This is a genomic window from Streptomyces sp. NPDC048461, from assembly GCF_055587105.1.
On record NZ_JBVJGW010000011.1, the window covers coordinates 1 to 55,261 of the forward strand.

55 protein-coding genes (1 of these 55 cut by a window edge) are annotated in these 55,261 nt (G+C 73.9%); 42 read left to right on the forward strand and 13 right to left on the reverse strand.

Translation table 11 applies throughout. The annotated features are described in order from the left end of the window. The first annotated feature begins 338 nt into the window (after positions 1–338). From ACZ6S8_RS19955 to ACZ6S8_RS20080, 26 genes are all read left to right on the forward strand, one after another. Complete coding sequence (locus ACZ6S8_RS19955) at positions 339–1,814, forward strand: FAD-dependent monooxygenase (RefSeq protein WP_469457462.1); 1,476 nt, start codon at positions 339–341, stop codon at positions 1,812–1,814. A gap of 63 nt (positions 1,815–1,877) precedes the next feature. Then, a complete protein-coding gene (locus tag ACZ6S8_RS19960; protein WP_469457464.1) occupies positions 1,878–2,537 on the forward strand; it encodes a TetR/AcrR family transcriptional regulator in 660 nt (219 codons plus the stop codon). Positions 2,538–2,557: 20 nt separating this feature from the next. Further along, positions 2,558–2,887 (forward strand): TcmI family type II polyketide cyclase, encoded by a 330-nt coding sequence (locus ACZ6S8_RS19965; protein ID WP_469457466.1) that lies wholly within the window; start codon positions 2,558–2,560, stop codon positions 2,885–2,887. A 37-nt stretch (positions 2,888–2,924) separates the two neighbouring features. Further along, positions 2,925–4,193 (forward strand): beta-ketoacyl-[acyl-carrier-protein] synthase family protein, encoded by a 1,269-nt coding sequence (locus tag ACZ6S8_RS19970; RefSeq protein ID WP_469457467.1) that lies wholly within the window; start codon positions 2,925–2,927, stop codon positions 4,191–4,193. Beyond that, the gene (locus tag ACZ6S8_RS19975) at positions 4,190–5,407 is read left to right on the forward strand and encodes a ketosynthase chain-length factor (RefSeq protein WP_469457469.1); all 1,218 of its coding nucleotides are present in this window, start codon (positions 4,190–4,192) and stop codon (positions 5,405–5,407) included. Before ACZ6S8_RS19970 ends, ACZ6S8_RS19975 begins: the two co-directional genes overlap by 4 nt. Positions 5,408–5,535: 128 nt before the next feature. Next, positions 5,536–5,805, forward strand: a complete 270-nt coding sequence (locus ACZ6S8_RS19980) for an acyl carrier protein (RefSeq protein ID WP_469457471.1) — start codon at positions 5,536–5,538, stop codon at positions 5,803–5,805. A gap of 35 nt (positions 5,806–5,840) precedes the next feature. Beyond that, positions 5,841–6,626, forward strand: coding sequence for a 3-oxoacyl-ACP reductase FabG (fabG, locus tag ACZ6S8_RS19985; protein WP_386536824.1), 786 nt, complete (start codon positions 5,841–5,843; stop codon positions 6,624–6,626). A 53-nt stretch (positions 6,627–6,679) separates the two neighbouring features. After that, entirely contained in the window at positions 6,680–7,627 is a 948-nt protein-coding gene (locus ACZ6S8_RS19990) for an aromatase/cyclase (RefSeq protein ID WP_469457474.1), read from the forward strand. Between the two features lie 62 nt (positions 7,628–7,689). After that, on the forward strand, positions 7,690–9,993 hold the full coding sequence (locus tag ACZ6S8_RS19995; RefSeq protein ID WP_469457877.1) for an SDR family oxidoreductase: 2,304 nt from the start codon (positions 7,690–7,692) through the stop codon (positions 9,991–9,993). A 63-nt stretch (positions 9,994–10,056) separates the two neighbouring features. Then, complete coding sequence (locus ACZ6S8_RS20000; protein WP_469457476.1) at positions 10,057–11,496, forward strand: MFS transporter; 1,440 nt, start codon at positions 10,057–10,059, stop codon at positions 11,494–11,496. A gap of 46 nt (positions 11,497–11,542) precedes the next feature. After that, positions 11,543–12,127 carry an NADPH-dependent FMN reductase gene (locus tag ACZ6S8_RS20005; protein ID WP_469457478.1) on the forward strand — a complete coding sequence of 195 codons (585 nt, stop codon included), beginning with the start codon at positions 11,543–11,545 and terminating at the stop codon, positions 12,125–12,127. Positions 12,128–12,217: 90 nt separating this feature from the next. Beyond that, entirely contained in the window at positions 12,218–13,012 is a 795-nt protein-coding gene (locus tag ACZ6S8_RS20010; protein ID WP_469457480.1) for a 4'-phosphopantetheinyl transferase family protein, read from the forward strand. Positions 13,013–13,040: 28 nt separating this feature from the next. Continuing rightward, a complete protein-coding gene (locus tag ACZ6S8_RS20015) occupies positions 13,041–14,009 on the forward strand; it encodes an ACP S-malonyltransferase (RefSeq protein WP_469457482.1) in 969 nt (322 codons plus the stop codon). A 34-nt stretch (positions 14,010–14,043) separates the two neighbouring features. After that, positions 14,044–15,609 (forward strand): acyl-CoA carboxylase subunit beta, encoded by a 1,566-nt coding sequence (locus tag ACZ6S8_RS20020; protein WP_469457484.1) that lies wholly within the window; start codon positions 14,044–14,046, stop codon positions 15,607–15,609. Between the two features lie 50 nt (positions 15,610–15,659). Continuing rightward, positions 15,660–16,532: an NAD(P)H-binding protein gene (locus ACZ6S8_RS20025; RefSeq protein WP_469457486.1), complete on the forward strand. Its 873-nt coding sequence runs from the start codon at positions 15,660–15,662 to the stop codon at positions 16,530–16,532. Positions 16,533–16,826: 294 nt separating this feature from the next. Next, positions 16,827–17,531: a putative quinol monooxygenase gene (locus ACZ6S8_RS20030; RefSeq protein ID WP_469457488.1), complete on the forward strand. Its 705-nt coding sequence runs from the start codon at positions 16,827–16,829 to the stop codon at positions 17,529–17,531. After that, positions 17,528–18,331, forward strand: coding sequence for a methyltransferase domain-containing protein (locus tag ACZ6S8_RS20035; protein ID WP_469457490.1), 804 nt, complete (start codon positions 17,528–17,530; stop codon positions 18,329–18,331). The genes ACZ6S8_RS20030 and ACZ6S8_RS20035 overlap by 4 nt, the downstream gene beginning before the upstream one ends. A 38-nt stretch (positions 18,332–18,369) precedes the next feature. Beyond that, positions 18,370–20,109 carry an MFS transporter gene (locus ACZ6S8_RS20040; protein ID WP_469457492.1) on the forward strand — a complete coding sequence of 580 codons (1,740 nt, stop codon included), beginning with the start codon at positions 18,370–18,372 and terminating at the stop codon, positions 20,107–20,109. A 14-nt stretch (positions 20,110–20,123) separates the two neighbouring features. Beyond that, positions 20,124–20,852, forward strand: a complete 729-nt coding sequence (locus ACZ6S8_RS20045; RefSeq protein ID WP_469457494.1) for a DsbA family oxidoreductase — start codon at positions 20,124–20,126, stop codon at positions 20,850–20,852. 224 nt (positions 20,853–21,076) lie between these two features. Next, on the forward strand, positions 21,077–22,009 hold the full coding sequence (locus ACZ6S8_RS20050) for a hypothetical protein (protein WP_469457496.1): 933 nt from the start codon (positions 21,077–21,079) through the stop codon (positions 22,007–22,009). After that, positions 22,006–22,251 carry an acyl-CoA carboxylase subunit epsilon gene (locus ACZ6S8_RS20055; protein WP_469457498.1) on the forward strand — a complete coding sequence of 82 codons (246 nt, stop codon included), beginning with the start codon at positions 22,006–22,008 and terminating at the stop codon, positions 22,249–22,251. The genes ACZ6S8_RS20050 and ACZ6S8_RS20055 overlap by 4 nt, the downstream gene beginning before the upstream one ends. Beyond that, entirely contained in the window at positions 22,248–22,832 is a 585-nt protein-coding gene (locus ACZ6S8_RS20060) for a nuclear transport factor 2 family protein (protein ID WP_469457500.1), read from the forward strand. The genes ACZ6S8_RS20055 and ACZ6S8_RS20060 overlap by 4 nt, the downstream gene beginning before the upstream one ends. Before the next feature lie 5 nt (positions 22,833–22,837). Then, positions 22,838–23,071 carry a hypothetical protein gene (locus ACZ6S8_RS20065; RefSeq protein WP_469457502.1) on the forward strand — a complete coding sequence of 78 codons (234 nt, stop codon included), beginning with the start codon at positions 22,838–22,840 and terminating at the stop codon, positions 23,069–23,071. A gap of 4 nt (positions 23,072–23,075) precedes the next feature. Next, positions 23,076–24,056 carry an alpha/beta fold hydrolase gene (locus tag ACZ6S8_RS20070; protein WP_469457504.1) on the forward strand — a complete coding sequence of 327 codons (981 nt, stop codon included), beginning with the start codon at positions 23,076–23,078 and terminating at the stop codon, positions 24,054–24,056. A gap of 97 nt (positions 24,057–24,153) precedes the next feature. Then, on the forward strand, positions 24,154–24,324 hold the full coding sequence (locus ACZ6S8_RS20075) for a hypothetical protein (RefSeq protein WP_469457506.1): 171 nt from the start codon (positions 24,154–24,156) through the stop codon (positions 24,322–24,324). Positions 24,325–24,334: 10 nt separating this feature from the next. After that, the gene (locus tag ACZ6S8_RS20080; protein ID WP_469457508.1) at positions 24,335–25,606 is read left to right on the forward strand and encodes an MFS transporter; all 1,272 of its coding nucleotides are present in this window, start codon (positions 24,335–24,337) and stop codon (positions 25,604–25,606) included. A 59-nt stretch (positions 25,607–25,665) separates the two neighbouring features. Here the strand turns inward: ACZ6S8_RS20080 and ACZ6S8_RS20085 are convergent, their stop codons facing one another. Both ACZ6S8_RS20085 and ACZ6S8_RS20090 read right to left on the reverse strand, forming a co-directional pair. Next, entirely contained in the window at positions 25,666–26,622 is a 957-nt protein-coding gene (locus tag ACZ6S8_RS20085) for an NAD-dependent epimerase/dehydratase family protein (protein WP_469457510.1), read from the reverse strand. Positions 26,623–26,649: 27 nt separating this feature from the next. Continuing rightward, positions 26,650–27,693 carry a ScbA/BarX family gamma-butyrolactone biosynthesis protein gene (locus ACZ6S8_RS20090; protein ID WP_469457512.1) on the reverse strand — a complete coding sequence of 348 codons (1,044 nt, stop codon included), beginning with the start codon at positions 27,691–27,693 and terminating at the stop codon, positions 26,650–26,652. Between the two features lie 148 nt (positions 27,694–27,841). Here ACZ6S8_RS20090 and ACZ6S8_RS20095 point away from each other — a divergent pair, with 148 nt between their 5' ends. Together ACZ6S8_RS20095 and ACZ6S8_RS20100 are read left to right on the forward strand one after the other, a co-directional pair. After that, on the forward strand, positions 27,842–28,474 hold the full coding sequence (locus ACZ6S8_RS20095) for a ScbR family autoregulator-binding transcription factor (protein ID WP_469457514.1): 633 nt from the start codon (positions 27,842–27,844) through the stop codon (positions 28,472–28,474). A gap of 462 nt (positions 28,475–28,936) precedes the next feature. Beyond that, a complete protein-coding gene (locus tag ACZ6S8_RS20100) occupies positions 28,937–29,728 on the forward strand; it encodes a response regulator transcription factor (protein ID WP_469457516.1) in 792 nt (263 codons plus the stop codon). Between the two features lie 73 nt (positions 29,729–29,801). Here ACZ6S8_RS20100 and ACZ6S8_RS20105 read toward each other — a convergent pair whose 3' ends face one another. The 4 genes from ACZ6S8_RS20105 to ACZ6S8_RS20120 all read right to left on the reverse strand — a co-directional run bounded on the left by ACZ6S8_RS20105 (position 29,802) and on the right by ACZ6S8_RS20120 (position 33,914). Next, positions 29,802–30,815 (reverse strand): CU044_5270 family protein, encoded by a 1,014-nt coding sequence (locus ACZ6S8_RS20105; RefSeq protein ID WP_469457518.1) that lies wholly within the window; start codon positions 30,813–30,815, stop codon positions 29,802–29,804. Further along, positions 30,812–31,438, reverse strand: a complete 627-nt coding sequence (locus ACZ6S8_RS20110; RefSeq protein ID WP_469457520.1) for an RNA polymerase sigma factor — start codon at positions 31,436–31,438, stop codon at positions 30,812–30,814. Before ACZ6S8_RS20110 ends, ACZ6S8_RS20105 begins: the two co-directional genes overlap by 4 nt. Positions 31,439–31,572: 134 nt before the next feature. After that, complete coding sequence (locus ACZ6S8_RS20115; RefSeq protein ID WP_469457522.1) at positions 31,573–32,481, reverse strand: zinc-binding dehydrogenase; 909 nt, start codon at positions 32,479–32,481, stop codon at positions 31,573–31,575. 155 nt (positions 32,482–32,636) lie between these two features. Continuing rightward, on the reverse strand, positions 32,637–33,914 hold the full coding sequence (locus tag ACZ6S8_RS20120; RefSeq protein WP_469457524.1) for a M6 family metalloprotease domain-containing protein: 1,278 nt from the start codon (positions 33,912–33,914) through the stop codon (positions 32,637–32,639). Positions 33,915–34,309: 395 nt separating this feature from the next. Here ACZ6S8_RS20120 and ACZ6S8_RS20125 point away from each other — a divergent pair, with 395 nt between their 5' ends. From ACZ6S8_RS20125 to ACZ6S8_RS20140, 4 genes are all read left to right on the forward strand, one after another. After that, entirely contained in the window at positions 34,310–35,062 is a 753-nt protein-coding gene (locus tag ACZ6S8_RS20125) for a TetR/AcrR family transcriptional regulator (RefSeq protein ID WP_469457879.1), read from the forward strand. A gap of 62 nt (positions 35,063–35,124) precedes the next feature. After that, positions 35,125–36,663, forward strand: a complete 1,539-nt coding sequence (locus ACZ6S8_RS20130; protein WP_469457526.1) for an MFS transporter — start codon at positions 35,125–35,127, stop codon at positions 36,661–36,663. Positions 36,664–36,788: 125 nt separating this feature from the next. Then, positions 36,789–37,556 carry a dioxygenase family protein gene (locus ACZ6S8_RS20135; protein ID WP_469457880.1) on the forward strand — a complete coding sequence of 256 codons (768 nt, stop codon included), beginning with the start codon at positions 36,789–36,791 and terminating at the stop codon, positions 37,554–37,556. Between the two features lie 591 nt (positions 37,557–38,147). Further along, on the forward strand, positions 38,148–39,125 hold the full coding sequence (locus ACZ6S8_RS20140) for a sigma-70 family RNA polymerase sigma factor (protein WP_469457528.1): 978 nt from the start codon (positions 38,148–38,150) through the stop codon (positions 39,123–39,125). Between the two features lie 71 nt (positions 39,126–39,196). On the opposite strand, the gene ACZ6S8_RS20145 is transcribed toward ACZ6S8_RS20140, so the two are convergent. Continuing rightward, positions 39,197–40,183 carry a helix-turn-helix transcriptional regulator gene (locus ACZ6S8_RS20145; protein ID WP_469457530.1) on the reverse strand — a complete coding sequence of 329 codons (987 nt, stop codon included), beginning with the start codon at positions 40,181–40,183 and terminating at the stop codon, positions 39,197–39,199. Positions 40,184–40,246: 63 nt separating this feature from the next. Between ACZ6S8_RS20145 and ACZ6S8_RS20150 the strand changes: the two genes are divergently transcribed. The 3 genes from ACZ6S8_RS20150 to pfkB all read left to right on the forward strand — a co-directional run bounded on the left by ACZ6S8_RS20150 (position 40,247) and on the right by pfkB (position 43,727). Next, the gene (locus ACZ6S8_RS20150) at positions 40,247–41,866 is read left to right on the forward strand and encodes an MFS transporter (protein ID WP_469457532.1); all 1,620 of its coding nucleotides are present in this window, start codon (positions 40,247–40,249) and stop codon (positions 41,864–41,866) included. A 134-nt stretch (positions 41,867–42,000) separates the two neighbouring features. Next, the gene (locus ACZ6S8_RS20155) at positions 42,001–42,768 is read left to right on the forward strand and encodes a DeoR/GlpR family DNA-binding transcription regulator (protein WP_469457534.1); all 768 of its coding nucleotides are present in this window, start codon (positions 42,001–42,003) and stop codon (positions 42,766–42,768) included. Then, complete coding sequence (gene pfkB / locus ACZ6S8_RS20160; RefSeq protein WP_469457536.1) at positions 42,765–43,727, forward strand: 1-phosphofructokinase; 963 nt, start codon at positions 42,765–42,767, stop codon at positions 43,725–43,727. Before ACZ6S8_RS20155 ends, pfkB begins: the two co-directional genes overlap by 4 nt. Positions 43,728–43,769: 42 nt before the next feature. Here the strand turns inward: pfkB and ACZ6S8_RS20165 are convergent, their stop codons facing one another. Continuing rightward, positions 43,770–44,540 (reverse strand): DUF6227 family protein, encoded by a 771-nt coding sequence (locus ACZ6S8_RS20165; RefSeq protein WP_469457538.1) that lies wholly within the window; start codon positions 44,538–44,540, stop codon positions 43,770–43,772. 192 nt (positions 44,541–44,732) lie between these two features. On the opposite strand from ACZ6S8_RS20165, the gene ACZ6S8_RS20170 reads away from it, so the two are divergent. After that, positions 44,733–45,374: a vitamin K epoxide reductase family protein gene (locus tag ACZ6S8_RS20170; RefSeq protein WP_469457541.1), complete on the forward strand. Its 642-nt coding sequence runs from the start codon at positions 44,733–44,735 to the stop codon at positions 45,372–45,374. A 78-nt stretch (positions 45,375–45,452) separates the two neighbouring features. On the opposite strand, the gene ACZ6S8_RS20175 is transcribed toward ACZ6S8_RS20170, so the two are convergent. Then, complete coding sequence (locus tag ACZ6S8_RS20175) at positions 45,453–45,863, reverse strand: rodlin (RefSeq protein WP_469457543.1); 411 nt, start codon at positions 45,861–45,863, stop codon at positions 45,453–45,455. Between the two features lie 270 nt (positions 45,864–46,133). Between ACZ6S8_RS20175 and ACZ6S8_RS20180 the strand changes: the two genes are divergently transcribed. Both ACZ6S8_RS20180 and ACZ6S8_RS20185 read left to right on the forward strand, forming a co-directional pair. Then, the gene (locus ACZ6S8_RS20180) at positions 46,134–46,589 is read left to right on the forward strand and encodes a hypothetical protein (protein WP_469457545.1); all 456 of its coding nucleotides are present in this window, start codon (positions 46,134–46,136) and stop codon (positions 46,587–46,589) included. A gap of 157 nt (positions 46,590–46,746) precedes the next feature. Continuing rightward, positions 46,747–46,986, forward strand: coding sequence for a chaplin (locus tag ACZ6S8_RS20185; RefSeq protein ID WP_469457548.1), 240 nt, complete (start codon positions 46,747–46,749; stop codon positions 46,984–46,986). A gap of 84 nt (positions 46,987–47,070) precedes the next feature. Here the strand turns inward: ACZ6S8_RS20185 and ACZ6S8_RS20190 are convergent, their stop codons facing one another. The 4 genes from ACZ6S8_RS20190 to ACZ6S8_RS20205 all read right to left on the reverse strand — a co-directional run bounded on the left by ACZ6S8_RS20190 (position 47,071) and on the right by ACZ6S8_RS20205 (position 49,791). After that, a complete protein-coding gene (locus tag ACZ6S8_RS20190; protein WP_469457550.1) occupies positions 47,071–47,418 on the reverse strand; it encodes a hypothetical protein in 348 nt (115 codons plus the stop codon). Between the two features lie 186 nt (positions 47,419–47,604). Continuing rightward, the gene (locus tag ACZ6S8_RS20195) at positions 47,605–48,789 is read right to left on the reverse strand and encodes a chaplin (RefSeq protein WP_469457552.1); all 1,185 of its coding nucleotides are present in this window, start codon (positions 48,787–48,789) and stop codon (positions 47,605–47,607) included. A 121-nt stretch (positions 48,790–48,910) separates the two neighbouring features. After that, positions 48,911–49,144, reverse strand: coding sequence for a chaplin (locus tag ACZ6S8_RS20200; protein ID WP_469457555.1), 234 nt, complete (start codon positions 49,142–49,144; stop codon positions 48,911–48,913). Positions 49,145–49,380: 236 nt separating this feature from the next. Then, positions 49,381–49,791 carry a rodlin gene (locus tag ACZ6S8_RS20205; RefSeq protein WP_469457557.1) on the reverse strand — a complete coding sequence of 137 codons (411 nt, stop codon included), beginning with the start codon at positions 49,789–49,791 and terminating at the stop codon, positions 49,381–49,383. Positions 49,792–50,345: 554 nt separating this feature from the next. Here ACZ6S8_RS20205 and ACZ6S8_RS20210 point away from each other — a divergent pair. The 4 genes in view from ACZ6S8_RS20210 to ACZ6S8_RS20225 are tightly spaced (at most 19 nt apart) and all read left to right on the forward strand, a layout consistent with a single transcriptional unit that may run on beyond the window. Continuing rightward, positions 50,346–51,449, forward strand: coding sequence for a DUF3344 domain-containing protein (locus tag ACZ6S8_RS20210; RefSeq protein WP_469457559.1), 1,104 nt, complete (start codon positions 50,346–50,348; stop codon positions 51,447–51,449). Between the two features lie 19 nt (positions 51,450–51,468). Next, complete coding sequence (locus ACZ6S8_RS20215; RefSeq protein WP_469457561.1) at positions 51,469–52,656, forward strand: glycosyltransferase; 1,188 nt, start codon at positions 51,469–51,471, stop codon at positions 52,654–52,656. Positions 52,657–52,658: 2 nt separating this feature from the next. Next, the gene (locus tag ACZ6S8_RS20220; protein WP_469457882.1) at positions 52,659–54,185 is read left to right on the forward strand and encodes an exopolysaccharide biosynthesis polyprenyl glycosylphosphotransferase; all 1,527 of its coding nucleotides are present in this window, start codon (positions 52,659–52,661) and stop codon (positions 54,183–54,185) included. Further along, on the forward strand, positions 54,185–55,261 hold the 5' portion of the coding sequence (locus ACZ6S8_RS20225; protein WP_469457563.1) for an O-antigen ligase family protein. 300 nt of this gene lie beyond the right edge of the window; the window shows 1,077 of its 1,377 coding nt (coding positions 1–1,077); its start codon is at positions 54,185–54,187; its stop codon lies beyond the right edge, outside the window. The genes ACZ6S8_RS20220 and ACZ6S8_RS20225 overlap by 1 nt, the downstream gene beginning before the upstream one ends.

Genomic DNA, 55,261 nt, shown 5'->3' on the forward strand with positions numbered 1-55,261 from the left:
CCCGCCCCCCCCCCCCCCCCCCCCCCCCCCCCCCCCCCCGGGGGGGCCCCCCCCCCCCCCCCCCCCCGGCGCCCGCGTGAAGGCCCCGCCAGGACCCCGGTCCGGGCGGGGCCTTCACGCGTACGGACGTCCGCGGCCGGGTCCGGATTCCGGTGCCGCCGACGTGCCGCTTTTCGTTCCTCTGTAGTTCCTTTAATGAGCCGCTGAATAATGCGCGAACCCGTGACGAAATATCACCGGGGTTTGAATGGGAATGCATTGTCGCCCTCTCCTTTATCGCGGAGACTCATTAACAGCTTCCGCTGAAAGGAACCCTGAGAATGTCTGAGGAGAGGTACATGGACGCTGCCGTGATTGTCGTGGGCGCGGGTCCGGCCGGGCTGACGCTCGCCGGTGAGCTGCGGCTCGCGGGGGTCGATGTCATCGTTCTGGAGCGCCTCCCCCAGCGCACGGGGGAGTCCCGTGGCCTCGGGTTCACCGCGCGCACCATGGAGGTGTTCGACCAGCGCGGCATCCTGCCCCGCTTCGGTGACGTCGAGACCAGCAACCACGGGCACTTCGGCGGGATCCCCGTCGACTTCGCGGTGCTGGAGGGGGCCCTGCAGGCCGCCAAGACGGTGCCGCAGTCGGCGACCGAGACGCACCTGGAGGAATGGGCCACGAGCGTCGGCGCCGACCTGCGGCGCGGACACGAGGTGCTGTCCATCGACGACGACGGGGACGGCGTCTCCGTCGAGGTCCGCGGCCCCGGCGGCGTCTCGACGCTGCGCGCCGCCTACCTCGTCGGATGTGACGGTGGCCGCAGCATGGTCCGCAAGGCGGTCGGCTTCGACTTCCCCGGCACGCCCGCGACGATGGAGATGTTCCTCGCGGACCTGAAGGGCATCGAGCTGGAGACCCGGATGATCGGGGAGACGCTGCCCGGCGGCATGGTCATGGTCGGCCCGCTGCCCGGCGGGGTCACCCGGATCATCGTGTGCGAGCGCGGCACCCCGCCGCGCCGGCGCCAGAGCCCCCCGGAGTTCCAGGAGGTCGCGGACGCCTGGAAGCGGCTGACGGGCGACGACATCTCGCACGCCGAGCCGGTGTGGGTGAGCTCGTTCGGCGACGCGACCCGGCAGGTGACCGAGTACCGGCGCGGCCGGGTGCTGCTCGCGGGAGACTCCGCGCACATCCACCTGCCGGCCGGCGGGCAGGGCATGAACACGAGCATCCAGGACGCGGTCAACCTGGGCTGGAAGCTCGCCGCCGTCGTCAACGGCTGGGCTCCGCAGGACCTGTTGGACACCTACCACACCGAGCGTCACGCGGTCGGCAAGCGCCTGCTGATGAACACCCGGGCGCAGGGCCTGCTCTTCCTCAGCGGACCCGAGGTACAGCCGCTGCGCGACGTGCTGGGCGAGCTGATCGGGTACGAGGACGTCGCCAAGCACCTCGCCGCCATGGTGAGCGGGCTGGAGATCCGCTACGACGTCGGCTCCGGCGACCACCCGCTCCTCGGCCGGCGCATGCCGCAGGTGGAGCTGACCGTCGGACAGCGCAGCCGGACGAGCCGCGAGCTGCTGCACTCCGCCCGCGGCGTCCTGCTCGACTTCGAGGACAACGCACGGCTGCGCGCCCGGGCCGCCGGCTGGGCCGACCGCGTGGACATCGTCACCGCGGACCCGGCCGAGCTGACGCCGGCGAGCGGCCTGCGCGGAACCTCCGCCGTGCTGGTCCGCCCCGACGGCTACGTGGCCTGGGCCGCGCCCGGCAGCCACCACGACCTGCCGATGGCCCTGGAGCGCTGGTTCGGCAAGCCCCTCGCGGTCTGAGGCCAGCCCGGACCGCCCCCGCAGACGCAGTCACACCAGCCAGAGCACTGGAGGCACAGACCCATGGCCAGTACGCAAGCAACGATCGCCCGGCCCACCGCCGGTCCGGCCGAGGAGCGCCGCGCCGTCGTCGCCGCGGCCCGTACCGTCTTCGCCCGCGAGGGCTGGACGCACAGCACCGTCGGGGCCGTGGCGGACCAGGCCGGGCTGGAACAGGGCACCGTCGAGCACTACTTCAAGGACAAGGAACAGCTGCTGCTGTCCGTCCTGCTCGACAGCGCGGCCTCCGTCGCCGCGGCCCTGACCGTGATCGCCGAGGACCACCTCGTCGAGGTGACCGACCTGGAGCGCGACCTGACCGCCCTGGGGCGGGCGTGGCTCTCGCCGCTCGCCGACTTCCCCGAGCACTTCGCCGTCGTACGCCACCTCGGCGCCGAGATCGTCCGGCTCCCGGGCGGCGTGGTGGAGATGTGGCAGACCTCCGGCCCCCGCCAGGCGCAGCGCGAGCTCGCGCGCCGGCTGGAGCGCCTCGGCGACGCCGGACTCCTCGACATCCCCGACAGCGACCACGCTGCCGGCCGCTTCATCCAGCTGGTCGCGGGCGGCGTCGTCCAGGCCTCGTTCCACGGCGCCCTGCCGCTGTCGGACTTCGAGACCGACTCCCTCGTCGCGGCCGGCGTCGCGGACTTCATCCGCCTGTTCAGTCCCGCAGCCGCGCGCTGACCCCACGGAAGAGAGAAGACATGCACAGCACCCTGATCGTGGCCCGGATGGACGTGGAGTCCAGCGCCGAGGTCGCCAAGCTCTTCGGCGAGTTCGACGGAACCGAGATGCCGCACCGCATGGGCACCCGGCGCCGCCAGCTGTTCTCGTACAAGGGCCTGTACTTCCACCTGCAGGACTTCGACGGCGACAACGGCGGCGAGCTCATCGAGCAGGCGAAGTCCGACCCCCGCTTCGTCGGGATCAGCCAGGACCTCAAGCCGTTCATCGAGGCGTACGACCCGCTGACCTGGCGCTCCCCGGCCGACGCGATGGCCACCCGCTTCTACGACTGGACGGCCTCCAAGTGAAGCCGATCCGCCACGACATGATGGGAGGGCAGCGCTAGTGGGCCGCCGTGTAGTGATCACCGGTGTCGGGGTGCTGGCACCCGGAGGCATCGGTGCCAAGAACTTCTGGAGTCTGCTGAGCGAAGGCCGCACAGCGACCCGGGGCATCACCTTCTTCGACCCCTCCTCCTTCCGCTCCCGGATCGCGGCCGAGGCCGACTTCGACCCGGAGCTGCACGGGCTGACGCCCCAGGAGATCCGCCGCATGGACCGCGCCGCGCAGTTCGGCGTGGTCACCGCCCGCGAGGCGCTCGCGGACAGCGGCCTGGACCTGGCCGGCTTCGACCCGCACCGCACGGGCGTCACCATCGGCAGCGCGGTCGGCGCGACCACCGGGCTCGACAACGAGTACCGCGTGGTCAGCAACGACGGCCGCCTCGACCTGGTGGACCACGCCTACGCGCCGCAGCACCTGTACAACCACTTCGTGCCGAGCTCGTTCTCGGCCGAGGTGGCCTGGGCGGTCGGCGCCGAGGGTCCGGCCACGGTGGTCTCCACCGGCTGCACCTCCGGCCTGGACTCCGTCGGCCACGCCGTCGAGCTGATCCGCGAGGGCACCGCCGACGTGATGATCGCCGGCGCCACCGACGCCCCGATCTCGCCGATCACCATGGCGTGCTTCGACGCGATCAAGGCGACGACCCCGCGCAACGACGACCCCGAGCACGCCTCGCGGCCGTTCGACAGCACCCGCAACGGCTTCGTGCTGGGCGAGGGCTCCGCCGTCTTCGTCCTGGAGGAGCTGGACAACGCCCGCAGGCGCGGCGCGCACATCTACGCCGAGATCGCCGGCTACGCCTCCCGCTGCAACGCCTTCCACATGACGGGCCTGCGCCCCGACGGCCGCGAGATGGCCGAGGCGATCCGGGTGGCCCTCGACGAGGCACGGATGAACCCCGAGTCGGTCGACTACATCAACGCGCACGGGTCGGGCACCAAGCAGAACGACCGGCACGAGACGGCCGCGTTCAAGCTGAGCCTCGGCGACCACGCGTACCGCACGCCCGTCAGCTCCATCAAGTCGATGGTGGGCCACTCGCTGGGCGCCATCGGCTCCATCGAGATCGCCGCCTCGGTCCTGGCGATGGAACACCACGTGGTGCCGCCCACCGCCAACCTGCACACCCCGGACCCCGAGTGCGACCTCGACTACGTCCCGCTCGTCGCGCGCGACCACCGCACCGACGCGGTCCTGACGGTCGGCAGCGGATTCGGCGGGTTCCAGAGCGCGATGGTGCTGGCCCGTCCTGAGAGGAGCGCGTCATGAGCGCCAAGGCAGTGATCACCGGAATCGGCGTCGCCACCCCCAACGGGCTCGGCGTGGAGGACTTCTGGGCCGCCACCCGCGTCGGCAAGAACGCCATCGGGCCGATCACCCGCTTCGACCCGTCCCCGTACCCGTCCCGCCTGGCCGGCGAGATCCGCGGCTTCGAGGCCGAGGACCACCTGCCGAGCCGGCTGATCCCGCAGACCGACCGGATGACGCGGCTCGCGCTGGTCGCCGCCGACTGCGCCTTCGAGGACGCGGGCGTCAAGCCCGGGGACATCCCCGAGTACGACATGGGCGTGGTGACCGCCTCCACCTCGGGCGGCTTCGAGTTCGGCCAGAACGAGCTGAAGAACCTGTGGAGCCAGGGCAGCCAGTACGTCTCGGCGTACCAGTCCTTCGCCTGGTTCTACGCCGTCAACAGCGGCCAGATCTCCATCCGCAACGGCATGCGCGGCCCCTCCGGCGTCGTCGTCAGCGACCACGCGGGCGGCCTCGACGCCATCGCGCAGGCCCGGCGGCAGATCCGCAAGGGCAGCAAGCTGATCTTCTCCGGCGGCTTCGACGCGTCGATCTGCCCGTGGGGCTGGGTCGCGCAGATCGCCGGCGGGCGCCTGTCCACCAGCGAGGAGCCGGAGCGCGCCTACCTGCCCTTCGACCGGGCGGCCTCGGGCTACGTGCCCGGCGAGGGCGGTGCGCTGCTGATCCTGGAGGACGAGGAGACGGCCCGCGCCCGCGGGGCGCAGAAGATCTACGGCGAGATCGCCGGGTACGGGGCGACCATCGACCCGAAGCCGGGCAGCGGCCGCGAGCCGGGCCTGCGCCGCGCCATCGAGGTGGCCCTGGCCGACGCGGGCGCCGAGCCCGGCGACGTCGACGTGGTGTTCGCCGACGCCGCCGGCACCCCGCGGCTGGACCGCGAGGAGGCCGACGCGCTCATCGCGGTCTTCGGACCGAACGGGGTCCCGGTCACCGCGCCCAAGACGATGACCGGCCGGCTGTACTCCGGTTCCGCCCCGGTCGACGTGGTCTCGGCCGTCCTCGCGATGCGCGAGGGCCTGATCCCGCCGACCACCAACGTCGAACTCTCCCCCGAGTACGCCATCGACCTGGTCACCGGCCAGCCGCGCACCGCTTCGCTGCGCAGCGCCCTGGTGCTGGCGCGCGGCGTCGGCGGCTTCAACTCGGCCGTTCTGGTGCGCGCCCCGCACTGAAGGCCGTACGGGACGGCGGCGCCCGCCGTGACGCCACTGCCCTGACCGGCGGCGGCGCGCCCCGTCCCGACCCGCTCCGTCCCCCCTTCCGCAAAAGCACGACGCACCGACGAGAGGCAAGGAAGCACATGTCCAAGCAGGAGTTCACCACCGAAGACCTCAAGCGCATCCTCCTGGAGGGCGCGGGCGCCGGCGAGGGCGTCGACCTCGACGGCGACATCCTCGACACCGACTTCGAGGAACTGGGCTACGAGTCGCTGGCGCTGCTGGAGACCGGCGGCCGCATCGAGCGCGAGTACGGCATATCGCTCGACGACGACATCTTCGCGGACAACCGCACCCCGCGGGCCCTGGTCGCGGCCATCAACGGCTACCTCGACGACCTCGTCACCGCCTGACCCTCCCCACTTTCCAGATCTTGGAGTACTGAGACATGTCGCAGCAGGACAAGCGGGTCGCCCTCGTCACCGGTGGCACCAGCGGAATCGGGCTGGCCGCGGCCCGCCTCCTGGCCGGCTCGGGCCACCAGGTGTTCATCGGCGCCCGCAACGCCGACAACGTCGCCGAGACCGTCAAGGAGCTCCAGGCCGAGGGCCTGGACGTGGACGGCACGACCCTCGACGTCCGCTCCACCGACGACGCCATCGCCTTCGTCCAGGCCGCGGTCGACCGCTTCGGCTCCGTGGACGTGCTGGTGAACAACGCCGGGCGCAGCGGTGGCGGCGTCACCGCCGACATCGACGAGAGCCTCTGGCACGACGTCATCGACACCAACCTGAACAGCGTGTTCCGGCTGACCCACGCGGTGCTCAACACCGGCGGGATGCGCCACAAGGACCGCGGCCGGATCATCAACATCGCCTCGACCGCCGGCAAGCAGGGCGTCGTCCTCGGCGCCCCGTACTCGGCCTCCAAGCACGGCGTCGTCGGCTTCACCAAGGCGCTGGGCAACGAGCTGGCGCCGACCGGCATCACCGTGAACGCGGTCTGCCCCGGCTACGTCGAGACCCCGATGGCGCAGCGCGTCCGCCAGGGCTACGCGGCCGCGTACAACGCCTCCGAGGACGCCATCCTCGAAAAGTTCCAGTCGAAGATCCCGCTCGGCCGCTACTCCACGCCGGAGGAGGTCGCCGGCCTGGTCGGCTACCTGGCGTCGGACTCCGCCGCCTCCATCACCTCGCAGGCGCTCAACGTCTGCGGCGGCCTCGGCAACTTCTGAGCCGTCCCGCCGCCCGCCCGCCGCCACGAACCCGAATTCCAAGGAGCATCAGCATGTCGCAGCCCGGCCCGCGCGAGGTGGAGCACGAGATCAGGATCTCGGCGCCGCCCGCCGCCGTCTACCGGCTGATCGCCGAGGTGCAGAACTGGCCGCAGATCTTCCCGCCCACGGTCTACGTCGACCACGTCGAGCAGGGCGAGGGCACCGAGCGGATCCGCATCTGGGCCACCGCCAACGGCGAGCCGAAGAACTGGACCTCGCGCCGCACCCTCGACCCGGAGAACCTGCGGATCACCTTCCGCCAGGAGGTCTCCGCGCCCCCGATCGCCTCCATGGGCGGCACCTGGATCATCGAGGCCGTCAACACCGAGGTCTCCCGGGTCCGGCTGCTGCACGACTACCGCGCCGTCGACGACGACCCGGCGGGCCTGGCGTGGATCGACGAGGCCGTCGACCGCAACTCCCGCTCCGAGCTGGCCGCGCTGAAGAAGAACATCGAACGCGTCCACGGCTCCGAGGACCTCACGTTCTCCTTCGAGGACACCGTCCAGATCAACGGCTCCGCCAAGGACGCGTACGACTTCATCAACGAGGCCGACCTGTGGGAGGAGCGCCTCCCGCACGTCGCCAAGGTGCGCCTGGACGAGGACGTCCCCGGCCTGCAGACCCTGGAGATGGACACCCGCGCCAAGGACGGCTCGGTGCACACCACCAAGTCCTACCGGGTGACGTTCCCGCACGACAAGATCGCCTACAAGCAGGTCACCCTGCCGGCGCTGATGACCCTGCACACCGGCTACTGGACGTTCGCGGAGAACGACAACGGCGTCGCCGCCTCCTCCCAGCACACGGTGACCATCAACACCGAGAACATCGCGCGCATCCTCGGCGCCGAGGCGACGATCGCCGACGCCCGCGCGTACGTGCGCACCGCGCTCAGCACCAACAGCCGCGCCACGCTCGGCCACGCCAAGGCGTACGCGGAAGCCAAGGCGGTCTGACCGTGACCGGGGACTTCACGCACACGCAGGTGATCGTGGTCGGCGCCGGGCCGGTGGGCTTGATGCTCGCGGGCGAACTGCGGCTGGCCGGCGCGGACGTGGTGGTCCTCGAGAAGCTGACCGCGCCGACCACGGAGTCGCGGGCGTCCACCCTGCACGCCCGCACCATGGAGGTCCTCGACGCCCGCGGCCTGCTCGCGCCGCTGGGCGAGGTGCCCCGGGAGCCCGCCGGGCACTTCGGGGGCATCCCGCTCGACCTCACCCTTCCCGGCCCCTACCCGGGCCAGTGGAAGGTCCCGCAGACCCGCATGGAGGAGCTGCTGGGGGAGTGGGCGCGGGACCTTGGCGCGGACGTCCGGCGCGGCCACGAGCTGACCGGGCTGACCGTGACCGGGGACCACGTCGAGGCACGGGCGCTGCGCGCGGACGGGACGACGGCGTCCTTCCGGGCCAAGTGCCTCGTAGGCTGCGACGGGGAGAACAGCGCGGTGCGTCGCCTGGGCGGGTTCGCCTTCCCCGGGGCCGACGCGACGCGCGAGCTGCTGCGGGCCGACGTGTCCGGCATCGACGTACCGAACCGCCGCTTCCAGCGGCTGGAGGGCGGACTCGCCATCGCCGCCCGGCGTCCCGACGGCGTGACCCGGGTGATGGTGCACGAGTTCGGCGCGGTTCCGCGCGGCGGTGCGCCGACGTTCGCGGACGTCGCCGACACCTGGAAGCGCGTCACCGGGGAGGACATCACCGGCGGTACCCCGCTGTGGGTGAACTCCTTCGGCGACGCCTCCCGACAGGCCTCCGCCTACCGCGACTTCCGCCTCTTCCTGGCGGGCGACGCCGCCCACCAGCAGATGCCCGTCGGCGGCCAGGCGCTCAACCTCGGGCTCCAGGACGCCGTCAACCTCGGCTGGAAGCTGGGCGCCCAGGTGTGCGAGCGGGGCCCCGAGGGGCTGCTCGACAGCTACCACACCGAGCGGCACGCGGTCGGCGCCCGGGTCCTGAGCAACATCCGGGCGCAGGCCCTGCTGCTGCTCGGCGCGGGCGAGGTCGACGCGGCCCGGCAGGTCGTGGCGGAGCTCGTCGGCCACGAGGACGTACGGGCCCACCTGGCCGGCATGGTCGCGGGGCTGGACATCCGCTACGACGTCGGCCCGGGCGGACACCCGCTGCTCGGCCGCCGGCTGCCGCACCGGGCGCTCACCACCGAGGACGGGCCGGTCACCAGCACCTCGCTGCTGCGGACCGGGCGCGGCGTCCTGCTGCTGAGCGGCGGCGACGGCGCGGCGCTGCGGGACCGGGCGGCGCCCTGGGCGGGCCTCGTCGACACGGTCGTCGCCACCGGGGCGGACCCCGGCGGGACCTCCGTACTGGTCCGGCCCGACGGACACGTCGTCTGGGCGGCCGACGACCCGGCCGACGACCCGGCCGGCGATCCGCCCGGCGATGGCGAGGGCCTCGTCACCGCCCTGACCCGCTGGTTCGGCACACCGGCCGCCGCAGCACCGGCCGCCGCAGCACCGGCCGCCGCCGCACCGGCCGCGGCGACCTCACCCGCATCCACATCAGCATCAGCCGCAGTGACGGCGAAGCGAAGGAGAACAGGCATGGCAGGCAGGCTCAACGGCAAGACCGCCCTGGTCACGGGATCCAGCCGCGGCATGGGCCGGGCGACGGCCGTCCGGCTGGCCGCGGAGGGCGCGCTCGTCGCCGTCCACTACACGTCGAACGAGTCGGCCGCCGAGGACGTCGTCTCGTCCATCGAGAAGGACGGCGGCCGGGCCTTCACCGTCCGGGCCGAACTGGGCGTGGCCGGCGACGTCCACGAGCTGTTCCTCGGCCTGGAGAAGGGCCTGCGGGAGCGCACCGGCGGCACCAACCTGGACATCCTGGTCAACAACGCCGGCGTGATGGGCGGCGTCAAGGCCGAGGACACCACCCCCGAGGTCTTCGACCGGCTGTTCGCGGTCAACGCGAAGGCGCCGTTCTTCCTCATCCAGCGGGCGCTGAAGAACATGCCCGACGGCGGCCGCATCATCAACATCTCCTCCGGACTGACCCACTTCGCGAACCCGGACGAGATCGCGTACGCGATGACGAAGGGGGCCGTCGAGCAGCTCGCGCTGCACTTCGCGAAGCTCCTCGGCCCGCGCAACATCACCATCAACAGCGTGGCGCCGGGCATCACCCGCAACGGCAACCCGGTGTTCGACATCCCGCAGGCCGTCGAGGCCATGGCCGGCCTGTCCGCCTTCAACCGGGTCGGCGAGCCCGACGACGTCGCCGACGTGGTGGCCTTCCTCGCCACCGACGAGGCCCGCTGGATCACCGGCTCGTTCGTCGACGCCACCGGCGGCACCCTCCTCGGCTGAACCGCCGGCCGGAGCGCGCCGCGCCGCCCCCTCCCCACCAGGAACCGAACCAGGACGAGGACCATGACATCCGTCTCGACTGCGACACCGAGGGCCCTCGCCCTCTGGGGCCTGCTGTTCGTTCTCGCGGGCAACATGCTCCTCGACGCCCTGGAGGTGTCGGTCGCGCTGGTGGCGCTGCCGTCCATCGCCGAGGACCTGCACCTGACGGCGCCGCAGGCGCAGTGGGTGGTCACCGGGTTCGCGGCGGGCTTCGGCGGGCTGCTGCTCTTCGGCGGCCGGCTGGTCGCGCTGCTGGGCCGCCGGCCCGTCTACCTCGCGGCGCTCGCCGTGTTCGCGGCGGCCTCGCTCGCCGGGGCGCTGGCGGACGACGTGTACGTGCTCGTCGCGAGCCGCGTCGTGAAGGGCTTCTGCGCCGCGCTGACCGCCCCCACCGGGATGGCGATCATCGCCTCCGTCTTCCCCGCGGGGCGGGCCCGTTCGCGGGCCGTGGCGGTCTACTCGCTCTTCGGAGCGGGCGGTTTCTCCGCCGGACTGGTGCTGTCCGGGGCCGTCACCGAGGTCAGCTGGCGCTGGGCCTTCGCCTTCCCGGCGCCGGTCGCACTGCTGCTGCTCGCCGCCGGGCTGCGGCTGATCCCCCGGGACCGGCCCGCGGCGAAAGCGGCGGACGAGGCGAACGCGGCGGACGAGGCCGGCGAGCCGGCCGGCCGCAAGGCCCCCGGCCGCTACGGCACCGCGAGCGCGCTCTGCCTCACCGGCACCGTCCTCGCGCTGGTGTACGCCGTCACCGCGGTGCCCGGAGCCGGCTGGGGCGCCCCGCGGACGCTGGGGGCCTTCGCCCTGGCGGCGGTCCTCGGCGCACTGTTCGTCCGGCGCGAGTCCACCGGCGGGCACCCGCTGGTACGCCTCGACCTGCTCGCCCGGGAGCCGCTGGTGCGCTCCGCACTCGGCGCCGGCGCGCTCAACGGCTCGTACCTCGGGCTGCTCCTGGTGAGCACGCTGCACCTCCAGCAGCGGGCCGGCTGGAGCCCGCTGGAGACGGGCCTGGCCTTCCTGCCGGCCAGCGCGCCCCTCGCACTGACCGCGCTGTACTCGGGCCGGATCGCGGCCCGGTTCGGCCCGGCCCGGCTGATCGCGGCCGGCGCCGCGGCCGCGCCGCTCGGGTACGCCCTGTACCCGCGCGACGGCCGTCCGGACGTCTCGTACGCGACCGACGTCCTGCCCACCATGCTGCTCGTCGGCGCCGCGTTCGTCCTCGCCTTCACCGCCTTCCACCTCCAGGCGACCGCCGCGGTCCCGGACGGCCGGCAGGCGGAGGCGAGCGGGCTGTACCAGACCGCCGTCCAGCTGGGCGCGGCCCTGGTGACGGCGGCGACCGCCGCGCTCCACCCCTCCGGGGCCGCCCGGTCCCTCCTGCTGGTCACGGCCGTCGGCCTGTTCGGCCTGCTCCTCGCACTCCGCGGTCTCCGGCCGCGGCGGGCGGCGCACCGCACCGCCCCCTGACCCCCCACACCCCTCTCCACCCTCTCCACCCCATGAAAGGAACAACATGTCGAACGAGCCTCTGCGGCTTGCAGTGATCAACAGCAGTGTCCGCGAGGGCCGGTTCGGTCCGGTCGTCGGCGAGTGGTTCGCCGGTGTCGCCAAGGAGCGCGCCGACCTGATCGTCGACGTGATCGACCTCGCCGACCACGAGCTGCCCTTCGCCCTCTCGCACAACCCGTCCGAGGAGGCGGCCGGGATCCTCGCGAAGATCTCGCCCCGCCTGGAGCAGGCCGACGCCTACGTCATCGTGACGCCGGAGTACAACCACAGCTTCCCCGCCTCGCTGAAGCACCTCATCGACTGGCACTACACGCAGTGGCGCGCCAAGCCGGTCGGCTTCGTCTCCTACGGCGGCCTCGCCGGCGGCCTGCGGTCGGTGGAGCAGCTGCGCCCGATCTTCGCCGAGCTGCACGCGGTCACCGTCCGCGACGCGGTCAGCTTCCACATGGCGTGGGAGCAGTTCGGCGAGGACGGCAAGCCGAAGGACGAGACCGGCCCGGCCGGAGCCGCCAAGGTGCTCCTCGACCAGCTCGGCTGGTGGGCGAACGCGCTCCGCGAGGCCCGCACCAAGACGCCGTACCAGGCCTGACCCACCGGTGGAAGGGGTGCGCCGCCGTACGGCGCACCCCCTCCCCGCCCGTTGCCCCTCCCGACCACGGCCCGCCCAGGGGGTGAGGACATGACCACCGCGCCGGGCCGACAGACTGCGTCATTCCGACGCGACGCGGCCCAACCGCAGTTCACGGTGGAGCCCGGCCGGCTCGACCTGTGGCTGGTGCACAGCCCGCTCGGCACCGACGCGGGGCAGCTGGACCGCTCCGACCTGGACGCCGCCGAGCAGCGCCGCGCCGACGCCTTCGTCCGCCGCGACGACGGGCTCCTCTACACCGCCGCCCACATCGCGCTGCGCCGGCTGCTCGGCCGCTACACCGGCACCGCACCGCGGCAGCTGCGCTTCGTACGGGAGCGCTGCGCCGACTGCGGCGGGGAACACGGCCGGCCCGCCCTCGCGGAGTCCTCGCCGCCCCTGCACTTCTCGCTCTCGCACAGCGCCGGGATCGCCCTCGTGGGCATCGCGGCCGTACCGGTCGGCGTGGACGTGGAGCGGCTGCCCCGCCCGGCGACGGTGGAGTACTGCCTGCCGTCGCTGCACCCCTGGGAGCGCGCCGAGCTGGCCGGGGCGCACGGCGCGGACCGGACCCGGCTGTTCGGCCGGACCTGGACCCGCAAGGAGGCCTTCCTCAAGGGCATCGGCACCGGCCTGCGGAGGTCTCCGGCCCAGGACTACCTCGGCGGGGACCGGGCCGCGCACCCGGCCGGCTGGACCGTCCTCGACGTGCCCTGCGGGCCGGGCCACGTCGCCGCGGCGGCCGTGCGCGCCACCGCGCCGCGGACCGTCGACGTACGCCGGCTGTCCCGGGAGTGGCTGCGCGCTCCCGACCCGCTCCGCACGGACCGACCCGCCGACCGATGACGACCCACGACCAGAAGGGCACGAGAGCATGACCCGTACCGCCTTCGTCTTCCCGGGCCAGGGCTCACAGCGCGTGGGCATGGGCCGCGACCTGTACGCGCCCCGGCCGGAGATCGCCGACCGCTACTTCCGGGAAGCCGACGACCTCCTCGGCATCCCCCTGTCGCGGCTGTGCCTGTACGGGTCCGCCGCCGAACTGGCCGATCCCGCGATCGCCCAGCCGGCCGTGTTCCTGACGAGCCTCATCACCCACGAGATCCTGCGCGACCGCGGCATCGTGGCCGACGCGGTCGCGGGCCACAGCCTGGGCGAGTACACGGCGCTGACCGCCGCCGGCGTACTGCACTGGACCGACGCCCTCGAACTGGTCCGGCTGCGCGGCGAACTGGTGGCCACCACCAACGACCGGGTGCCCAGCGCCACCGCCGCCGTCATCGGGCTCAGCCGCGCCGAGGTCCGCTGGCTGTGCGCCGAGGCCGCCCGCGCCACCGGCCGGATCGTGGAGGTCACCGGCGACAACGAGCCCGGCCAGAGCGCCGTGTCCGGCGAAGCCGCCGCGGTGGACCGGCTGATCAGCCTGGCCCGCGCCGCGGGAGCCGTACGGGTCAAGGAGATCCCGACCGGCGGCCCGTTCCACACGAGCCTGCTCCGCGACATCGAGGCCGAGTTCACCGAGGCGCTCATCGGCACCCACTTCGCCAACCCCCGGACCCCGCTGGTCTCCAGCGTCACCGGCACCGAGGTGACCACCGCCACCGAGGCCGTGGTCGCGCTGCGCGCGCAGCTCACCAGCCCGGTCCGGTGGACCGAGACGGTACGGCTGCTCGCCGCCCGCGGCACCACCCACTTCGTGGAGGTCGGGCCCGGGCTCGTGCTGACGGGCCTCGGGCGCCGCATCGCGCCGCGCACCCGCGCGCTGGCCACCGGCACCACCCGCCAGCTCGACCTGACCGTCGCCGCGTTCGCCGCCCGGCGCCGCGACGCCTCCGCCGCCTGACCACCCGACCGACGTAAGAGAGTTGAGGAAGACGATGCCCGCAGCAGACGCCACGATCCTGGGCCGGATCGACGAGCTCACCGAGATCAAGGAAGCGGCGCGGCGCGGCCCGGACGAGGCCGCCACCGAGCGCCAGCACGCCAAGGGCAAGCTGACCGCGCACGAGCGGATCGCCCTGCTCCTGGACAAGGGGTCGTTCAACGAGGTGGAGCCGCTGCGCCGGCACCGCGCGAGCGGCTTCGGGCTGGAGCACAAGAAGCCGCACGGCGACGGCGTGATCACCGGCTGGGGCTCCGTCCACGGCCGTACGGTCTTCGTCTACGCCCACGACTTCCGCGTCTTCGGCGGCGCCCTGGGCGAGGCCCACGCCCAGAAGATCCACAAGATCATGGACCTGGCCGAGGCGGCCGGCGCCCCGCTGGTCTCCCTCAACGACGGGGCCGGCGCCCGCATCCAGGAGGGCGTCTCCGCCCTCGCCGGCTACGGCGGCATCTTCCAGCGCAACACCCGCGCCTCGGGCGTCATCCCGCAGATCTCGGTGATGCTCGGACCGTGCGCGGGCGGCGCCGCCTACTCCCCGGCCCTCACCGACTTCGTCTTCATGGTCCGCGAGACCTCGCAGATGTTCATCACCGGCCCGGACGTCGTCAAGGCCGTCACCGGCGAGGAGATCACCCAGAACGGCCTCGGCGGCGCCGACGTCCACTCCGCGGTCTCCGGCGTCTCGCACTTCGCCTACGACGACGAGGAGCACTGCATCGAGGACGTGCGCTACCTCCTGTCGCTGCTCCCGGCGAACAACCGCGAGATGTCGCCCGTCGAGCGGTCCGGCGACCCGTCCGACCGGCTCACGGACGCGCTCCTGGACCTGGTGCCGGCCGACCCCGGGCAGGCCTACGACATCCGCAAGGTCATCGTGGAGGTCGTCGACGACGGCGAGTTCTTCGAGATCCACCCCGCCTGGGCCACCAACATCGTCTGCGCGCTGTCCCGCCTCGACGGACACGTCGTCGGCATCGTCGCCAACCAGCCCGCCGCCATGGCCGGAGTGCTCGACATCGAGGCCTCCGAGAAGGCCGCCCGGTTCGTGCAGTTCTGCGACGCCTTCAACATCCCGCTGGTCACGCTCGTCGACGTCCCCGGCTTCCTGCCCGGCGTGGAGCAGGAGCACAACGGCATCATCCGGCGCGGGGCCAAGCTGCTGTACGCGTACTGCAACGCGACCGTGCCGCGCATCTCCCTCGTCCTGCGCAAGGCCTACGGCGGCGCGTACATCGTCATGGACTCGCGCTCCATCGGCGCCGACCTGGCCCTGGCCTGGCCCACCAACGAGATCGCCGTGATGGGCGCCGAGGGCGCGGCCAACGTCGTCTTCCGCCGCGAGATCAACGCGGCCGACGACCCCGACGCCGTACGGCAGCAGCGGATCGCCGAGTACAAGGACGAGCTGATGCACCCGTACTACGCGGCCGAACGCGGCCTCATCGACGACGTCATCGACCCCCGCGAGACCCGCTCCGTCCTCATCCGCTCGCTGGACATGCTCCGCGCGAAGCACGCCGACCTGCCGTCGCGCAAGCACGGCAACCCCCCGCAGTGACCGCCCCAGTCCCCCGCCCCCGACCCACCGCACCCCGAGGAAAGGCACCCATGACCGAGCAGAAGACCGTCCTGGTCACCGCGGCGACCGGGAACGTCGGCCCGCACGCCGTGCGCCGGCTGCTGGATGCGGGCGTCACGGTCCGCGCCCTGGTCCTGAAGGACGACCCGAACACCGGCCGGCTGCCGGAGGGCACCGAGCTGTACGAGGGCGACCTGCGCGACCCCGACAGCCTGGACGCGGCCCTGGACGGCGTCGACGGCGTCTTCCTGATGTGGCCGTTCTTCACCACGTCGGTGGAGACCGCGCCCGCCGTGGTCCGCAAGATCGAGCGGGCCGCCCGCAAGGTCGTCCTGGTCTCCTCGATCGGCGTGCACATCGGCCTGGAGCGCGTCGACAACAACTGCCACGCCTACCTGGAGGAGCTGCTGGAGGCCACCACCCTGGAGTGGACCTTCCTGCGCACCACCGGCTTCCAGGCCAACGCCCTCGGCTTCGCCCCGCAGATCACCTCCACCGGCACGGTGCACTTCCCGTACGGGGCCGCCGTCCGCACCTCGGTCCACGAGGGCGACCTCGCGGCCGTCGGCGCCGCCGCCCTCGCCGGGACGGGGCACGGCGGGCAGAAGTACCTGGTGACCGGGCCGGAGGCGCTGTCGCAGGAGGAGCAGGTCCGCATCATCGGCGAGGTCGTCGGCCGCGAACTGGGCTGGCAGGACGTGGAGCACGAGGACGCCCGCGCGGCCATGGTCGGATCCGGCTGGCCGCCCTCGTACGCGGACGGCGCCCTGGACTACTTCGCGATGCTCACCAAGGAGCCGGAGCTCGGCTCGACGGTCGTCGAGGACGTCACCGGCCGCCCGGCCCGCACCTTCCGGGACTGGGCCCACGAGCACGCGGCGGCGTTCCTCCCGCCCGCGTAGCCCCGTGGGGGGGGCGGCCCCCCCCCCCCCCCCCCCCCCCCCCCCCCCCCACCCCCCACCCCCCCCCCCCCCCCCCCCCCCCCCCCCCCCCCCCCCCCGACCCCCCCCCCCCCCCCCCCCCCCCCCCCCCCCCCCGGCGCCCCCCCCCCCCCCCGCCCCGCCCGCCCCACGGGGGGCCCCGCCCCCCAGCCGGCGGGGGCCCCGCCCCCCCCGCCCCCGGCCCGCGGCGGCGCCCCCCCCCCCCCCCCCCCCCCCCCACCCCGCACCCCACTGATCCACCAACGGAGCCGTCCCATGTCATCCGATCCCCCGAACCCCTCCCGGCCGGAGGCCGGGTTCGTCACCTTCGGCGTGCTGCGCGTGGACGCGCCGGAGACCGCCGCCGCGCTCACCGAGACCCTGACCGGCGAGGTGGAGGGCTGGGTGCGGCACACGCCGGGCTTCATCTCCTCCCGCGTCCACCTGAGCGCGGACCGCCTCACCGTCGTCAACCGCGGCGAGTGGACGAGCGAGGAGGCGTACCGCACCTCGTTCCAGGAGAACCCGGCCGGCGGAGTGCTGCACGCGCTCGGCTCCCGGCCCGGCGTCCTCGCGGCCACGGTCTTCTCCGGCACCCCCGCCCCCGGGGTCAGCGGCCCGGAGGCACGGGAGGCGCAGCGGCCGGGCGTCGTGGTGGTCGCCACCCGGCACCTGGACGGCCACCCGGCGGCCCGCCGGGTGCTGGACCTGCTCGCCGGGAGCGGCGAGTGGAAACGGGACTTCCCCGGCTTCATCTCCGCCACGCCCTACATCGACCGGGACGGCACCACCTTCGTCAACTACCCCATGTGGGTCAGCGAACTGGCCTACCAGGCCTGGATGGCCGACCCGCGGATCTCCGAGGGCCAGGAGGAGCTCGCGCGCCTCGAGGTGGCCCCGCCCGAATACGTGCTGTGCACGGTCGCCGCCCAGGTGGACGCGGCCCCCCGAACCCCTACGACGGAAGAGGCGACCCGATGACCGCCACCACGCAGGAAACCGACGCCCGGTCGGTCGAAGCCGCCCTCGACGCGCTGTGGGAGACGATCTACGACCCCCAGAGCCGCGCGATCGTCGAGGACCTCGGCATCGCCCGCGACTGGCGGATCCTCGAACTGGGCGCGGGCGCCGGCTCGATGGCGTACTGGTTCGCCGAGCGCGCCGACCGGGGCTCGGTGCTCGCCGTCGACACCGACATCAGCAAGCTCGACGCGAGCCGGTCGCCCGGTCTGACCGTGCGGCAACTCGACGTGACCGAGGCCGACTTCGAGCCCGGCTCGTTCGACCTGATCTTCGCGCGGGCGTTCTTCGAGCACCTGGCGCGCCCCGAGGACGTGCTCCGCCGGGCCGTCGAGTGGCTGGCCCCCGGCGGCCACCTCGTGGTCGAGGACTTCTACTTCCTGCCCAGCGAGCACTGCGCGACCGACGTGGGCCGCTCGCTGGTCGGCGCGTACCTCAAGGGCTGGGAGGCCGCCGGGGCCGACATGCACTGGGGCCGCCGGCTGCCGGCCACCCTGGCGCGGGCCGGACTGTCCTCCGTCGACCTGCGGGTCACCCCGCTCGGCCCGGGGCAGCACGCCGTCGACAACGAGCTGATGCGGCTGCGGATGAAGCTCCAGGGCGCCGGCCTCGTCGAGAACGGCCTGGTCAGCGCCGAGGACCTGGCCGCCTTCGTCGCCAACCTCGACGACCCTTCGGCCCGCGACGTCACGACGCTGCTCTTCTCCGCCTCCGGCCGCCGCGCCGCGGACTCCGACCGCCCGGCCCACCAGGCCGGCTAGAGCGCCGGACCACCTCACCACCCCCGAGGACGGGAACCATGACTTCACCCACGACCCGGTCCACCGGGCGCGGCCAAGCGGCCACGCTGGTGCTGGCCGGCACCCTGACCATCATGGCGGGCGCCACCGTGGCGCCCGCGATCCCGGGCATCCGCGAGGCGTTCGCGGACACCCCCAACGCCGACCTGCTGGCGCGCATGATCACCACCACGCACGCGCTGGCCATCGTGCTGTTCTCGCCCGTCGCCGGCTTCGTCGTCGAGCGGCTCGGCCGCAAGCGCGCCCTGGTCACCGGCATGCTCGCCTTCGGCATCGGCGGCAGCTCCGGCGCCTACCTGCCCGACCTCACCAGCATGCTGGTCGGGCGCGCGGTCCTCGGCATCGGCGTCTCGCTGATCATGACCAGCAGCATGGCCATGATCGCGGACCTGTACGAGGGCACCGACCGGCAGCGCCTGCTGGGCCGGCAGGCCGCCGCGGGCTCGTTCGGCGGCGTGGTGCTGCTGCTCGGCGGCGGCGCGCTGGCCGGACTGGACTGGCGCGTCGTCTTCCTCATCTACCTGTTGGGCGCCCTGCTGGTGATCCCGGCGCTCGCCTTCCTGCCCAAGGGCCGCACCGCGCCCGCCGCCGCCCCGGCGGCGAAGGGGGCCGCGGCCCCGGCGAAGCCGAAGGTGCCGGCCGGCATCCTGGCGGCGCTGGCCGCGATGATGCTGGGCCAGGTCGCCTTCTACTCCGTCCCCGTCCAGGTCCCGTTCCTGGTCGAGGACCACTTCAAGGCCGCCGCCGTGGTCTCCGGCGCGGTGATGGCCGTCCAGACCTTCACCACCGGCATGGTCGCCATGCGGTTCGCGTTCTTCCGCCGGCTCGCGGGCGAGTACTCGCTCGCCGCGCTGTCCTTCCTCGCCATCGGCCTCGGCTACCTGGTGCTCGCCGTCGCGCCCAACGTGGCGGTGCTGGTCGTGGCGCTGCTGATCATGGGCACCGGCCTGGGCTTCCTGATGCCGAACCTCAACAACTGGGTGCTCGCCGAGGCGCCCGCCCAGGTGCGCGCCCGGTACGCCGGCCTGCTGACCACCGCGCTGTTCCTCGGGCAGTTCCTGGCCCCGATCCTGACCCAGCCGCTCGTCTCCTCCCTCGGCATCCAGCCGACGTTCGCGGTCGTCGCGGGCGCGGCGCTGCTCGTCGCGGTCGCCTACTACCTGGGCGGCCGCCGCGTCGCCGGGCGGGACCGGGCCGGGGCCGCGGCCGGGGCACCGGCCGGACCGGAAGCGGCAGCGGTCGCGGACCCTGCCGCGGACACGGCCGCGGACCGCCGGGCGCGCAAGGCCACCGAACGGTACGAGGTCCAGGAGCTGGTCGACCGGCACCTGCTCGCGCTGGAATCGGCCGTCCGGACCGGACGCGCCGGCGACCGGGCCCGGCCGGCCGCCGATCGCCACCGCGACGTCTTCACCGCGGACGTCCGGATCGGCTACCCCGACGGCACCGAGCGCGGCGCCGAGGGCCTGGACACCTTCCACGAGGAGGCGCGCCGCTACTGGGGCGCGGTCCGGGAGGTCAACGCCGAGTACGCCATCGACCTGCTGGACCAGGACCGGGCCGTCGTACGGGTGCACCAGATCGTCACCCACGCGCCCGGCACGGGCGGCGCGGACGCCGAACTCGACGTCATCGGCCACTACGAGGCCGAGGCGCTGCGCACGGCCGAGGGCTGGCGCTTCACCCGGCTGACCGTGCGGGCCGTCGAACCCGCCACCACCGAGCACGCCACCAGCTGAAAGGACGGCCCGCCATGAGCGCCGCCGAGCACGCCGCCGAGCCCCTGACCGAGCCCCTCACCGAGCCCCTCACCGGGCTGAACACCGGCCACACCGCCGGCCACGCCCCCGAGCCCGCCGCCGGGCCGCCGGTGCGGGTCGAGTTCGCGCTCGACCTGACCTGCGTCCACTCGTACATCGGCTACACCCGCTTCGCGCGGGCCGCCCGCCGCCACCGCGAGGCGGGCGGCCGGGTGGACGTGGTGTTCCTCCCGTTCCAGGTGTCGCCCGACGCCCCGGCGCAGGGCCGGCCGCTGTCGGAGGTCCACCTCGGCTTCTTCGGCACCGCGGAGCGGGCCCGGGAGGCCACCGCCTCGATGGCCGCGGTGGGGGCGCAGGACGGCCTGGTGCTGGACTTCGCGCGGGCCGTGCACGTCAACACCTTCGAGGCGCACCGGCTGCTGGCCGCGGCCGCCGCGCAGGGACGGGGCGAGGCCATGGCCGAGCGCCTGTTCCGGGCCTACCTGACGGACGGCCTGAACATCGGCGACCGCGCCGTGCTCGACGCGCTGGCGGCCGAGACCGGCGTACGGCCCGACCTGCCGGAGGCGGGCGCGCTCGACGCCGAGCTGGCCCGCGTCCGGGGCCTGGGCGTCCGCTCGGTGCCGGTGTTCCGCTTCCCGGACGGGACCGCGGTGACCGGGGCCCTGCCCGAGGACACCTACCGCCGCGCCCTGGCATCCTCCGGGACGACCCCCGGCTGAACCGCTTCCGCCCCGGCACCCGTTGCGGGGCCCTCCCGGGCCGGGTGCCGCCACCCGGCCCGGGGAGCCTTCCGGCCCGGCCCTCGGCCCGGCCCTCGGCCCGGCCCTCGGCCCGGCCCTCGGCCCGGCCCTCGGCCCGGCCCGGGGACCGGGGGCCGGCCCCTCGGGCCTCCGGTCCGTCCCCTTCCGCCTGCTTCCGCCCAGCCGACCCGTCTGGAGAACCCATGCGCACGAAGACCCCCCGCCCGCTCTGGGGCGCCGCTGCCGCCGGCGTGCTGATCGCCCTGACCGCCACCACCGGCCTCACGCCGGCCGCCGCCCAGCCCGCACCGCCGGCCGCGGCCACGGCGCCGGCCGCGGCCCAGGTCCTGGAGATCACGTCCTCCGCGACCGCCCTTTCGGTGCCCGCCACCGCCCGTCCCGGCGTGACCACCTTCCGGGTGACCACCACCGACCCCAAGGCGGGCTGGGTCTCGCTGGTCCGCCCGAAGCCGGGCGTGACGTTCGAGGAGTTCCGCTCCTCCCTGCTGAAGATCATCAACCACACGGGTCCGGACATCATCCAGGGCAGCGCCGAGCTGCGCGAGCGCGCCGAGCTCATCGGCGGCACGGTGATCCACCCGAACCTGCCGGCCTCCTTCACCAAGACCCTGGAGCCGGGCACGTACTGGTACTTCGACTACCAGAGCATCCGCGACGCGAACCCGCGCCACGGCGTCATCGACGTCTCCGGCCGCCGCGCCACCGGCCCGGCCCCCGCCCCGTCCGCGGTCCTCACCGGCCGCATGGTCGGCGGCCAGCCGCGCTGGGACCTCGACGGCACGGTCCGGGCCGGCCGCCCGGTCCTGTTCCGCAACGCCATGCCGAAGGACCAGAACATCGAGGCGATCTTCTTCCGCCTGGCGGACGACGTCACGGAGGAGGACCTCAAGGCGTACATCGCGGAGTTCAGCGACAACGGCCAGTTCCCGGACCACTCCGGCGCGCTCGACCTGGAGCAGGGCACCGGCGGCCTCCCGATGAACTCGGGCCAGAGCTCGCTGCTGGAGCTCTCGTTCCAGCCGGGCCGCTACGCGGTGGTCGACTTCTTCGTCGACGCCAAGGAGGGCACGATCTTCATCAAGCGCGGCCACTGGAAGATATTCGAGGTCAAGTGAACCCCGCCGACGCGTTCATACGGATCGAGAAGGGGTCGGCCGACCCCGACGAACTGGCCGCGCTGACCGTGGTCCTGCTCGCCCGCGCCGCCGAACTGTCCGCGGCCGGGGGCGGCCGGGATCCGGACGGGCCCGGCCGGACCCCCGTGCGCTGGCGGCGCCGCGAGCGCCGCGCCGGCCACCGCACCGCCCCGGGCTGGCGCGCGGGCGGCCCGACCCACGGCGCCGGAGCGGCGACGTGACCCGGGCGCCGACCCGCGCCCCGGCCGGGGGGCTCCACCGCTCCCCGGCCGGGGAGCCCGCCCGGCACCCCGCCGGCGCCCCCGCCCGGGACCTGGCCGCCGAGGTCGACCGGCTGGGCGTCCGGCTGCTGGCCGTCACCGACCGGCTGGAGCTGCGGGAGCTGTTCGAGCGCTACGTCATCGCCCTGGACACCGTCTGCGAACGGGACCACGACGACGACTGGTTCCGCACCGTGTTCACCGAGGACGTCCGGCTGGAGTTCCCGATCGGGACCCGCGAGGGCGTGGCGGGCTTCGCCGGGTTCCTGCGCGAGGCCCGCGGCTGGTGGGAGCGTACGCACCACATCAGCGCCACCACGGGGATCACCCTCGACGGGGACCGGGCGACGGTACGGGTGCACCAGCTCGCCGCGCACGTGCACCGCGACGGGGCGCACCCGGCGGCGCCGTTCGACGTCGGCGGCTACTACGACGCCCGCGCCGTGCGCACACCGGCCGGTTGGCGCTTCGACCGGCTCGCCTTCCGGGTCGTGTGGTCCCGGGGGCAGCGGCTGGAGTCGATGGCCGGGGCGGAGTTCTGAGCCCCGTGCCCCCCACGCACCCGTCCACCCACCTGCCCCTGCGCACGCTGCTGGGGCGCCGGCTCGCCTGGTCGCTGCGGCCCGCGCGCCCGGTGCACCCGGCCCGGTCCGTACGGTCCGCCGGCCCGGTGGCGGCGCCCGCCCCCGCGCCCGCCCCCGCCGCCCCGCCGGCCGAGCGGCCGCGCCGGGCTCCGGCCGGCCGAGCCGCAGGGGCCCCTCTGTCCCGCCAGGAGTACTGATCACATGTCAGAGCCGATGCGCCCAGGCGCTCCGGAGGTTCGTGCCGTCACGCTCGACGCGGGGGGCATCCCCGTCTCGGCCCTGCTCGCCGAGCCCCGATCCCAGCCGCCGCGCGCCGTCGTGGTGGCCGTGCACGGCGGCGGGATGAGCGCCGGATACTTCGACAGCAGGGCCCGCCCGGGCCTGTCCCTGCTCGCCCTCGGGGCCGGGCTCGGCTACACCGTGCTGGCCGTCGACCGCCCCGGATACGGGGTCTCGGCCCCGCACCTGCCCGAGGGGCAGTGCCTGCCGGACCAGGCGGGCACCCTGCTCGCCGCCCTCGCCGACTTCGCCGCCACCCGGTCCGTCGGTGCCGGCTTCTTCCTCGTCGCTCACTCGAACGGCGGAAAGCTCGCGCTGGCCGCCGCCGCCGACGACCGCGCCGACCGGCTGCTGGGCCTGGACATCTCCGGGCTCGGCACCACGCTCGCGGTCGCCCCGCACCAGCTGCCCGGCCAGGACGGCCACGGCGACTGGCGCCGCCACTGGGGCGCCCTGCGGCTGTACCCGCCGGACGCCTTCCGGATGGGCCGCGCCCTGGTGTCCCCGGTGCCGGCCACCGAGGCGCGGGAAGGGCCGCTGTGGCCGGAGCTGTACCCGGCCCTGGCGGCGCGGATCCGGGTGCCGGTCCGGTTCACCTTCGCCGAGCAGGAGCAGTGGTGGCGCTTCGACGAGGCCGCGGTCACCGCGCTCACCGCCCCGCTCACGGCCGCCCGCACGGTGCGCGTCGAGGAGCTGCCCGACGCCGGGCACAACATCAGCCTCGGCTGGGCCGCCCGTACGTACCACCTGCGGGCGCTCGGTTTCCTGGAGGAGAACCTGCTGGCCCTGGACGCCGCGCCCGCAGGGGCCCGGCCGGTGCCGGCGCCCCGTCCGGGCCGGTCCTCCGCCGGCGGATCCGAGGGCCGTCACCAGGCCCTCCACCGGTCCCGCACCCATGCTTGAAAAGCCCGCGCTCCGCACATCCGCGCTCCAGACCCCCGCGCTCCACACATCCGTGCCGGAGAGACCCGCCGTCCCCCTCCCACCCCAGGAGAGAGCCATGAGCCACGACCTCCTCGACCGGGCCGAGCCGGCCGCCGCCGAGTACGCCGCCGCCCGGCCGGCCCGGACCGCACGACCGCTGCGGCACGCACGGCCCGTACGGCCCGCCCTGCTCGCCGGTGAACAGCACGAGGCCCCCGACCACCACATCTTCCGCGGCACCGACTGACAAGGACCCGATGAAAAGCGCTCTCGCCCACGGCTTCCAGTCCCTGACGGTCCGCAACTTCAGGCTGTTCGCCGGAGGCCAGCTGGCCTCCGTCACCGGCACCTGGATGATGGTCGTCGCCCAGGACTGGCTGGTGCTGTCCCTGACGGGCGACTCCGGCACCGCCCTGGGCGTGGTGACGGCCCTGCAGTTCGCCCCGCTGCTGCTGCTCACGCTGCACGCGGGCGTCCTCGCCGACCGGTACGACAAGCGCAGGCTGCTGATCGGCGCGAACGCGGCCTCGGGGATCCTCGCGCTGCTGCTCGCCGCGCTGGTCCTGACGGGGTCGGTGCGGCTGTGGCACGTGTTCCTGTTCGCGCTGGGCCTGGGCATCGTCAACGCGGTCGAGGTGCCGACGCGGATGTCCTTCGTGACCGAGCTGGTCGGCCCCGACCTGCTGCCCAACGCCTCCGCGCTGAGCGCGGCGTACTTCAACGCGGCGCGGGTGGTGGGCCCAGCGCTGGCCGGCCTGCTGATCGGCTGGCTGGGCACCGGGACGGTGATGGCGGTCAACGCCGTGAGCTACCTGGCGACGGTGGCCGGGCTGCGGCTGATCCGGCCGGCCGAGCTGCACCGGGGCGCGCGGAGCCGGCCGGAGCGGGCGCGGGCCGTGGACGGGATCCGGTACATGGCCTCGCGGCCCGACCTGCTGCTGCCCATGCTGCTGGTCGCGGTCGTCGGCATGCTCGGCTTCAACTTCCAGCTCACCCTGCCGCTGTTCGCCAAGACGGTCTTCCACGCCGACGCCGCCTCGTTCGGGCTGCTCACCACGGCGATGGCGGCCGGCTCGCTGCTCGCCGCGTTCGCCTCGACGGCGCGGCGCGGCAGGCCGCCGCTGACCCTGGTCATCTGGTCGGCCCTGGGGTTCGGGGTGCTGGAGGTGCTGGCCGGCCTGGCGCCGACGTTCGCCGTCGCGGCGGTCCTGCTGTTCCTCACCGGGTTCGGCTCGATCTCCTTCGCCCAGGCGGCCAACCACCGGATCCAGCTCGGCTCCGACCCGGCCTACCGGGGGCGGGTGATGGCCCTCTACACCCTGGTGTTCCAGGGCACGACCCCGTTCGGCGCGCTCCTGATCGGCTGGCTCAGCGAACGGCTCGGGGCCCGCTCCGGGCTGCTGGCCGGCGGCGCCGCGACCGTGCTGGCCGCGCTGCTCGTCCTGGTCCTGCACCTGCGCGGGGCCGGCCGGCGCCCGCCCGGTGCCCCGGCCGGGGCGCGGGAGCCGTCGGACTCGGTGTCCCCGTAGCGCTCCCTCCGCAGCGCGGCGCGGCGGGGCCGGGCGCGGGGGAGGGGCGGCGGGCCGTTTCAGGCGGCGCGCGGCCCCTCCCCGTACCAGCGCGCGAAGTCGGCGCGGTGCCCCGGGAATCCGGGGCCGGGGTCGCAGCCGAGGTCGGACCAGAGCGGGGCGCCGTCGAACCAGTGGTCGGTGGTGAGCATCTCCAGCTCCCGCTCCGGGCGGCCGTGCTCCGCCAGCACGGCGCGGGCCTGCCGGGCGGTGAGGTCGCGCGCGGGCCACGGGAGCGCGGCGCTGCCCGCCACCGCCCGCAGCAGCCCGTTCCAGACGACGGGCCGGGGGTGGACGGCGTGGTAGACGGAGGCGGTCAGGTCCCCGGCGGGCGCGAGGGCGGCGGCGACCAGCGCGCGGGCCAGGTCGGGCACGGCGATCACGGACGTACGGGCGGACCAGCCCTCGACGGTGCCCGGCAGGGCGCGCAGCAGCCGGGCCAGCCCGGGCACGACCCAGGAGTCCCCCTCGCCGTACACGAGGTGGGGGCGCAGTACGGTGCCGCCCGCGGCCAGCACCGCGTCCTCGGCGGCGGCCCGGCTGGCCGAGGTGGGGGACCCGGGCCGGCGGACGAGCTGCTCGGGGCGCTGCCCCCGGAAGGTGCCGCGGCCGTAGACGGAGGCGGTGCTGAGGTGGACGATGCGCGACACCCCGGCGCGGCGGGCCTCCTCGACCAGGGCCGCGGTACCGCGGGCGTTGACCGCATCGCACCGCTCGGCGCTCCCGCCGATCTGCGCGGCGCAGTGGACCAGTACGTCCACCCCGTCGCACGCGCCGCGCAGCGACGCGGGGTCGGCGAGGTCGCCCCGGACGACGGCCGGAGCCCCGGTGTGCCCGTCGGCGCTCGGGGCGGCCGCGGGGACGGACAGGGGGCTGCGGTGGGACATCAACCTCAGGCCGGCGCCCCGCCGCTCGGCCTCGCGGGTGACGTGGCGGCCGACGAAGCCGGCCGCGCCGGTGATCAGGACGGTGGTCACGCGAAGGTCTCCGGACGGCGCAAGGGATCAGCTGCCGGCCGGCCGCAGGACGACGTCGGCCGTGAAGACCGTCTCCGCCGCCTGCGTGCCGCGGACCCGGACGGGGACGTCGCCCGCCGCGTCGGGCCGGCCGGCGACGGCCTCGATCCAGCAGGGGGAGTCGAGTTCGGCGTAGCGGGCGAAGGTGCTGTCGAGGCTGATGGGAAGGGCGTCGGGCAGTCCGGTGACGGCCCGGGCGGCCTGCCGGGCGGCCTCCAGGAGCACCATGCCGGGGGCGTGGTCGACGGGGTGGTCGAAGAGGATCGGGTGCCCGGTGTCGACGCGCAGCTCCCAGCGGTGGGCGGCTCCGCCCTCGGGGTCGGCTCCGCCCTCGGGGCCGGCCGTGCCCGGGGCGGCGAGCACGACGTCGCGCGGATCGATCCGGCCGACCTCCGCGGGGGCGATCGCGGGCGGCGGGGCCTGGGTGGTCGTGGTGGGCCGGCCGGCGCGCAGCCGCCGGTGGACGGCCGGGGCGATGCAGTTGAAGCCCGCGCGGGCCGTGGCGAGCGGGGCGCCGTCCCGCCAGACGGTGACCTCGTACCGCATGCTCACGAGCTTGCCGCCCCGGCGCACCACGTCGCTGCAGACGGTGCGCAGTTCGACCTCGGTGGACGTGGGGCTCACCGCGACCGCCTCGGGGGTGGTGGTGAAGGACATGTCCCACATCAGGAACTGGTGGCCGAAGGGGACCCCGTACTCGGCGTGCGCGAGCAGAGATCCGACCTGCCGGACCGACTCTATGAGGAGCATCGGGTCCTGGTAGCCCCCGGCGGGGGCGAAGAGCGCGTGCCCCCGGGGCCACTGCGCGGTGACGACGTACGTGTCGGGCCGCGCGGGGCGGTCGCTCCACGGGCCCGGGTCCGTGTCCCAGCCCGTCAGCAGCACCTCGGACACGGCCGAGCGGTGGACGAACTCCCGCGGGACGGTGGTGGTGAGGCGGGGGAGGGTCGCCGTGCCGGAGGGGCGGGCGGGGCGGTCTGCCGTCAGCACGCTGCCGTGCCCGGAGGAGTACGTCGGGGTGAAGGACGGCATGGGAGGCTCCTGTTTCTCGTGAGGTCAGGGGCGGGAGACGGTGCGTGGGAAAGACCGCATCCGCCGACGGGATCTCCCGCCGGGGCATAAGATACAGACAGGTCCGTTATTTTCAGAGGCCAACGTGACAGACTTCGAGAGGGCGGTTATGGCACAGCAGGAGCGGGGAGTGCGGTCGAGGCGATCGATCCTGGAGGCCGCCGCACAGGTCTTCGACGAGCGGGGCTACGACGCCGCCAGTACGACCGAGATCCTGGCGCGCACCGGCCTGACCAGGGGGGCTCTGTACCACCACTTCCCCTCCAAGGAAGCGATCGCGGCCGCTCTGGTGGCCCTGCAGAGCGAGGCCCTGGAGGTGCCCGACAACCCGGTCAAGCTCCAGGCGGCCATCGACCTCACGATGGAGTTCGCGCGCCGCCTGCGCATCGACCCCGTCCTGCGGGCGAGCGTGCGGCTGGCGGTGGAGCAGACCTCCTTCTCCCGCCCGGCCCAGACCCCGTACGACATGTCCAGCACGGCCATCCTCGGACTGCTGGAGGAGGCGTCGGCGCAGGGCGAGGTGCTCCCCGGCACCGACCTCCAGGAGGCCACCTCGCTCATCGTCGGCGCGTTCACCGGGCTCCAGCTCATGTCCCAGGTGTACAGCGACCGCCGTGACCTGCCCGAACGCGTCTCCGCGCTCTGGAAGTTCATGCTGCCCGGCCTCGCCACCCCCGGCATCCTCGGCCGGCTCCGCACCACCCCGCCCCCCGAGCCGGAGCCCGAGGGCGCGGACGACTGAGCGGCGGCCGGCCCTGCGGCCGAGGGGCGGACGAGCGCGCCGCCGGGACCGGGAGGAGCGGGGGCCTCCCGGCTGTGGGTGTCAGCGGGCCGTTTCTCGATAAAAAACATACAGACTTCCCTGTCTTGATCGGTCGCATGATCCATCACTCCCACCGGCGTCACCGCCGACTCGTCTCACCCTCCTGACCACGCAACTTCCTTTTGTTAACGGCAGGTTGCGGCCAGCTGCACAGGATCCCCGAAGAGGTTGAAGGTGACACAGCTGGTGCCTGCAGGCGTGACAATCAGACAAGTCTGTTTGGTATGGTCCTTCCGTTGGCGGCTGCTCCCCTGCGGGAGCAGGGGTTCAGGTGCGTGGGGAAGGAAGGTCAGGAAGCCCGATGGAACGTTCGATCGTCAGCCCGTCCGAGGTGGCATCTCACCCGTACCCGGCAACGTGACAGTGCCTCAGGAGGATCAGATGTACCGGCAGACCACGGATCTACTCGAACCTCGCACCCGACGACCCGCCCCCGAGCGCTCCCCGCTCATCCCGGAACAGCACCGGCCGCCGGGCGCGGACGCCGCGGGAGCCACCAGCACCGGGCAGGCACTGCACGTCCTCGTCGTCGAGAACGAGCCGCGCGCCGCCGACTCCCTGGTCCAGGGGCTGCGCCGGCACGGATACGTGGCCGAGAGCGTGGCCACCGGAGCCAAGGCCATGCAGGTCCACCAGGGCGCCGACCTGATCCTGCTGGACCTGGACCTGCCGGACCTCGACGGCCTGGAGGTCTGCCGCGCCATCCGCGCCGTGAGCGACACCCCGGTCATCGCCGTCACCGCCCGCGGCACCGAACTCGACTGCGTACTGGGCCTGCAGGCCGGTGCGGACGACTACCTGGTGAAGCCGTACGGGTTCCGCGAGCTCCTGGCACGGATGGACGCGGTCATGCGGCGGGTGCGGCCGCAGCGGTCCGTCGCCCGCGTCATCAGCCGCGGCCCGCTGCTCATCGACGCGGGCACCCGCGAGGTCCGGCTGGACGGCCGTCCCGTCGAGGTGACCCGCAAGGAGTTCGACCTGCTCCACCTGCTCGCCTCGGAGCCGGGGGCCGTGATCTCCCGCAGGCAGCTGATGGCGCAGGTGTGGGACGACTCCTGGTCCAACCCGGGCCGCACCATCGACACGCACGTCAGCAGCCTGCGCGGCAAGCTCGGTTCGAGCAGCTGGATCATCACGGTCCGCGGCGTCGGCTTCCGCCTCGGCCACCCCTGACCCCCCCCGACCACCGCGCCCGCCCCGCCCCCACCCGCCCGTCCGTCCGCCCGTCCGTGCACCGGACGCGCCGTCAGGACCGCGGCGGCTGTCCGGGGCGGTCGGTGACGCCCCTGGCGACGACCGCCACGGAGGTCACGACCGTTCCCGCCTTGCCCCAGGAGCCGTCCTCCAGGACGACGGTGCGCGCACCCAGGAGCCGCAGGCTCTGCTTGTCGAAGATCCACTCGGTGCGCTCGCCCCGGTGCACGCGGGCGACCGCCACCCCGGTCCGCCCGGCGGCGTCCTTCGCCTCGGGAACCAGGACGACGCCGGGAATCCGGGCCGCCGCGCGGTAGAGCGCGGCGCTCAGACCGGGCGGTGCCTCGACGTTCCGGAGCAGGTCGCCGATCGCGACGAAGGCCTGCTGGTCGGGGCCAGTGGTCGAGCCCGAGCCGGAGCCGTGGTTCAGCCGCGCGTCCGCGTAGATCACCTTGAGCAGCTCGTCGGTGTCCGTCGGCAGCCCTTCGAGGAACCGGTAGGTGGGCCCGTTGAGGCTCGGCGGGCCGTCCGGCAGGTGCCAGTCGGTTCCGGCCGCGGACCGCACCAGCGAGCCGGCCGAACCGTCGACGGACAGCCAGCGCTCGGCCGACTCGTCGGTGGCGGCCGCCTCCATCCCCCCGCCCTCGACCTCAGTCAGGGACGTGGAGTGCCCGACCGTCCTCGTGTACATGAACTGCCCGTCGCGCACCGCCGGAACGGGCGCGGCCGCCGCCGCCAGGGCGACGCGGTCCAGCAGCCGCACCGCCGCGGGCTCGGGCCGGACGGCTCCGGGCCGTTCCCCGGGACCGTTCCCCCCGAGGACGAGGACGAGGGCGAGGACGACCGCCACGGCGCACGCCGCCCCCGCTGCCACGAGGGGGAGCGCCCGAGGGCGCCCGGACCGGCGGGTGGCCGCCCGCTCGTCCCGCGCCGTCTCGCGCATCAGGTGCTCCTTGATCCGGTGATGACCGGCGAAGGACAGTTCCGCGTCGGAGAGCCCGGGCAGGCGCCGCACGAGTCCGTCCTCTCCGGCCGGTGCGGACCGTGCGTCATCGGCGGTGTTCACAGGTTCCCCTCCCGTCCGGTGCGCGACGCGGACACGCGCCCCGCGGCGTTCTGTACGGCTCCCCGCGCGGCCGGCCCCCCAGGGGACCCCGTGCCCGGCTCGGTGCCCGACTCCTCGGAGAGGACGGCCGTGGTCAGCCTGCGCAGGCGGCTGCGCGCCCGTGACAGCCGGGAGCGGACGGTCGCTTCTCCCGTACCGCAGGCCTCGGCCACCTCGGCGTGACTGAGGCCGCCCCACACCGACAGGACGATGACCTCGCGGTCGGCCCGCCGCAGCCGGTCCAGAGCCGCCAAGGCGGCCGCCGCCCTGGCGGTGTCGGCGATGCGGGAGACCACCGCATCCGCCGGGTCCGGAACGGCCTCGGGTCCGGGCAGGCGGTTCATCGCCGTCCTGTGCCGCCGGGCGGCCCTGCGGGTGTTGCGCACGACGTTGGTGGCGACCCCCAGCAGCCACGCCCGGTGGCTCGTCACTCCGTCGAAGGTCTCACGGAGCCGCCACGCCTCCAGGAAGGTGAGGGAGACGATGTCCTCCGCGCCGGCGCGGTCGGACGTCATGCGGACGGCGTGCGCGTACACCGCCCGGGCGTGCGCCTCGTAGATTTCCGCGAACAGGTCCTGGTCCACACCGAGTAGTGTCCGCCCGACCCCGCGCGTTGCATGTGACGCGCGTCATGTCCGATCCCGTGCGACGGTTCCGCCGTGAACTCCCGCCGCATGCGGGGCGGATGGGGCCCGAAGCGCACGTGTGGCGCCAGGGCTCAGCGGGGTTCGGGGAAGAGGATCGCCGGTTTGATCATGCCCGGTTCGCGGGCGGCGAGCCGCCGGTAGGCCTCCTCGACGCGGGTGAAGGGGAACGCGTGCGTCGTCATCGCCGTCGGGTCCACCAGCCCCGCTCCGACCAGGTCCAGCATCCGGGCCGACCGGTGGCCGGCGTCCCCGCTGCCCCGGAGGCCCGCCGCGCGCCCCGGCCGCAGCCGTGGCCGGCAGCGGGCGTACGTGATCCCGGCCCCCTCGGCGCTGCCCCGGCGGGCCGCCGCCGTCGCGCCCGGGGCCGCGGTGGCGACGATCGCGCAGTCCGCCCCGGCCCCGCCGGTCAGCTCCAGCAGCCGCTCGGCCGCGTCCTCGTACGCCGGGTCCACCACCACGTCCGCCCCGAACCGCAGCGCCAGCCGCTGCCGCTTCGCCTCCGGTTCCACCGCGATGATCCGCGCCCCGCGCAGCCGCGCCGCGGTGACCGTCGCACCGAGCCCGACCGCCCCCTGGCCGAAGACGGCGACCGTCCCGCCCGGGGGAGCCCCGGCCGCCTCGGCCGCGGCGAAACCCGTGGCCAGCGCCCCGGTCGCGTACAGGGCCTGGTGGTCGGAGACCGACCCCGGCAGCGGGACCAACCCCGCCCCGGGCGCCGGGGCGCGGAAGAACTCGGCGAGCCGCCCGTGCCCCTCGATGCCGACGCGCCGCCCGGTGTACCGCGCCGGTACGCCCGGCCCGACCGCCTCGACCACTCCGACGGCCTCGTGGCCCAGGGCGCCGGGCCCGGTGTGCCCCTCCCAGGCGCAGACGAGCGCCGCGGTGGTCCGTACGAGGACCTCGCCCGGCCCGGGTTCCGGGACGGGCAGGTCGACGACCGCCGGTGCGCCACCGGTCCGGCGCAGCGCGAAGGCCTTCACGGGAGTCTCCCTACGTCGCGGTACGTGTGCGCCTCCCACCCTCGCCGCCCGCACCCCGCCGGACGGGGGGCCGGAGGTCGGTACCCGACGGGCCGAGTGGCAGTCCCCGTACCCGATTCCGACCCGGTCCCACCCCACCCGGCCCGCCCGCGGCCTCAGGGGCGGATGATCCGGACCTGGTAGCTCCCGTTGCGCAGCTCGCCCACCACCGAGACGCTGATGCCCGCCTTGTCGTCCGTGAACGTCTCGCCCGGCCGGAACGGGGCGTCCGACAGCTCCGCGTGCACGTTGGGCCGCCGGGTGCAGCCGCCGCTCGCGGCGGTGCTGTCCGACACCGTCACCGGGCCGCGGCCGGTGTCCACGTCGGAGTCGACCTTGTAGATCAGGACGCCCGGCTTGCACACGGCCTCGTCGTTCCCGGCCCGGGTGCGCACCTCCACCGCGTACCCGGCGCTCTCGGACAGCGGGACGAACGCCAGCTTCGTGCCGCCCTCCACCGCCAGCGGGGACAGGGTGTGGTCGCTGACGCCCGACTTCGCCGCGCAGCTGATCTGCGTGCTGTCCAGCCAGCCCAGCTTCCACTTGTGCCAGCCCAGCAGGTCGTTGTTGGCCCCCCAGTCCTCGCTCATGATGTCCCAGTGGCCGACGGTGCCGCCGCCGTCGGAGGTGTACAGGTCGGGCAGGCCGAAGACGTGCCCGTTCTCGTGCGGGAGGACCCGGTAGCCGGTCTCCCGGTAGGTGCCGGAGCCGTCGTCCTGGCGGCTGTAGACGAAGGACGTGTTGGCGAGCGGCGCTCCGTCGGCGGCCGGCGCCTCGCCGTTGCCCGAGAAGGTCACCGACAGGACGGTGTCCAGGGCGGACGGCCCGGCGTTCGGCGTGACCAGGATGTTGACCAGGTCGTACCGGCTGAAGTCCACCTCGGAGTCGGCGGCCTTCGCGATGTGCTCGACGAGCTGCCGGTAGCCCGGCTCGTACGGCGATCCCCGCTCGATCCCGTACGCGGCGAACGGCATGGGCATCCGCAGCCAGGTCTTTATCGGGGCCTCGGCCAGGTAGCTGAGCCGTCCGTACGAGCTGGTGCGGAACCAGTTCGAGGTCTGCGGGAAGAACTCCGCCAGCCGGTCCAGCGCCGTGCCCTCGCCCTTGGCGTCGGGAAAGTCGATCATCAGGTTCAGCGCGCGGACCTCGCCGGTGGAGCGGGAGTACCCGGGCGGGGTCGGCAGGCCCTCGGACATCTGGACGCCCATCGTGCCCGCGATCCGGCACGGCGCGAGCGCCGACTCGACGCTGGTGGCCACGGGCCCGGCAGCCGAGTGGTTCCGGCTGGATATCCCCGCGCTCGCGGTCGCCGTGACGCCGAGGGCCAGCGCCGTGAGGCCGATGAACGCGCTGGTGCGGCGTGGTCTGCGTATCCGGTGGCGGGTCTGCGGCATGGAGCTCGCCTTCGGGTCCGCGGCAGCCGGCCGGGTCCGGACTGCGCTCTGTCCGCCCACCCTCCGACGGCTGCGGCGCGCCCGCGCGTCGGGAGAGGCCGAACGTGGAACGGCCTGTGACCCAGGTCACGCGGGGGAGTGAAATAAGCGGGGACCTGATCCCCGTTTGCATATGAGTCCCGCGAAGTGGGGACGCGCTCCCCGTTTGGTGGGCGTACGAGTGACCGTGCCAGGGAGGCCCCGGAATGAAGCGCACCACCGCCACCACCGAGGCGCCGCGCCCCGCGCCGGCGCCGGTGACCCGGGACGCGCCGGCGGCGCGGCCGGTCCCGGCGGCGACGGTGACCCTGGCGCTCCCGGCGGCCGTGGCCCCGGGGGCCGCGCCCGGGTGCGCGATCGGGGCCGGCCCCGGGGTCGGCCCCGCAACCCGGACCCCCGGATGCGCGGGCACGCCCGCGCCCGCAGCTCCCGCGTCCGCCGCCCCCGCCCCCGCGCCCGCCGCGCCGCGCACGCCCCGCGCGGACGGGGTTCCGCGCCCGCGCGCCGACGCCGTCCGCAACCGCGAGCGCATCCTGACCGCGGCCCGCGAGGTCTTCGTCGAGTTCGGCCCCGGCGCCCCCTTCGACGAGGTGGCCCGCCGGGCCGGCATCGGCAACGCCACCCTCTACCGGCACTTCCCCGACCGGGCCGACCTGGTCCACCACGTCGTCCTGTTCGTCATGGACCGCGTCACCGCCCGGGCCGAGGCGGCCCTGGCCGAAGAGCCCGACGCCTTCGCCGCGCTCTGCCGCTTCACGCACGCCGCCGCCGACGAGCGGATCGGCGCCCTGTGCCCGATGCTCGCCGGTGACTTCGACCACGACCACCCCGAACTCCGCGCCGCGCGCGACGCCTTGGAGGCGGCCGTCGAGACCATGCTGACCACCGGCCAGGCCGCCGGACTGCTCCGCACGGACATCGGCGTCGGCGATCTGACGATGGGTCTCTCCCAGCTCAGCCGCCCCCTCCCCGGTACCGCCTGCCACGACGTCGACCGCTTCGTCCACCGTCACATCCAGCTGTTCCTCGACGGATTGCGCGCTCCGGCCCGCTCCGTCCTGCCGGGTTCGGCGGCCACGCTGGAGGACCTGAGACGGAAAACCGCGTGACGCCCCCCATGCTCCCGAACTAGCCTTTTTCAGTCATTCCGCACAGTGAAGTGGGTACCCCCATGTCAAAAACAGCCGCGGCGCCCGCGCCGGCTGCCGATCCCAGCCGCTGGAAGGCACTCGTCTTCATAGCCCTGGCCCAGCTGATGGTCGTCCTCGACGCCACCATCGTGAACATCGCCCTGCCCTCCGCCCAGACCGATCTCGGCATCTCGGACGGCAACCGCCAGTGGGTCATCACCGCGTACGCGCTGGCCTTCGGCGGGCTCCTCCTCTTCGGCGGACGCATCGCCGACAAGTGGGGCCGCAAGAACGCCTTCGTCGTCGGCCTCATCGGCTTCGCCCTGGCCTCCGCGCTCGGCGGCGCCGCCAACGGCGAGGCCATGATGCTCGGCGCCCGCGCCCTCCAGGGTGCCTTCGGCGCACTGCTCGCCCCGGCCGCGCTCTCCCTGCTGGCGGTCATGTTCACCGACGCCAAGGAGCGCGCCAAGGCCTTCGGCATCTACGGTGCCATCGCGGGCGGCGGCGGCGCCGTCGGCCTGATCCTCGGCGGCGTCCTCACCGAGTACCTCAACTGGCGCTGGACCTTCTTCGTGAACATCCCGTTCGCGATCGTCGCCGCCGTGGGCGCCTGGCTCGTCATCCGCGAGCCCGCCGGCTCCCGCAACCGCGCGCCTCTCGACATCCCCGGCGTGGTCCTGTCCACGCTCGGCCTCGTCGCCCTGGTGTACGGCTTCACCCGCGCCGAGTCCCAGGGCTGGTCGGACCCGCTGACCATCGGCCTGTTCATCGGCTCGGCCGTGCTGCTGGCGTCCTTCGTGTTCACCGAGTCCAAGGTCCGGTCCCCGCTGCTGCCGCTGCGCGTCCTGCTGGAGCGCAACCGCGGCGGTGTCTACCTCTCCCTCGGCCTGGCCGTCATCTCGATGTTCGGCCTGTTCCTCTTCCTCACCTACTACCTCCAGGTCGTGAAGGGCTTCTCGCCCGTCAAGACCGGCTTCGCCTTCCTGCCGATGATCGCGGGCATGATCACGGGCTCCACCCAGATCGGCGCCCGCCTGATGACCCGGGTCCCGCCGCGCCTGCTGATGGGCCCCGGCTTCCTGGTCGCCGCCACCGGCATGCTGCTGCTGACCCAGCTGGAGGTCGGCTCCTCGTACCCGGCGCTCATCCTGCCCGCGCAGCTGCTGCTCGGCCTCGGCATGGGCACGGCGTTCATGCCGGCCATGTCCCTGGCCACGCACGGGGTGGACCCGGCCGACGCCGGCGTCGCCTCGGCCATGGTCAACACCTCGCAGCAGGTCGGCGGCGCCATCGGCACCGCGCTGCTGAACACCATCGCCGCCTCGGCGACCACGGCCTACCTGGCCGACCACGCGGCCGAGGCCGCGGCGGGCGGTCCGGCCGCGCAGCTGATCCAGGCCCAGGCCATGGTCGAGGGCTACTCCTCCGCCATCTGGTGGGCGGTCGGCATCCTGGTCGCCAGCTCGGCCATCGCCGTCACCCTGATCACCACCGGCCGGCCCGGCGCGGGCGGCCCGGTGGCCTCCGGTTCCGGCTCCGCAGAGGACGCCGAGTTCAAGGTCCCGGTGATCGCCCACTGACGGGCCCACCGGCCCGGGAATGACTGAGAACCCCGCTTGGTTCAAATTTGAACCAAGCGGGGTTAGTCTGTTTCCGGCGGCCCCGTACGACGGAGGAGACCCCTGTGACCACGACCGATCCGCGCATGCCGGCCCTCTACCTGAGCCACGGCGCCCCGCCCCTGGCGGACGACCCGCTCTGGCCGGGCGAGCTGGCCGCCTGGTCCGCGTCGCTGCCCCGTCCCAGGGCGATCCTGATGGTCTCCGCCCACTGGGAGGAGGCCCCGCTGGCCCTCGGCGCCACCGAGCGGGTTCCGCTCGTCTACGACTTCTGGGGCTTCCCCGAGCACTACTACCAGGTCCGTTACGAGGCCCCCGGCGCCCCGGAGCTCGCCGCCTCCGTACGCAAACTGCTGCGCGGCCCCGGCACCCCGGTCCAGGACATCCCCGACCGCGGCCTCGACCACGGGGCGTACGTACCGCTCGTGGAGATGTTCCCCGAAGCCGACATACCGGTGCTCCAGGTCTCCATGCCGACGCTGGACCCGCGCCGCCTGATGGAGATCGGCCGCAAGCTGGCCCCCCTGCGCGACGAGGGCGTCCTCATCGTCGGCAGCGGCTTCTTCACGCACAACCTGGCCGCGCTGCGGCACCCCGGCCCCGGCGTCCCCGCCTGGTCGGCGGAGTTCGACGCGTGGGGCCGGGAGGCGCTGGCCGCCGGAGACCTGGACGCCCTGCTCGACTTCGAGACCAAGTCCCCGTCGGGCCGCCTGGCCCATCCCCGTACGGAACACTTCGCCCCGCTGTTCGTCACCCTCGGCGCCGCGGAGGCCGCCGGCGACCTCTCCCGCCGCCGCGACCCGGTGGACGGCTTCTGGATGGGCCTCTCGAAGCGCTCCCTGCAGTTCGGCTAGGCACGCTCAGCCGCCGGAGCGCGGGCCGCCCGTGATCTCGGGCCCGATGGTGAACCCCTCGGCCGGCCCGGCGGGGACGGTGGCCGCGGCGCCGTAGGCCGTCCGCACCTCGTCGCCGTACACGGCCTGCTCCCGGCCGGGAGCCGGGTTTGGGGCGAAAGGCCCCGCTTGTTACGTAAACGGTCATTCGATCGCCTGTCCAGGCAACCAGAACCCGGCCCGGGTCGTCCTTCAGGGCGGGAGTGCAGCCACGGGCGGCGCTGTTCCGGAGTGATCACGGCCGTATCGCGTGTGACGGCGGTCTCACGGGCGTTCTGACCGTCCGGAGTCGCGCGTCCTTCCAGATCGGCCGTCGTTCCGGGCCTGACCTGCACCTCTTCGGATTTTTGCGGCATCCGATCCCGTCTCGTGGCGGGGCAGGATACTGCAAGATCTCGGAAAAGAGGGCGCAACGTGGGAATTCTGTCCCGATTCCAGTCGTTGTTTCCTTCGGAAGCGGGCACTCGGGAGAGTGTCCGGGGACGCACCGCCGCCAGCGACGGCACGTCCGGCAGCCGCACCGCGACCGACACTCATCGCAAGGGAGCACGCATGGCAACCCGCGCCGTCGCCCGTCGTCAGTCCACGAGCAGCGCCCGCGCTGTGGGCGGGGAGATCGCAGACCGCGACCTGGTCGGCATGTACCTGGACGAGATCGCGCGCACCCCGCTGCTCGACGCAGCCAAGGAAGTGGAGCTCTCCCAGATCATCGAGGCGGGCGTCTACGCCCAGCAGATCCTCGACGGCGTCATAGAACGCGGGGGCCGCTCGCCCTCGCGCGAAGAGCTGGAGGCGCTGGCCGCCGAAGGCGAGCGCGCCAAGGAAGTCTTCATCCGCTCCAACCTGCGCCTCGTGGTGGCCGTCGCCCGACGCTACCCGCGCAGCGGCCTCCCCCTCCTCGACCTCATCCAGGAGGGCAACGCCGGCCTGGTCCGCGCCGTCGAGAAGTTCGACTACGCCAAGGGCTTCAAGTTCTCCACGTACGCCACGTGGTGGATCCGGCAGGCCATCACCCGCTCCATCGCCGACCAGTCCCGCACCATCCGCCTCCCCGTCCACCTGGTCGAGGAGCTCGGCCGGATCCGCCGCGTCCAGCGCGAGTTCAACCGCGAGAACGGCCGTGACCCGGAGCACGCGGAGATCGCCGCCGAGCTCGACACCACGGAGAAGCGGGTCGGCGACGTCCTGGACTGGGCGCGCGACCCGGTCAGCCTGAACATGGCGGTCGACGACGACGGCGACACGCAGTTCGGCGACCTCCTGGAGGACACCTCGGCGATCTCGCCCGAGCAGTCCGTGCTCTCGCTGCTGCGCAGCGAGGAGCTGGAGGACCTCCTCGGCAAGCTCGACCAGCGCACCGCGTCGATCATCAAGATGCGTTACGGCATCGAGGACGGCCGGGAGCGTACGCTGACCGAAGTGGGCAAGCAGCACGGCCTGACCCGCGAGCGGATCCGCCAGATCGAGAAGCACGCGCTCCTGGAGCTGAAGCGGATGGCACGCGACACCGGCTTCGACGCCGTGGCCTGACCGCGCCGCCGCCCCCCCCCGAGACGAGCCCCGGCACCTAACCCCCCCCAGGTGCCGGGGCTCCCCCCTGTCTACGCCGCCCCCGCCAGCCGCGCGCCCAGGGCCAGCGCGCCCGCCGCCAGCGCCGCCGGGGCGTGCACCGTGAACGGCACCCCCGTCAGGGCCAGCCGGGCCGCCAGCCACTCCGGCGCGTCCCCGCTCTCGAACCGGACCCGCGTACCCGCCCCCGGCGCCCCCGCATCCCCGCTCCCCGCATCCCCGGCCGAGCCCCCCGTGCCGGGGACCGCCGCCTCCCGGAGCCAGTCCGGCAGCGCCTGCGGCCCCGCCGCGAACGTCACCTCCACCGCGTACGTCACCCCGCCCCGCAGCCCCCGCCGTACGAACTCCTGCGCGTCCATCGGCAGCTCCCGCGGTGTGAACCGGGCCCCCGTGGCGAACGGCTCCGCCACCCGGTCCACCCGGAAGGTCCGCCAGTCCTCCCGCTCCAGGTCGTAGGCGATCAGGTACCACCGGCTCTCCGTGCTCACCAGCCGGTACGGCTCCACCACCCGCCGCGTCCGCACCCCGTCGCCCGCCCGGTAGGCGAACCGCAGCCGCTCCGGCCCCGCCACCGCCGACGCCATCGTCGTCAGCGTCCGCGGGTCCACGCTGGCCCCGTCCCCCCGGGTCAGCGCGATCGTCGCCGACTGCAGCGCGCCCACCCGCCGCCGCAGCCGCGAGGGCAGCACCTGCTCCAGCTTCGCCAAGGCCCGTACGGAGGCCTCCTCGACCCCCTCGATCGCGTGGCCGGCCCCCGCCCGCAGCCCCACCGCGATCGCCACCGCCTCCTCGTCGTCCAGCAGCAGCGGCGGCATCGCCGCCCCCGCCACCAGCCGGTAGCCGCCCTCCGACCCGAGCGTGGCCTCCACCGGGTACCCGAGGTCCCGCAGCCGCTCGATGTCGCGGCGGATCGTCCGGGCGCTCACCCCGAGGCGGTCCGCCAGTTCGCTGCCGGGCCATTCGCGCGGAGTCTGGAGCAGGGACAGCAGGGACAGGAGCCGTGCCGGGGTGTCGGTCATGGGACCAAGGCTGCCAGCGAAATAGGACACTGCCTGACCTACATGCCGTCTAGGTTTCTCTCCATGAGCACCGAGACGTCCAAGACATCGCCCGAAAGAAAGAACGGGCCCGTACGAGAAGAGCGGACCACGGCCGCGGTACCAGCACAGGACCCGGGCCCGGACCCGGGCGCCGCCCCCCTCGACGCCCCCGCGCCGGAGGGCGGCTCGTCCGCCGCCGACCGCCGCCGCTGGCTGGCGCTCGCCATCGTGATGACCGCGGCCTTCATGGACCTGGTCGACGTCACGATCGTCAACATCGCCATCCCCAGCATGCGCCAGGACCTCGGCGCCTCCACGAGCGCGATCCAGTGGATCACCGCCGGATACGCGCTCGCCTTCGCCGCGGGCCTGATCACCGGCGGCCGTCTCGGTGACATCTACGGCCGCCGGCGCCTCTTCCTCGTCGGCATCGCCGGCTTCACCGCCGCCTCGCTGCTCTGCGGCATCGCCGCCAACCCCGCCATGCTGGTCTCCTCGCGCCTGCTCCAGGGCGCGATGGCGGCCCTGATGGTCCCGCAGGTCCTGGCGATCATCCACGTCACCTTCCCGCCCCACGAGCGCGGCAAGGTCTTCGGCCTGTTCGGCGCGATCGTGGGCCTCGGAGCCGTCTCGGGCCCGATGCTCGGCGCGCTGCTCACCCAGTGGAACCTCTTCGGCCTCGAATGGCGCCCCATCTTCCTGATCAACCTGCCCGTCGGCATCGCCGGCGTGATCCTCGGCCGCAAGTTCATCACCGAGTCCAAGGCCCCCCAGGCCCTGCGCCTGGACCTCGTCGGCGTCGTCCTCGCCACCCTCGCGCTGGTCATGCTGATCTTCCCGCTCACCCAGGGCCGCGAGAACGACTGGCCGGTCTGGGGCTTCGTCTGCATGGGCCTGGCGCCGTTCGTCTTCGCGGGCTTCATCGCCTACGAGAAGTACAAGATCAAGAAGGACGGCTCGCCGCTGGTCGAGCTCTCCCTCTTCAAGGTCAAGAGCTTCGCGGGCGGCATCGCCGTCCAGCTGACCTTCGGCATCGCGACCGGCATCTTCTTCCTGGTCTGGACGCTGTACATGCAGATGGGCCTCGGCTGGAGCGCCCTGCGCGCCGGCACCACCGGCATCCCCTTCTCCATCGCCGTCTCGGCCGCCGCGGGCATCTCGGTGCAGAAGCTCGTCCCGCGCTTCGGCCGCAAGGTGCTCCAGGCCGGTGCGCTGACCATGGCCGCGGGTCTGCTCCTCTACATCTGGGAGTCGCAGCACTACGGCATGGAGATCGCCTCCTGGCAGATGGCCGCCCCGCTCGTCGTCATGGGCGTCGGCATGGGCCTGATCGTGGCCCCGCTGACCGACACCGTGCTGTCCGAGGTGCCGCGCGAGCACGCCGGCTCGGCCTCCGGGCTGATCAACACCACGGGCCAGATGGGCAACGCACTGGGCCTCGGCCTGACCTCCGTGGTCTTCTTCGGCCTGATCGACGACGACCTGGTCTTCGGCCCGCCCTACGTCGAGGCGTTCCGCGGTGCGCTGTGGTGGGTGGTGGCCGTCCTGGTCGTGATCTTCGCGGTGATGTTCATGCTGCCCCGCAAGGCGGTCCCGGTGGGGGAGCGCGAAGGCGCCGACGGGCAGCGGGCGCCGGAGCCGGACAAGGTGCCGGCCGCCTGAGACCGCTCCGCCCCGCGTACGGACATGCCCGCCTCTGTTGGCGGGCATGTCCGTTTCTTTTTGCCTCCCGCCGCATTCGGTCGTACGGTGGAGAGGAAGCCACAGATTCGGGCATGGAACGGACGTAAAGCCACATGTACGCACCGGAGCGCCACCAGGAGATCCTCCGCCTCGCCCGCGAGGCCGGACGGGTCGACGTGCTCTCCCTCGCGGACCGGTTCCAGGTCACCGCCGAGACCGTGCGCCGCGACCTGAAGGCCCTCGACCGGGCCGGGCTGGTCCGCCGGGTGCACGGGGGCGCCATCCCGGCCGGCCGTCTGGACCTCGACCTGGAGCCCGACCTCACCGAGCGCGAGGCCACCGCCGCCGAGGAGAAGGACCGCATCGCGGCCGCCGCCCTCGCCGAACTCCCCGACGGCGGCAGCGTCGTCCTGGACGCCGGCAGCACCGTCGCCCGCCTCGCCGCCGGTATCCCGGTGGACATCGCCCTCACCGTCGTCACCCATGCCCTGCCCGTCGCGGCCCGGCTCGCCGACCACACCGGCATCGACCTCCACCTCGTCGGCGGCCGGGTCCGCCACCGCACCCGCGCCGCCGTCGACGGGTGGGCGCTGCGCGCGTACGCTGAGATCCGCGCCGACGTCCTGTTCCTCGCGACGAACGGCTTCTCCGCCGACGGCGGCCTGACCACCCCCGACCTCGCCGAAGCGGCCGTCAAGCGCGCCGCGATCGGCGCCGCGCGCCGCGTCGTCCTCCTCGCCGACTCGGCGAAGGCCGGCCAGGAGCACTTCGCCCGCTTCGGCTCCTTCGCGGACGTCGACCTCCTCATCACGGACACGGGGCTCGCCCCCGCCCAGCAGGCGGCGATCGAGGCCGCCGGTACGGAAGTTGTGCTCGTATGATCCTCACCGTCACCCCCAACCCCTCCCTCGACCGGACCTACGAGGTCCCCTCGCTGGGCCGCGGCGAGGTGCTCCGCGCCACCGGTGACCGGGTCGACCCCGGAGGCAAGGGCGTCAACGTCTCCCGCGCGGTGGCCGCCGCGGGCGTCCGTACGACGGCGGTCCTCCCGCTCGGCGGAGCCCCGGGCACCCTGCTGGCCGAACTCCTCGTGGCCCAGGGCGTGGACGTCACGGCCGTCTCGATCGCCGGCGAGACCCGCTCGAACATCGCGGTCGTCGAACCCGACGGCACCCTCACCAAGATCAATACGCCGGGTCCGGAACTCTCCCCTGAGGAGTCCGCGCTCCTCCTGGAGACCGTCCGCACCGGCTCCGGCGGCGCCGCCTGGATCGCCTGCTGCGGCAGCCTCCCGCGCGGCCTGGACACCGGCTGGTACGCCGACCTGGTCACCCGGGCCCACGAGGCCGGCGCCCGGGTCGCCCTCGACACCTCGGGCCCGGCCCTGCGCGCGGCCCTGTCCGCCCGCCCGGACGTCGTCAAGCCGAACGCGCAGGAGCTCGCCGAAGCCGTCGGGCGGCCCCTGTCCACCCTCGGCGACGTCGCCAAGGCGGCCGAGGAGCTCCGCTCGCTGGGCGCGGGCGCGGTCCTCGCCTCCCTCGGCGCGGACGGCCAGCTGCTGGCCTGCGCGGAGGGCACGTACTACGGCACGGCTCCGGCCGCCGCGGTCCGCAGCAACGTCGGGGCCGGCGACGCCTCCCTGGCCGGGTTCCTGATCGCGGGCGGCAGCGGCCCGGCCGCCCTCGCCTCGGCCCTGGCCCACGGGGCTGCCGCGGTGCAGCTCCCGGGCAGCGCCATGCCGACCCCCTCGGACCTCGAGCCCACCGCGCCCCGCGTCACCGACGCGCTCCCGCTGGACCTCGTCCTGTCCGAGCGGTGCGACGGGCGCGCGGCGCGCTGACCGCTCCCCGGCCGCCGCGCCCGGCGGCCGGGCGCCCCGGACTCAGCGGACCCGGGCGCGGAGCTCCATGGCTCCGCGGGCGACCGCCTCGGTCTCGTACACCTCGCACATGTGCCGGCCGTCCGGCGTCGCCGTGTGCTCGACCTCCCACAGGCTGAGCTCGGTCCCGTCGAGCAGCACGAAGGCGTGCTCGTACAGGCTGAAGCCGGCGTCCCGCCCGTCCAGGAGGCAGTGGCGGCCGCCGAATGCCTGGGTGATCTGGTGCGCGAACGCCGAACGCAGCCGGACCGCGACCTCCTCGCCGGGCCGGTCCGCGTTCTCCGCGCGGCGCAGCACCCGCCGGGCGTGGTCGGCGGACTCCTCCGGCGCGTAGTCCCGGGGGCGCCGCGCCGGCGGCGAGGCCGCGAACAGGGCGCTGAACACCGCGATGTCGTCGTCCGGCTCCTCGTCGCCGGGCAGCAGCGCCGGGTCCAGCGCCGCCTCGGCGGGGGACTCCCCGAACAGCCGGGACACGGCCAGGCAGGTCTCCGCCTTGCTCGCGAAAACCTCGTGCCGGACCGTCCGGTCACCCTCCTGCCGGTACACCAGCTCCCACAGTGATGCCGACCCGCCGTCGGCCAGCAGGTAGGTGTGCCGGTGGCTCTCCCGCCAGAGTCCGGTTGCCGGGCTGTGGTGGGTGGTGTAGAGCGAAGAGCTGTGGGCGAGCGCCGTCCCGAGACGCCCGACCAGCCTGTCGGGCAGGTCGAAGGAGTTGAGGGCGCGGCCCAGGAGTCGATCGAGGTGGGCCTCGGTTGTCTCGTACGGATCGCTCAAGGTGGGTCTCCAGGCCGTCGCAGCTTGTGACTTCGCGGAAGCTCAACGTAGCCCCTGGCTCTGACATCACGTCCGGGGTTCGGTAAAACGTCCGGGAAGCATCAGGGGTTCCCGCCACACCTTCAGGTCAACTTCCGTACGAATACGCATGATTAGCACAGCTCTGGTAGAGAGCGCGGGACTATGGACCGCATGGCAACGAATACGGTGGGCGTCCCCCGCCAACAGGGGCAGCCCCGCACGCGATCCGACGGCGGACCGGAAGCGGGGCCGCGGGTGTTGGCCTGGCTGCTGGTCCTCACCGGGGCCGCCGGGGTGCTGGCCTCCTGGGTGATCACCCTCGACAAGTTCCTGCTGCTGGAGGACCCGGACTTCAAGCCCGCCTGCAGCCTCAACCCGGTCGTCTCGTGCGGCAGCGTGATGAAGAGCGACCAGGCGGCCGCCTTCGGCTTCCCCAACCCGATGCTGGGTCTGGTCGCGTACGCCGTCGTGGTGTGCGTCGGCGCCGGCCTGCTGGCGGGCGCCCGCTACCGAGGCTGGTTCTGGCTGGGACTGAACGCAGGCACGCTCTTCGGCGTCGGGTTCTGCACCTGGCTGATGGTGCAGTCGCTCTACGAGATCAACGCGCTCTGCCTGTGGTGCTGCCTGGCCTGGGTGGCGACCCTGCTCATGTTCTGGGCGGTCACCGCGCACACCGTCGCCGCCGGCCTGCTCCCCGCCCCCGCCCCGCTGCGGGAGTTCTTCACCGAGTTCGGCTGGGCCCCGCCCGCACTGCACACCGGCGTGATCGGCATGCTGATCCTCACGCGGTGGTGGGACTTCTGGACCTCCTGACCGGACGGACGCGCACGAGGGCCCCGGCAGCTGGACGCTGCCGGGGCCCTCGTCACCTCACGCGGGGGGCGGCGGAGGTCAGCTGCCGACGGACGCGTTGCCCGAGAGGACCGGGATGTTGTCCAGGATGTGCGAGAGCGGCTCGTCGCCCTTGGCCTGGGTGGAGTTCTCGGTGCACTGCTGGTTCTGCGGGTTGGACAGGACGTTGATGTCCTGGACACCGACGTTGACCAGCGCCACCAGCGACTGGGCGTTGATCTTGGCCGGCAGGCCGATGCAGGGCTTGTTCAGCGTGCCCTGGACCAGGCCGAGCTGCGGGCTCATGTCACCGGCGGTCTTCTGGTTGCCGTAGATCTGCTGGGCACCGTTGCCGTTGACGGTGTTGACGCCGTTGTCGTTGCCGATGGCCATGGCCGGGGCCGCGGCAGCAGCGCCCGCGCCGACCGCAACGGCGGTGACCGCGGCGGCGGTCATGAACTTCTTGAACATCTTGATCCTTCTGTCGCACGAGTGCCCGCTAGTGGAGCGCCCTGGTCAACTGCCCCGCCGGGGGGTTGGTTCCGTTGCTTCACTCAAACGGCCTGTCCGCGCCGGACTTTTCCCCGGCCCGGGTGAGGCACCTCCGGACGCCTGCGCGAAGCCCGTACGCAGCCAGCACCGGCCGACGCTCCTGTTGCGCTCCGTACGAGGTGTTCGCACGGTGGGTGAAGAGGCGGATCGCTCGGGTCCGCTTCTGTGCCACCAGGAGAAGGAACACCCATGCACCGCACGAAGCCGTCCCGCGCCCGCCTCTTCGTCCCGTCGGCCCTCGCCGTCGTCATACTGTCCGGCGCGGCCGCCCCTGCGGTCGCCGCGGACGGCTCCGGCTCCGCCGACCTGACGAAGCGGGTCGCGGCCGTCCAGCAGGAGATCGAGACGATCGAGGGGCGGGCCGCGGCCGGTCCGATCGACGACCTCCTCGCCGGTCTCACGAAGACCATCGCGGACCTCCTCAAGTCCCTGGAGGGCCTGCTGCCCGCCGGGGTGAAGATCCCGCCGATCGAGCTGCCGAAGCTGCCGGCCCTGCCGGCCGTACCGGGCCTGCCGGAACTCCCCGACATCAAGCTGCCGCCGGTGGAGGCGCCGGCGCTCCCGCCGGCCGCCGGGGTGCCCGCGCTGCCGGTGGACCTGGTGCCCGCCCTCCCCGCCCTCCCCGAGATCCCCGACGTCCCGTAGGGCGCGGGAGCACGGCCGGACGTTCGCACGCGGTTGCGACGATTGGGCTGAACAGGTCTGATCGCGTGCGAACCCGTGTCGTCTGGGAAGCTGGAGCGTTTCGCTCGGTGTGAGCCCCGGGATCGGGGCAGAACATCGAACAGAAGGTGCACTTCCCATGAACTCTGCCAAGAAGGCCGCCCTGGTCATGGCCACCGCTGGTCTCGCCGTGGCCGGTGCCGCCGGTGCCGCCTCCGCCGACTCCTCGGCCGAGGGCGCGGCCGTGGGTTCCCCCGGCGTTCTGTCCGGCAACCTGGCCCAGGTTCCGGTCCACGTCCCGGTCAACGTCTGCGGCAACTCCGTGAACGTGATCGGCCTGCTGAACCCGGCGTTCGGCAACGCCTGCGTCAACGACTGACGTCAGTCGCACCAACGCCTGTGGGCGCCCCGGCCTTGCCGGTGGCGCCCACAGTCGTGTCGGCAGGTGTTCAGCCGGGACGCGTCAGCTGTTGCCGCCGTTGAGGGTCACGCCGCCGAGCATCGGGTTCGACTTGGTGGCGCCGTTCGCCAGGCCGAGGACCTCGCCGGGAACGTCGTTGCGGGCCTTGTTGACCTTCTGGACCGTGCCCACGACCTTGTTGACGTGGTCGCCCTGCTCGGCCAGTCCGTTGCCCACGGTCTGCGGGAGGGACTCGGAGACCGGGGCCACGGCGTCCAGGGTCTCCGTCACCCCGCCGGTCAGGCTCATGGGGGGCATCGCGGCGGGGCCCTCGGCAGCGAAGGCCGGAGCGGCGGCGCCGAGGGCGGCGACGGAGCCGACGACGACAGCGGCGATCTTCGTGAGCTTCATTATCGAAATCCTCTTCTTTCATGGACAGAGGTGTCAGCGGCGACCGTCGCGCCGCTTTCGCTCTGGCTAACGATTCCCGGCCGCTGCGGAAACGCGGTCGCGCGGGTACACGACAACGGCCGGAGAATCCGACGAGGGATTCTCCGGCCGATATTTATTCTGATTACCGGTTACCGGTGGTGCCGCTCAGGAGAGCCGGGACCGCCGGTACAGGATGGCGCCGCCCAGGATCAGGGCCGAGGCCAGCGCGGCCGCCGCCGCGGGCTGACCCGCGCCGGTCTCCGCCAGGACGGGAGCGGTCACCCGCGCCGGCGCGGGAGCCGGCTCGGGGGCCGGGAACGGTGCGGGCTCCGGCGCGGGCGCCGGCGCCGGGGTCACGTGGACGGGGGCGTCACCGCCCGGCGCGGCCGGCGGCTGGTCGGCGGGCGGCCGTACGGCCTCGGGGGCCGGAGCGGGCGCGGGCGCCGGAACGGGTGCCGGTGCGGGGTGCTCCACGGGCATGCTCCCGTGCGGCGGCCCCGAGGGGCCCTCCTCCGGTCCGGGCGCCGGGGCGGGCAGCGGCTGGGGGGCCTCCTCCGGGACCGGTGCGGGATGCGGCGCGGGGAGCGTGACCGGCGGCGCCTCCTCGACGGGCTCCGGGAGCGGCGCGGGGAGCGGTACGGGGGTCTGCGCCTCCGGAGCCGGCAGCGGGGCGGGTGCCTCGTGGACCGGCGGCGGCTGCGGGGCCGGGTGCTCGGGCCCCGGCTGCCCGGGGGCCGGCGGGGCGTGGTGCGCGGGCGGCGCGGACCCGGGGTGGTCGTCGCACTCCTCCTCGGCCCGCTCCTCGCCGGGGCCGCCGTAGCCGCCCTGGTGCTCCTGCTCCTCGTGGCGCGGGGCCGCGTGCCGGGGGCCGGGCCGGCTCGCCTCGGCGTGCCGCGGGGCTTCGTGCCGCGGGGCCTCGTACGCCGGCTCCTCGTGGCGCGGGGCCGCGTGGCGGGGGCCGTCGTGCCGCGGCTCCTCGTGGCGCTGCTCCGGCATCGCGTGCCGGGCGTCGCGCTCGTCGAGGTAGCGCTCCAGGGCCGCGGCGTTCTCCGGGCTCAGGTGGCGCGCGTAGTCGTGGTCGGAGTCGGCGCCGGTGGTGGTGACGCACCGGTTCCCCATCGCGGGGTTGAGCGCCGCACCGCCGTCCACGCTGTTGCCGCACACGTTCGGGGCGAAGGTGATCGGTACCGAGACGCTGTTGCCGGACAGCACGCCCGGCGAGTGCGAGGCCTCGGCGGCCGCTCCCTGGTGTGCGTAGGCCGCGCCGGTCGCGATCGACAGCAGGCTCGACGCGGCTGCCGCCGTGAGCATCCCCTTGCCCAGCACCTGTCGGCTCAGTACCTGTCGCATGGGTCCTTCCCTGTCTACCGGCGCTGCTGCCGGTGCTGAATCGAAGGTGGCCTCGGAGTGCACCGCCGTGCACTCCGAGGCCACCCCGAGGAGGTTCGCCCTCGCGGGCGCAGGCGCTTCGTCAGGCGTTGACGCAGGTGTTGCCGAACGCGGGGTTCAGCAGCGCGATCACGTTGACGGTGTTGCCGCAGACGTTGACCGGGACGTGCACCGGGACCTGGAGCAGGTTGCCGGACAGGACACCGGGGGAACCCACGGCCTGGCCCGCGGCACCGGCGTCGGCCATGGCGGGGGAGGCGGCACCGGCGGCCATCAGAACGCCGGCGGTCAGCACGAGGGCCTTCTTGTACGTCATTTGATTTCGATCCTTTCCCGCAGAGGCGTATCCACTGCAGAATTAACAACGAGCGGGTTCGGGAAAAGAAACCGCATGTTTTTGGCGACGGTTCGGCAATTCACCCCGATGCCCGGCCCGAATTTGGGCGGCCGGGGGATATCCGTCGTCATTCGCCGGGGCGTCCGCGCGGGCCCCACATGCGGCGAGGCCGCCGCGACCCGAAGGTGCGGCGGCCTCGCTGGCGCGGACTTCGGTCAGCTGCCGGAGGAGACGTTGCCCGAGAGGACCGGGATGTTGCTGAGGATGTGCGAGAGAGCCTCGTCGCCCTTGGCCTGGGTCGAGTTCTCGGTGCACTGCTGGTTCTGCGGGCTGGACAGGACGGGGATGTCCTGGACGCCGACGTTGACCAGGGCCAGCACGGACTGCACGTTGGCCTTCGCGGGGAGGGCGATGCAGGGCTTGTTGAGCGAGCCCTGGATCAGCGCCATCTGCGGGCTCATGTTGCCGTAGGTGGCCTGGTTGCCGTAGATCTGCGCGGCGTTGTTGCCGTTCGAGGTGTTGACGCCGTTGTCGTTCCCGATGGCCATCGCCTGCGGCGCCATGGCGGCACCCATGCCCACGACCGAGGCCGCAACCGCTGCCGTGGCCATCATCTTCTTGATCATTTTCTTCCCTTTTTTGCAGGATTGCCCGGTACCGGAGCACTCGGATCAACGGGCCGGACCCTGTTTGGGTTGCGTGGCTTCACCCGGATGCCGACGTTTCGGGCGGTGCGGTTGACGTTCCGGGGCCCGGACGTTGACGGTGGCGCCGCCGAACGGGGGATCCGGAGGGGGAAACGGGTGCTCGGATCCGCCACGGGCGTTCGCCCGGGGGCCGGAGGGGCGGCGGGGCGGGCCGCCCGCCGGGGGAGCCGGGGAGTCCGCGGGCGGAGCCGCGCGGTGCCGGGCCGGTGCGCCGGGTGCGGGGGCGGCGTTCGTGCCGCCGACCTGCGGGGCCGCGTCGGGGCCGGCCGCGGCAGGGTCGTGCGCGACGGCTTCTCCCTCTCCGCTTTTCCTTTTCGTTCGAACAATGGTGCATGCGATAACGACCCGCCCGCTTTGAGGGTGCGTGCTATCGCCCAAAAGGCCGTACAGGCGAGTCCGACGTGATTTCCAGCCTGATTTCTGACAAAGTTCACTCCTGTTTTGTCCCCTTGATCGAAAATGGAGACAGGGTCATGGGTTCCTCCCGCAGAATCCTCGGCACGCTCGGTCTGCTGTCCTGCCTCGCACTTTCCGTACACGTTCCCGCGGTGGCCGCGGCCGCCGTTCCGGGTGCTCCGGCCCCGAGGGAGCTGGCCCGGGTTCCGTTCACCGAGCGTTACCAGGCCGTGCAGCACGGCGGGCTGGTGAGGGCCTCCAACTCGGGCATCAGCTGCCGCCGGGAGGAGTCCCCGGACGCGGAGCCGTGCGCCGAGGTCAAGCGGGGCGCGGCCGGGGTCAACGGCGACTTCGAGATGTTCTACAGCGAGGTCGACAAGGATCCCGACACCTACAACTCCACCCGGGCCGAGCTCAAGGTGCCCCAGGGCGCGAAGGTCTCGTACGCCCGCCTCTACTGGGGCGGCAACCTGCGCGTCGGCGAGCAGAAGCCGCCGCAGGACAACGGCCGGGTGCTGGTCGCCGAGCCGGGCGGGGCGTACAAGGAGGTCCTCGCCGACACGGTGATGGGCCACCGCGTGGACGCCGGCAGCGACGCCTACCAGGCCAGCGCGGACGTGACCCCGCTGGTCCGCAAGGGCGGCGCGGGGATGTGGACGGTGGCCCAGCTCAACATCGCCATGGGCCACTCCGAGGTCGGGGCCTGGGGCGGCTGGACGCTGGTCGTGGCCTACGAGCACCCGCAGGAGCCGGTGCGCCGGATCTCGCTGTGGGACGGCTTCGAGGCGCTGGCCGCCCGGGCCGCCGACGGGATCGTCGACGTCGAGGGCCTGGACGCGCCGCCCGGCTCCGCGGGGCGGGTCGGAGTGGTCGGCTACGACGGGGACCGCGGTGTCCTCGGGGACTCGCTCACCGTGACGGCGGACAGTGGCCGGAGGGTCAATCTCAGCGATTCAGAAAATCCTTTTAATGATGTTATGAATTCCACGATCACGGAATTCGGGCATCACTCGTTCGTGCGACAGCCCGAACATGTGAATAACCTCGGATATGACGCGGACGTGTTCGATCTCAGTCCCGCACTGTCCGGTGGCGCCCGCAGCCTGAGCTTCAGGTTTACGGGCGAAAGTCAGGGTCATTTCCTCGGTGTGCTCTTCGTACAGACAGACGCGCGCCGCTGAACCCAGGGGACCACTCCACGTGCCCACACCGCCTTTGGCAGCGCAGCTGCCGACCGTTCTCCACCTCGTCCAGCCCGTCGACGGCGGGGTCGCCCGCGTCGTCGTCGACCTCGTCCGCGCGCAGACCGCCGCCGGCCTGCGCGCCGTCGTCGGCTGCCCGCCGGGCGGCTTCCTCGCCGGCGCGGCCCGGGACGCTGGTGCGCAGGTCCTGTCCTGGCGCGCCGGGCGGGCCCCCGGGCCCGGACTGCCCGCCGAGGTGATCGGCGCCCGGCGGCTGCTGCGCCGCGTCCGCCCCGACGTGCTGCACGCGCACTCCGCCAAGGCCGGACTGGCCGGCCGGCTCGCCGCGCGGGGATCCGTACCCACCGTCTTCCAGCCCCACGCCTGGTCCTTCGACGCCGTCGGCGGGGCCACCGGAGCGCTCGCCCTGCGCTGGGAGCGGTACGGGGCCCGCTGGGCCGACCGGGTGCTCTGCGTCAGCGAGGCCGAACGCCGCGCCGGGGAGTCCGAAGGGATCACCGCCCACTGGTCGGTGGTCCGCAACGGCGTCGACCTCGGCCACTTCGGCCCCGGCGGACCCGACGACGGCCTCGTCCGCACCGGCGCGCGCGCCGAACTGCCCCTGCCCACCGACTTCCAGGGCGACGGGCCGCTCGTCGTGTGCGTCGGCCGGATCTGCCCGCAGAAGGGCCAGGACGTCCTGCTGCGGGCCTGGCCGGAGGTGCTGGGCACGGTCCCCGGCGCCCGGCTCGCCCTCGTCGGGGACGGCCCCGACGGCGAACGGCTGCGCCGCACCGCACCGCCCGGAGTCCTCTTCGCGGGCCCCGCCCCCGACATCCGACCGTGGCTTCGGGCCGCCGATCTCGTTGTACTGCCGTCGCGGTGGGAAGGCATGGCGCTCGCCCCGCTCGAAGCCATGGCCTGCGGCCGCCCGGTCCTGGTCTCGGACGTCAGCGGAGCCCGGGAGAGCCTGCCGTCCGGCCAGGGACGGCTGTGCCTGGTGCCGCCGGAGGACCCGACGGCCCTGGCCAAGGCCCTGGGACGGCTGCTCGCCGCACCGCGGCTGCTCGCCGAACTCGGCGAACAGGCCCGGCAGCACGCCCGGACCGAATTCGACGTGCGGCGGACCACGGACGCGGTCACCGGTCTGTACCACGAACTGCTGGGCAGGCCCCGGCCCTCGAACCAGGAGCGCATCAGCCGATGACGATGGACAGCGCACCCGCCCGGCACACCGGGCAGGGCGGCACGGGGCACGGCGGCGCGGCCGCGGGAACCACCGCCGTCCGCCGTTCCCGGGCCGCCATCCACCCCCCGCGCGGGCCCAAGGCCGGGTTGGCGCGGCCCACCCTGCGGCCGCAGCGGGCCCGCCGCCGTGACGGGGTGCTCCCGCTGCTCACCGCCGACGCGTTCGCCGCCGTCCTCACCGCGGCGGCCCTGCCCGCGGCCGCCCCGCCGGGGACGGCGGCGCTGCCCGTGGCCGCGGCCGTGCCCGCCGCCGTGCTGCTGGCCGCGCTGCACGCCCAGGCCGGGCTGTACCGGCCGCGCCTCGCGCCCTCCGCCCTCCTCGAACTCCCCGTGCTCGCCGGGCGCTCCGCCGTCCTGTGGGCCGGTACCGCCGCGGTCGTCGCCGCCGTGGCCCCGGGCCGGGCCCTGGGCTGGGCCGCGCTGCTGACCGCCGTCTGCCTCCAGGTCGCCCTGGCCTGCGCGGGCCGCGGGCTCGTCAACCAGCTCCGCCGCCGCACCGCCGTCCGCAGGCCCGACTCCGCGCTCGTCGTCGGCCCCGGCGCCGGGGCGGGCGCGGTGGCCGCCGCGCTGCACGGCCGCCCCGAGTACGGGCTGCGCCCCGTCGGCCTCGCCGACACGGCCCCCGGGGACGGAGCGGAGGCCGGCCCCCTGCCCGTCCTCGCCACCCACGAGGACGTGCGCCGCGCCGTCATCCAGAACACGGTGCGGCACGCGGTGTTCACCCGCCCGCCGGAGGCCGACGAGCGCACCGCCTCGCTGGTCCGCCTCTTCCACGACCACGGCTGCCGGCTCTGGCTCGCCGACCCGGCCGGGACCGCCAAGGTCACCGGCATGCGGGTGGCGCACCCCGCCGACCAGCTGTGGGGGTACGCCGTCCAGCCGCTGCTGCCGCGCCCCGCACGGCCCCTGGAGCGCTGGGCCAAGCGCGGCATCGACGCCGCGCTCGCCCTGCTGGCCCTGGTCGCCGCCGCCCCCGTGATGCTGCTGTGCGCGCTGGCCGTACGGACCTGTGACGGCCCCGGCGTCATCTTCCGGCAGGAGCGCGTCGGCCTGTACGGGCGGCCCTTCACCCTGCTGAAGTTCCGCACCCTGCGCGCCGACGCGCACGAGTCCGCCACCCGCTGGACGGTCGCCGGCGACCGCCGGATGAGCCCGGTCGGCTCCTTCCTGCGCAAGTCCTCGCTGGACGAGCTGCCGCAGCTGTGGAACGTCGTGCGCGGGGACATGAGCCTGGTCGGCCCGCGGCCCGAACGGCCCTTCTTCGTCGCCAAGTTCTCCACCGTGCACCCCGGTTACGAGGCCCGTCACCGGATGCCGGTCGGCATCACCGGCCTCGCCCAGATCAACGGCCTGCGCGGGGACACCTCCATCGAGGACCGCGCCCGCTTCGACAACCACTACATCGACACCTGGTCGCTGTGGCAGGACCTGTGGATCCTCGCCCGCACCGCGGCCTCCTTCTTCCGCTTCCGGCTGGGGGGCAGCTGATGAGCCTCGCCGTGTCCCTCGACGGCGTGCGGTCCGAGGTGCCGGGTCTGCTGCGCCGGCACTGGCCGCTGCTGCCGCTCGCCGCGACCGTGCTGTTCCTGCTGGCCCCGCTCCCGGCGGGCGACGCGACCGCCTCCGGCAAGGTGGGGCCGGCCGACGCGGCCTCCCTGCTGCTGGTGTTCGTCTGCGCGGTCCAGGCGCTGCGCGGGCGGGTGCGGGAGCTGAGCCCGCTGGGCGTGCTGGTCCTCGGGATGCCCGCCGTGGGGCTCGCGGTGGCGACGGTGACGGCCGGCGACCCGTACGCCGCCCTGCCGGGCTTCGTGCGCTACCTCCAGGTCTTCGTCCTGGTGCCGGCGGCCGTGGTGCTGCTGGTGCGCGACGCCGGGGAGTTCCGGATCGCCGCCGGGTGCTTCGTGGTGCTGGCGCTGGTCCAGGGCGCGGTGGGGGTCGTGCAGTTCGCGACCCACACCGGGGCCTCGTACCAGGGCGAGGACATCCGGGCCGTGGGCACCTTCGGCCCCGGCGACGTCATGGGCATGGCCACCGTGGTGGCGTACGGGCTGATCGTGGCGACGGCCGCCGCGCTGGCGCCGGGACTGCCGCGCACGGTCCGCCGGGTGGCCGCGGGCGCGGCGCTCGCGCTCGCCCTGCCGCTGGTGCTGTCGTTCAGCCGGGGCGCGTGGATCGCCACCCTGGGCGCGGCGGTGCTGGTGATGGTGCTGGCCGGGATCCGGCGGGCGCTGACGGTGCTCCTCGCCCTGGCCGCGGCCGGCGTGGTGCTGGTGGGCGGGCTCGGGGTCGGCTCCGAGATGGTCGCGGAGCGGCTGACCTCCATCACGCAGGTCTCCAGCGCCCCCGACCAGTCGGTGACCGACCGGTACACGATGTGGGCCGCCGCCGAGTCGATGTGGCGCGAGCGGCCGGCGGCGGGGGTGGGCCTCAAGGGGTTCCCCGCCCACCGGGACGGGCACTCCTCGCTGGGGCTGTCCTCCGGCAGCGACACCGCCGGCGCGGGGCAGGCGTACATCCGCCAGCCGCTGCTCTCCCCGCACAACATGTACCTGCTGATCCTCAGC

Excerpts from the sequence above, each read along its gene's own strand:
- ACZ6S8_RS20010 (WP_469457480.1), top strand. The coding sequence starts at position 12,218 with ATGACCACCGCGCCGGGCCGACAGACTGCGTCATTCCGACGCGACGCG.
- ACZ6S8_RS19955 (WP_469457462.1), top strand. The coding sequence starts at position 339 with ATGGACGCTGCCGTGATTGTCGTGGGCGCGGGTCCGGCCGGGCTGACG.
- ACZ6S8_RS20220 (WP_469457882.1), top strand. The coding sequence starts at position 52,659 with ATGGACAGCGCACCCGCCCGGCACACCGGGCAGGGCGGCACGGGGCAC.
- ACZ6S8_RS20120 (WP_469457524.1), bottom strand. The coding sequence starts at position 33,914 with ATGCCGCAGACCCGCCACCGGATACGCAGACCACGCCGCACCAGCGCG.
- ACZ6S8_RS20015 (WP_469457482.1), top strand. The coding sequence starts at position 13,041 with ATGACCCGTACCGCCTTCGTCTTCCCGGGCCAGGGCTCACAGCGCGTG.
- ACZ6S8_RS19980 (WP_469457471.1), top strand. The coding sequence starts at position 5,536 with ATGTCCAAGCAGGAGTTCACCACCGAAGACCTCAAGCGCATCCTCCTG.
- ACZ6S8_RS20205 (WP_469457557.1), bottom strand. The coding sequence starts at position 49,791 with ATGATCAAGAAGATGATGGCCACGGCAGCGGTTGCGGCCTCGGTCGTG.
- ACZ6S8_RS20130 (WP_469457526.1), top strand. The coding sequence starts at position 35,125 with ATGTCAAAAACAGCCGCGGCGCCCGCGCCGGCTGCCGATCCCAGCCGC.
- ACZ6S8_RS20070 (WP_469457504.1), top strand. The coding sequence starts at position 23,076 with ATGTCAGAGCCGATGCGCCCAGGCGCTCCGGAGGTTCGTGCCGTCACG.
- ACZ6S8_RS20195 (WP_469457552.1), bottom strand. The coding sequence starts at position 48,789 with ATGCGACAGGTACTGAGCCGACAGGTGCTGGGCAAGGGGATGCTCACG.
- ACZ6S8_RS20020 (WP_469457484.1), top strand. The coding sequence starts at position 14,044 with ATGCCCGCAGCAGACGCCACGATCCTGGGCCGGATCGACGAGCTCACC.
- ACZ6S8_RS20185 (WP_469457548.1), top strand. The coding sequence starts at position 46,747 with ATGAACTCTGCCAAGAAGGCCGCCCTGGTCATGGCCACCGCTGGTCTC.
- ACZ6S8_RS20000 (WP_469457476.1), top strand. The coding sequence starts at position 10,057 with ATGACATCCGTCTCGACTGCGACACCGAGGGCCCTCGCCCTCTGGGGC.
- ACZ6S8_RS20175 (WP_469457543.1), bottom strand. The coding sequence starts at position 45,863 with ATGTTCAAGAAGTTCATGACCGCCGCCGCGGTCACCGCCGTTGCGGTC.
- ACZ6S8_RS20040 (WP_469457492.1), top strand. The coding sequence starts at position 18,370 with ATGACTTCACCCACGACCCGGTCCACCGGGCGCGGCCAAGCGGCCACG.
- ACZ6S8_RS20075 (WP_469457506.1), top strand. The coding sequence starts at position 24,154 with ATGAGCCACGACCTCCTCGACCGGGCCGAGCCGGCCGCCGCCGAGTAC.
- ACZ6S8_RS19960 (WP_469457464.1), top strand. The coding sequence starts at position 1,878 with ATGGCCAGTACGCAAGCAACGATCGCCCGGCCCACCGCCGGTCCGGCC.
- ACZ6S8_RS20145 (WP_469457530.1), bottom strand. The coding sequence starts at position 40,183 with ATGACCGACACCCCGGCACGGCTCCTGTCCCTGCTGTCCCTGCTCCAG.
- ACZ6S8_RS20135 (WP_469457880.1), top strand. The coding sequence starts at position 36,789 with ATGCCGGCCCTCTACCTGAGCCACGGCGCCCCGCCCCTGGCGGACGAC.
- pfkB (WP_469457536.1), top strand. The coding sequence starts at position 42,765 with ATGATCCTCACCGTCACCCCCAACCCCTCCCTCGACCGGACCTACGAG.
- ACZ6S8_RS20090 (WP_469457512.1), bottom strand. The coding sequence starts at position 27,693 with ATGCCGTCCTTCACCCCGACGTACTCCTCCGGGCACGGCAGCGTGCTG.
- ACZ6S8_RS20210 (WP_469457559.1), top strand. The coding sequence starts at position 50,346 with ATGGGTTCCTCCCGCAGAATCCTCGGCACGCTCGGTCTGCTGTCCTGC.
- ACZ6S8_RS20155 (WP_469457534.1), top strand. The coding sequence starts at position 42,001 with ATGTACGCACCGGAGCGCCACCAGGAGATCCTCCGCCTCGCCCGCGAG.
- ACZ6S8_RS20050 (WP_469457496.1), top strand. The coding sequence starts at position 21,077 with ATGCGCACGAAGACCCCCCGCCCGCTCTGGGGCGCCGCTGCCGCCGGC.
- ACZ6S8_RS20100 (WP_469457516.1), top strand. The coding sequence starts at position 28,937 with ATGTACCGGCAGACCACGGATCTACTCGAACCTCGCACCCGACGACCC.
- ACZ6S8_RS20150 (WP_469457532.1), top strand. The coding sequence starts at position 40,247 with ATGAGCACCGAGACGTCCAAGACATCGCCCGAAAGAAAGAACGGGCCC.
- ACZ6S8_RS20080 (WP_469457508.1), top strand. The coding sequence starts at position 24,335 with ATGAAAAGCGCTCTCGCCCACGGCTTCCAGTCCCTGACGGTCCGCAAC.
- ACZ6S8_RS19990 (WP_469457474.1), top strand. The coding sequence starts at position 6,680 with ATGTCGCAGCCCGGCCCGCGCGAGGTGGAGCACGAGATCAGGATCTCG.
- ACZ6S8_RS20200 (WP_469457555.1), bottom strand. The coding sequence starts at position 49,144 with ATGACGTACAAGAAGGCCCTCGTGCTGACCGCCGGCGTTCTGATGGCC.
- ACZ6S8_RS20030 (WP_469457488.1), top strand. The coding sequence starts at position 16,827 with ATGTCATCCGATCCCCCGAACCCCTCCCGGCCGGAGGCCGGGTTCGTC.
- ACZ6S8_RS20170 (WP_469457541.1), top strand. The coding sequence starts at position 44,733 with ATGGCAACGAATACGGTGGGCGTCCCCCGCCAACAGGGGCAGCCCCGC.
- ACZ6S8_RS20005 (WP_469457478.1), top strand. The coding sequence starts at position 11,543 with ATGTCGAACGAGCCTCTGCGGCTTGCAGTGATCAACAGCAGTGTCCGC.
- ACZ6S8_RS19995 (WP_469457877.1), top strand. The coding sequence starts at position 7,690 with ATGCTCGCGGGCGAACTGCGGCTGGCCGGCGCGGACGTGGTGGTCCTC.
- ACZ6S8_RS20045 (WP_469457494.1), top strand. The coding sequence starts at position 20,124 with ATGAGCGCCGCCGAGCACGCCGCCGAGCCCCTGACCGAGCCCCTCACC.
- fabG (WP_386536824.1), top strand. The coding sequence starts at position 5,841 with ATGTCGCAGCAGGACAAGCGGGTCGCCCTCGTCACCGGTGGCACCAGC.
- ACZ6S8_RS20180 (WP_469457545.1), top strand. The coding sequence starts at position 46,134 with ATGCACCGCACGAAGCCGTCCCGCGCCCGCCTCTTCGTCCCGTCGGCC.
- ACZ6S8_RS19975 (WP_469457469.1), top strand. The coding sequence starts at position 4,190 with ATGAGCGCCAAGGCAGTGATCACCGGAATCGGCGTCGCCACCCCCAAC.
- ACZ6S8_RS20190 (WP_469457550.1), bottom strand. The coding sequence starts at position 47,418 with ATGAAGCTCACGAAGATCGCCGCTGTCGTCGTCGGCTCCGTCGCCGCC.
- ACZ6S8_RS20140 (WP_469457528.1), top strand. The coding sequence starts at position 38,148 with ATGGCAACCCGCGCCGTCGCCCGTCGTCAGTCCACGAGCAGCGCCCGC.
- ACZ6S8_RS19965 (WP_469457466.1), top strand. The coding sequence starts at position 2,558 with ATGCACAGCACCCTGATCGTGGCCCGGATGGACGTGGAGTCCAGCGCC.
- ACZ6S8_RS20095 (WP_469457514.1), top strand. The coding sequence starts at position 27,842 with ATGGCACAGCAGGAGCGGGGAGTGCGGTCGAGGCGATCGATCCTGGAG.
- ACZ6S8_RS20035 (WP_469457490.1), top strand. The coding sequence starts at position 17,528 with ATGACCGCCACCACGCAGGAAACCGACGCCCGGTCGGTCGAAGCCGCC.
- ACZ6S8_RS20025 (WP_469457486.1), top strand. The coding sequence starts at position 15,660 with ATGACCGAGCAGAAGACCGTCCTGGTCACCGCGGCGACCGGGAACGTC.